Genomic DNA, 56,905 nt, shown 5'->3' with positions numbered 1-56,905 from the left:
CCAACGTCGTCCTCTACGACCCGTCCGTTCGCCGGGTGATCGAGGCTTCCGAGTCGGCGTCGCTGTCGCGCAACACGCCGTACGCCGGCCGCGAGCTGCCGGGGCGGGTCGTGGCGACCTTCCTGCGCGGGCGCCCGACGGTGCTCGACGGCAAGCTGCAGTGATCGACGCCATGACTCGACGCCATGACTCGACGCCATGACTCGACTTCCTGAGGTCGACGCGGTGGTCGCCGACACCGGCTTCTCCGGACACGTCCGTGTCGAGCAGGACGGGGTCGTCGTCCACGACGAGGCCTACGGGCTCGCCGATCGTGCCCACGCGGTCCCGATGACCCCGGAGACCAGCATCGGGGTGGCCAGCGGAGCCAAGACGTTCACTGCCCTGGCGGTGCTGCGGCTCGTCGAGGAGGGTCGGCTGACCCTCGAGACGCGCGCCCGCGAGCTGCTGGGCGCCGACCTGCCGCTGATCGACGACGCCGTCACTGTGGAGCAGCTGCTCTCGCACCGGTCCGGCATCGGCGACTACCTCGACGAGGACGTCGTCGAGGACTTCTCGACGTTCTCCCTGCCGGTGCCCCTGAGGAGCCTCGACTCCGCGGAGTCCTACCTCACCGTCCTCGACGGCTTCCCCCAGAAGTTCCCACCAGGCACCGGGTTCTCCTACTGCAACGGCGGGTTCTGCGTGCTCGCCCTCCTCGCCGAGCGCGCGGGAGGGGAACCCTTCCACGACCTGGTGCGGAGCCTGGTGATCGAGCCGGCCGGGCTCGCCCACACGGCGTACCTTCGCTCGGACGCGCTCCCCGACAACGCTGCCTGGGGCTACCTCCACGGCCCGGACCACGCGGAGGCGCTGCGCACGAACGTGCTGCACCTGCCGGTCGTCGGGGGCGGCGACGGGGGGATCTTCACGACTGCCGGCGACGTCTGCGCCCTGTGGGCCGCCCTCGACGCGGGGAGGGTGGTGTCGCCGGCGACGTGGGCGGACGCGCAGCGCTCGCGCAGCGACGTGGACGACAACGAGGGCTACGGGCTCGGCGTGTGGCGGTGGGGCGCCGCCACGGAGCTGCGGGGCTCCGACGTCGGCGCATCGTTCGGTTCCGTCCACCAGGCCCGCCGGCTCACCTGGGCGGTGCTGTCGAACACCAGCGACGGCGCCTGGCCGATGGTCATCCGCCTGGCGCAGGTGCTGCTGGGTGAGGGCCAGGCACCCTGACGCGCTGCCGGCACCGGGTCACGGATCGGCAAACCTCCGGCATGGAGGGGTCACAACCTCGAATCCCCGTGGCATAGTCCGCGCCAGCGGAAAAATCTTGGTCCACAAGTCTCGGACCCACCAATTCGGAGGACGTCCATGCGTCAGCGTTCCCTTCTCGCCCTTGCCTCGGTGACCCTGATCGCCCTGCTTGCCGCCTGCGGCGGCGGCGACGACGAGGCTGATGACCCGGGCACCGGGAGCGGAAGTGGCGACGAGACCACCTCGGCCGCCGACGACGGCCCGTGCACCGACGCCACCGACCTGCTCGCCGAGGTCTGCGAGAAGGGCGTGCTCACCGTCTCCACCGACCCGGCGTACCCGCCGCAGTCGTCGCTCAACGAGCAGACCGGCGAGTACGAAGGCTTCGACATCGACGTGGCCACCGAGATCGCCGACCGTCTCGGCGTCGACGTCGCCTGGGAGGCGCCTTCGTGGGACGTCATCACCGCCGGCAGCTGGAACGGCCGCTGGGACACCACCGTCGGTTCGATGACCCCGACCAACGACCGCCAGGAAGTCCTCTACTTCACCCAGCCCTACAACTACACGCCCGCCGTGGTGGTCGTGACCGCTGACAACGAAGAGGTCTCCGACCTCAGCACCGATCTCGACGGGGCCAAGATCGGCGTCTGCAGCGGCTGCACCTACGACCAGTTCCTGACCAAGACGCTGGCCATCGAGGGCTACGACTTCGACTTCATCATCGACGACGCCGAGGTCGCGGGGTACGACACCGACACAACGGCGCTCCAGGACCTCGCCAACGGCCGCCTCGACGCGGTGATCACCTCGGTGACGACCGCGCAGGGCTACATCGACGCCGGCAACCCGGTGAAGATCGTCGGCGACCCGGTCTTCTACGAGCCGCTCTCGGTGGGCTTCGACAAGAGCGCCGACCCGTCGTCGGAGAGCCTCTACGAAGCGGTCGACGCGATCGTCGGCGAGATGCACGAGGACGGCACCCTCACGGCCTTCTCCGAGGAGTGGTACGGCCTCGACCTGACCACCCAGGAGTGAGTCGGCCAGGAGTGAGTCGGCCAGGAGAGAGCCGGCCCGACATGACTCAGCCCGAGGCCCCGGGCCGGGAGAGCACCTGGGAACGGATCCAGCTCGCGTCCGCGCGAGTTCCGTTCCGCGCCAAGACCGCCGCCGTCTGGGTCGTCCTCTTCGTCCTGATCGGGTTCTTCGGCAACGCTGCGGGTTTCGACCTGCAGTGGATCAGGGACAACTTCCGCTACATCCTCGGCGGGTTGCCCTACACGGCGGCCATCGCGCTCGGCGGCATCGCGCTGGCGATCGTGATGGCCCTCCTCGGGGCGCTGGCGCGGATCTCGCGCAACCCCGTGGCGTACGCCGTGGCCGGCTTCTACGTCTCGTTCTTCCGGGGGACGCCGCTCATCGTGCAGATGTTCCTGATCTACCTCGCCCTGCCTCCGGTCGGCCGCAACCTCGAGCTGTCCTACACCTGGCTCCCCGAGGACTTCAACGAGTGGCTGATCCTCGAGGCGGCGACGGCAGGCACCATCGCGCTCGGCCTCAACTACGGCGCCTACATGACCGAGATCTTCCGCGCCGGCATCCAGTCGGTGGCCGGGGGGCAGGGCGAGGCGGCCGACGCCCTCGGCATGACCCACGGGCAGAAGATGCGCAAGGTCGTGCTCCCGCAGGCGTTCCGGGTGATCATCCCGCCGACCGGCAACGAGTTCATCGCGATGATGAAGGACACCGCCCTGGTGTCGTTCCTCGGCGTGACGGTCGCCAGCGCCGAGATCTTCCGGCGCTCGCAGCTGGTCGGCAAGGCCGACTTCAAGAACCTCGAGGCCTACGTCGCCGTGGCGCTCATGTACTGGGGGCTCACCGTCATCTTCACGTTCTTCCAGGCCAAGCTCGAGCGTCGTATCGGCCGCGGCTACGACCGCGCCCACATCGCCGCGGTCAACGCGGTCGCGGCCCGGCAGAAGCAGCCGCACGGGGGAGGGGTGCCGAGATGAGCTCCGACGACGTCAGTGACGTGGTCGTCCGCATCGAGGACCTCCACAAGAGCTTCGGCCAGCTCGAGGTGGTCAAGGGCGTCGACATGGACGTGCATCGGGGCGAGGTGGTCGTCATCTTCGGCCGCTCCGGGTCGGGCAAGTCCACGGTGCTGCGCTGCGTGAACTTCATCGAGGACCCCACGTCCGGCTCCATCGAGGTGGCCGGCATCCGGTTGGAGGGTGGGCACCGCACCAAGCGCAAGCGCGAGCAGATCCGGCAGCTGCGCGTGCACGTCGGGATGGTGTTCCAGCAGTTCAACCTGTTCCCCAACATGACCGTCCTGGACAACGTCACGTGCGCCCCCCGCTGCGCGGGCAAGGGCAGCGACGCCGAGATCACCAAGCGTGGCCAGGAGCTGCTCGAGCGGGTGGGCCTGGCCGACAAGGCGGGGGAGCACCCCATCCGGCTCTCAGGCGGGCAGCAGCAGCGCGTGGCGATCGCCCGGGCGCTGGCGATGGAGCCCGACGTCATGCTCTTCGACGAGCCGACCTCCGCGCTCGACCCCGAGCTCACGGGAGAGGTGCTGTCGGTCATGAAGACGCTCTCCACCGAGATGCACATGACGATGATGGTGGTCACCCACGAGATGGGGTTCGCCCGCGAGGTCGCCGACCGGATGGCGTTCTTCCACGAGGGCCGGATCCTCGAGGAGGGCCCGCCGCAGCAGCTGATCAGCAGCCCGGCGCACCCGGAGACGCGTGCGTTCCTGGACGCGGTCTTGTAGCTCACCGGGTCTCGTGACCACCGATGGACCCTTGCCGGTGGTCGAGGAAGGCGTGCTAGCGCCTGTCACGAGACCAGGCGAGCCGAAAGGCCGTTTGAACCATCACTCAGCCTGGCGGATTGAACAGCCATTCAGTAGGCTCCGCCGAGTGACCTGCGCCGCACGAAGGAGAGCCCGATGATCCGCACGACGCCGTTCCACGACGGGCTGACCGCGCTGAACGACCAGCTGCTCTACACCCACTGGTCGGGCTACCTCTCCGCGCTGCGCTACTCCAACGCGCCCAAGCACGAGTACTTCGCGGTGCGCAACGGCGTCGGGATCTTCGACACCTCACCCCTGTTCAAGTACCGCATCACCGGGCCCGACACCGAGGCGTTCCTCTCGCGCATGGTCGTGCGCGACCTGTCCGGGATCCGGCCGGGGCGTGCGGCGTACACCCTCTGGTGCGACGACCGCGGCTTCGTGATGGAGGACGGCGTGCTCTTCCGCCAGTCCGAGCGTGAGTGGCTGCTGACCTCGGCGCGCCCGTCGATGGGCTGGTTCGCGGACCATCGCCACGGTCAGCGGGTCGAGATCGAGGACGTGAGCGACGACTACGCGATGCTCCAGGTCCAAGGTCCGCGCTCGCGCGCCACGCTCGCCGGCCTCACGCCGGAGGTCGAGGACCTGCCGTACTTCGGCGTGGCCGAGAGCAAGATCGGCACCGTCCCGGTCAGCGTGTCGCGCACCGGCTACACCGGCGACCTCGGGTTCGAGGTGATGGTCCCCGCCGACGACGCGCCAGCGGTCCTCGAGGCGATCCTGGAGGCCGGGACTCCCCACGGCCTCCGGCCGTTCGGCGAGGAGGCGCTCAACATGCTGCGCATCGAGGCCGGGCTCCCGCTGGTCGACATCGAGTTCCACGACAGCCGCACCGCCTGGACCGACAGCGACCGGGTCACCCCGAAGGAGCTCGGCCAGGGCTGGATGCTCAAGGGCGTGCGCGACGGGTCGCGCCGCTTCATCGGAAGCGAGGCGATCCGGCGCGAGCTGGAGGACGGCACCTCCCGCTGGGCGACCACCGGCATCGTGGTCGACTGGGCCGACTGGGACCGCCTCTACCGCGACGCCGGCGAGCTGCCCACGAAGGACGAGCAGCCCGTCGGCTGGGAGCAGTGGCTCAGGCTCGAGGACGACGAGCAGATCGGCTACGTCACCAGCTTCTTCTACTCGCCGGTGCTGCAGCGCCACATCGGCATCGCCCGCGTCCGGCCCGACCTCGCCGCCCCCGGCAACCAGGGGGGCACCGCACTTCGGATGGAGACGACGTTGCACCACACCACCCACATGCTCGCGGTCAGCACCTCGCCGCTGCCGTTCTACAACCCCGCCCGCAAGACGGCCAGGGCAGGACTCGGGTCATGAGCACCTACGAGCACACCGCGCACGCCGCCGTCCCATCGCCGGTCAACGGCCGCAGCGGGACGTCGTACGACGCCATCGTGGTCGGCGGCGGCCACAACGGGCTCACCAACGCGGCGTACCTCGCCAAGGCCGGGCTGAGCGTGCTGGTGCTCGAGCAGCGGCACCTGGTCGGGGGTGCGGCGATCACCGAGGAGCTCAAGCCGGGCTACTGGTTCACGACGTTCTCCTACGCGCTGAGCCTGCTGCGGCCCGAGATCATCCACGAGCTCAACCTCGTCGAGCACGGCTTCATGCCGCTGATGATGCCGGGCGACTTCCACCCGACCGGCGACGGCGACTACCTGCTCTTCGGCGACGACCACGAGCAGAACCTCCAGGAGATCCGCCGGCACTCCAAGCACGACGCCGACGCCTACAACCGCTACAGCTACGACCTCGACCGCGTGATCCAGACCGTGCGGCCGCTCTTCGACAACCCGCCGCCCGACATCTTCGGCACCGACCCCGAGGACCAGGCCGACGTGGCCTGGATGCTCAAGCAGCTCGGCAACGCCGACCGCAAGACCCTGCACGACACCGTGCGGATGCTCACCGGAAGTGCCGCCGACCTGCTCGACGACTACTTCGAGCACGACGCGATCAAGGGCTACTTGGCGTCGTCCTCGATCATCGGCACCCAGATCGGGCCGATGTCGGGCGGGTCGGGGCTGGTGCTGCTCTTCCACAAGATGGGCGAGCACGACGGACACCTCGGCTCGTGGGCCTTCCACAAGGGTGGCAACGGCGGTTTCACGCAGGTGCTGTCGCGGGCCGCGCAGGCCTACGGCGCCGAGATCGAGCTGGACGCGAAGGTCGCCTCCGTCATCACCCGCGACGGGCGCGCCGTGGGCGTGGCCCTGGCCGACGGCACCGAGCTCACCGCGCCGATCGTCGTGTCGGCGCTCGACGCCCGGCACACCTTCCTCGACCTCGTCGACCCGCGCGAGCTGCCCGACGACCTCGTCGACAACGTCAAGCGCACCCGCTACCGCGGTGTCTCGTCGAAGGTGAACTTCGCCCTCGACGGCCTGCCGGAGTTCCCGGGCCTGCCGGGCTCGTCCGCGCCGTTCAACGGCTTCCTCAACATCGGCCCGACACTGGAGTACATGGAGCGGGCCTACGACGCGGCCAAGTACGGCTGGTACTCCGACCGTCCCTTCATCGACGGCGCCATGCAGTCGATGCTCGACCCGGACATGGCCCCGCCGGGCAAGCACGTGCTCTCGTGCTTCGTGCAGTACTCGCCCTACGACCTGCGCAAGGACGGGAAGTCGGTCGACTGGGAGACCGAGAAGGAGAACTTCGGCGACAAGACGCAGGCGGTGCTCGAGGAGCACTTCCCGGGCTTCGGCAAGCTCGTGCTCCAGCGCGAGATCGTGACGCCCGCGGACATCGAGCGGGTCACCGGCCTGTCGGAGGGCAACATCTTCGCCGGTGAGTTCCTCGCGCCGCAGATGTACTTCTTCCGGCCCTCGCCGGGCTGGTCGCAGTACGCCACCCCGATCGACGGCTACTACCAGTGCGGCTCCGGCACGCACCCCGGCGGCTGCGTCATCGGCGCCCCAGGCAAGCTCGCGTCCGAGCGGATCCTGCGCGACAAGGCCCGCCGCAGCTGACGCACCCACCGGTGGTCGAGGTCGCGGTCGCCTGCCGGTGGACGCGTCTCGTGACGTCCGTGACCGGCCTCCTCGACCACCGGGTGGTGGGTGCGGCCAGGACCCTCTGACGCTGGTAGGGTCGGGCTCGCTCGCACATCCTTTAACGATCCGTCCTGTGAGGCGGAGAAGGAGGTCGGCGTGCCTCTGCATGCCACTGCACCAACCAAGTCCCACGGGGCCAGCACTGGAGCGATGCTCGTGCTGGAGGACGGGACGGTCTTCGAGGGAGAGTCCTACGGCGCCCCCGGCGAGACCTTCGGGGAAGCCGTCTTCTCGACCGGGATGACGGGCTACCAGGAGACGTTGACCGACCCGTCGTACCATCGCCAGGTCGTCGTCATGACCGCGCCGCACATCGGCAACACCGGCATGAACGACGAGGACCCCGAGTCAGGGCGGATCTGGGTCGCGGGGTACGTCGTCCGCGACCCCGCCCGGCGCGTCTCCAGCTGGCGCTCGCGCCGCTCGCTCGACGAGGAGCTGCGTGATCAGGGCGTGGTCGGCATCTCGGGCATCGACACCCGCGCCCTGACCCGCCGTCTGCGGGAGGAGGGGGCCATGCGCGTCGGCATCTCCTCGACCGAGACCGATCCCGAGGCCCTGCTGGCGCGGGTGCGCGAGTCCGCGGAGATGAGCGGGGCGAACCTCTCGGCCGAGGTCTCGACCAGAGAGCCCTACGTGGTGCCTGCGCTGGTCTCGACGGGCTCGACCGACCGACGGACGCTCCGGGTCGCCGTGCTCGACCTCGGGCTCAAGGCGAACACCCCGCGGATGATGGCCGAGCGCGGCATCGAGTCCCACGTGCTGCCGGCCACGGCGTCGCTCGACGACGTGCTGGCCGTGTCGCCGGACGGGCTGTTCTTCTCCAACGGCCCGGGGGACCCGGCGGCCACCACCGCCCAGGTCGACCTGCTCCGCGGCGCCCTCGAGCGCGGCATCCCCTACTTCGGCATCTGCTTCGGCAACCAGCTCTTCGGCCGGGCGCTCGGGTTCGGCACCTACAAGCTCAAGTACGGGCACCGCGGCATCAACCAGCCGGTGCTGGACCGCACGACCGGCAAGGTCGAGGTCACCGCGCACAACCACGGCTTCGCGGTCGACGCGCCCCTGGACGCGGCGACGCAGACGCTCTTCGGCACCGCCACCGTCTCCCACGTCTGCCTCAACGACGACGTGGTCGAGGGGCTCGAGCTGCGCGGCGACGACGGCGCGCTCAAGGCCTTCTCGGTGCAGTACCACCCCGAGGCGGCGGCCGGGCCGCACGACGCGGCGTACCTCTTCGACAGGTTCGTCGACCTGATGGTCTCTTCGTCGATGGTCGAGGAGGTCGCGCAGCGACCGTCACGAGACCGGGTGACCGGAGGGGAGGCCTGATGCCGAAGCGCGACGACATCAAGAGCGTCCTGGTCATCGGCTCGGGGCCGATCGTCATCGGGCAGGCGTGCGAGTTCGACTACTCCGGGACGCAGGCGTGCCGGGTGCTCATGGCCGAGGGGATCCGCGTGATCCTGGTCAACTCCAACCCGGCGACGATCATGACCGACCCGGAGTTCGCCGACGCGACCTACATCGAGCCGATCACCCCGGAGTTCGTCACCAAGGTCATCGAGAAGGAGCGCCCGGACGCGCTGCTGGCGACCCTCGGTGGGCAGACCGCGCTGAACGCAGCGATGGCGCTCGACGCGGCCGGCGTCCTCGAGCAGTACGGCGTCGAGCTGATCGGCGCCTCCATCGAGGCGATCGAGCGCGGTGAGAACCGCGAGTCCTTCAAGCGGATCGTGGAAGAGCTCGGCGGCGAGGTCGCGACGTCGCGGATCGCGCACACCATGGAGGAGTGCGTGGCGGCGGCGGAGGAGCTCGGCTACCCCTGCGTCGTACGCCCGTCCTTCACCATGGGCGGATCGGGCTCCGGCATGGCCTACGACGAGGCCGACCTGCGCCAGATCGCGGGCTCCGGGCTCGCGGCCTCGCCGACCACCGAGGTCCTCATGGAGGAGTCGATCATCGGGTGGAAGGAGTACGAGCTGGAGGTGATGCGCGACAAGGCAGACAACGTCGTCATCGTCTGCAGCATCGAGAACCTCGACCCGATGGGGGTGCACACCGGCGACTCGATCACGGTGGCGCCGGCGATGACGCTGACCGATCGCGAGTACCAGCACCTGCGCGACCTCTCCATCGGCATCATCCGCTCGGTCGGCGTCGACACCGGCGGCTGCAACATCCAGTTCGCGGTCAACCCCGACGACGGCCGGGTGGTCGTCATCGAGATGAACCCACGGGTGTCCAGGTCGAGCGCCCTGGCGTCGAAGGCCACCGGCTTCCCGATCGCGAAGATCGCGGCCAAGGTGGCGATCGGCTACACCCTCGACGAGATCGCCAACGACATCACCGCCCGACCCGACGGGCAGAGCACGCCGGCGGCCTTCGAGCCGACGCTCGACTACGTCGTGGTGAAGGTGCCGCGGTTCGCGTTCGAGAAGTTCCCCGGCGCCGACCCGACCCTGACCACGCACATGAAGTCGGTCGGCGAGGCGATGGCGATCGGGCGCAACTTCACCGAGGCGCTGCAGAAGGCGCTGCGGTCGCTGGAGAGCAAGCACGCGCCGTTCGACTGGAGCCACCGCCACATCGACCTCGACAAGGCCGGGCTGCTGACCGAGGCGAGCACGCCGCACGACGGGCGACTCCGCGTGGTCATGGACGCCATCCGGGCGGGCGCGACGCCCGACGAGGTGCACGAGGCGACCGGCATCGACCCGTGGTTCGTCGACCAGCTCTGCCTCGTCAACGAGATCGCGCAGGACGTGATCAACGCCCCCGAGCTCACTCCGGGGCTGCTGCGTCACGCCAAGCGCCACGGCTTCTCCGACCACCAGATCGGGCGGATGCGCGACCTGCCCGAGCAGGTCGTCCGCGGGGTGCGCCACGCGCTGGGCATCCGGCCGGTCTACAAGACCGTCGACACCTGCGCCGCCGAGTTCGCGGCCCGGACGCCCTATCACTACTCGTCCTACGACCAGGAGACCGAGGTCGCGCCGCGCCAGCGGGAGGCTGTCATCATCCTCGGCTCGGGTCCCAACCGGATCGGTCAGGGCATCGAGTTCGACTACTCCTGCGTGCACGCCAGCATGGCGCTGAGCGAGGTCGGCTACGAGACCGTGATGGTCAACTGCAACCCCGAGACCGTCTCGACCGACTACGACACCTCCGACCGGCTCTACTTCGAACCGCTCACCCTCGAGGACGTGCTCGAGATCGTGCACGCCGAGCGCCAGGCAGGCCCCATCGCGGGCGTCATCTGTCAGCTCGGCGGTCAGACGCCGCTCGGCCTCGCCCAGGGTCTGGAGGACGCCGGCGTCCCGATCGTCGGCACCCCTCCGGCGGCGATCCACCTCGCTGAGGAGCGCGGCGCGTTCGGGCGGGTGCTCGCCGAGGCCGGGCTGCCGGCGCCCAAGCACGGCCTCGCGTCGTCGTACGACGAGGCCCTCGAGATCGCCGCCGAGATCGGCTATCCCGTGCTGGTCCGGCCCTCCTACGTGCTCGGCGGCCGCGGCATGGAGATCGTGTACGACGACGACGCGCTCGAGGGCTACATCCACCGCGCCACGGAGGTCAGTCCCGAGCACCCGGTCCTGGTCGACCGGTTCATCGACGACGCGGTCGAGATCGACGTGGACGCGCTCTTCGACGGCGAGGAGCTCTACCTCGGCGGGGTCATGGAGCACATCGAGGAGGCCGGCATCCACTCCGGCGACTCCTCCTGCGCGCTGCCCCCGATCACCCTCGGCGCGGCGGAGATCAAGCGGATCCGGGTCGCCACCGAGGCCATCGCCCGCGGCGTCGGCGTGCGGGGGCTGCTCAACATCCAGTTCGCGCTCGGCTCCGACGTGCTCTACGTGCTGGAGGCCAACCCGCGCGCGTCGCGCACGGTGCCGTTCGTGTCCAAGGCGACCGCGGTGCCGCTGGCCAAGGCCGCTGCCCGGGTGATGCTCGGCGAGCCCATCAAGTCGCTGCGGGCGGCCGGGCTGCTCGACGCCGAGGGCGATGGGGGAGACCTGCCGCCGGACGCGCCGATCGCGGTGAAGGAGGCCGTGATGCCGTTCAACCGGTTCAAGACCCCCGACGGCCGGACCGTCGACACCGTGCTCGGCCCGGAGATGCGCTCGACCGGCGAGGTGATGGGCTTCGACGCGGTCTTCGGCACGGCCTTCGCCAAGTCCCAGACGGCGTCGTACGGCTCGCTGCCGACCTCGGGCAAGGTCTTCGTCTCGATGGCCAACCGCGACAAGCGCACCATGATCTTCCCGATCAAGCGGCTGGCCGACCTCGGGTTCGAGGTGCTGGCCACGCAGGGGACCGCCGAGGTGCTGCGCCGCAACGGCATCCCGGCCACGGTGGTGCGCAAGCACTTCGAGGGTCCCGGGCCCGGAGGCGAGCCGACGACGATCCAGCTGATCGCCGCCGGAGAGGTGCAGCTCGTGGTGAACACCCCGCACGGCAGCGCCTCTGGGGGCTCGCCGCGCATCGACGGCTACGAGATCCGCACGGCGGCGGTGCAGGCCAACATCCCCTGCATCACCACGGTCCAGGGCCTCGGTGCCGCGGTGCAGGGCATCGAGGCGCTGATCGCCGGCGACATCGGGGTGCGGTCGCTGCAGGACTGGGCCCTTCGAGGCGGTCGTGGCGCCGCTTCCTCCACCGGAGCCGCCCGTTGAAGCTCTACGACGCGCTGTTCGACCGGGTCCTGACGCGCACCGACGCCGAGCAGGCGCACCACGCCGCGTTCCGCGCGATCCGGGCCGCGCGACCGGTCACCGGCCGTGCCCTGCGCACCGGCAGGCGGCCCGTGCACGCGATGGGGCTGACCTTCCCGCACCCGCTCGGCCTGGCCGCCGGCTTCGACAAGAACGCCGTCGGCATCGACGCCCTGGCCGCGCTCGGCTTCGGGCACGTCGAGATCGGCACCGTCACCGGGCTGCCGCAGCCGGGCAACCCGACGCCGAGGCTGTTCCGGCTGCCGGCCGACCACGCGATCGTCAACCGCATGGGCTTCAACAACGACGGCGCGGTCGCCGTGGCGGCGCGTCTGGCCGCGCGACAGGCCGCGCGACTGGCCCGGGGCCTCCACGAGCCTTCCCGGCGCGGGCCGATCGTCGGTGTCAACATCGGCAAGTCCAAGGTCGTGCCGGACGGCGACCAGGCGGCCGTGCAAGCCGACTACGAGAAGAGCGCGGGTCTCCTGGCGCCGTACGCCGACTACCTCGTCGTCAACGTCTCCTCGCCCAACACTCCAGGTCTGCGCAGCCTCCAGGCCGTCGACCGCCTGGGCCCGCTCCTGGAGGCAGTGCGCCGTCGTGCCGACGCCGTCACGCAGGCGCGGGTCCCGCTGCTCGTCAAGATCGCCCCCGACCTCGACGACGCCGACGTGCTGGCCGTCGCTGAGCTGGCGACCGGGCTCGGCCTCGACGGACTGATCGCCACCAACACCACGATCAGCCGTGCCGGGCTGGTCTCCGAGCCCGCTGTCGTGGAGGGGATCGGCGCCGGGGGGCTGTCGGGCCGGCCCCTCGCGGACCGGTCGATGGAGGTGCTCCGACTACTCCGCAAGGCAGTGGGCGACGACCTCACCCTCGTCTCGGTGGGTGGCATCAGCACGGTCGACGAGGCCCGAGCCCGCCTGGAGGCCGGCGCGGCACTTGTGCAGGCCTACACCGGGTTCGTCTACGGCGGCCCGCTGTGGCCACGACGCATCGCCCGAGGGCTCGCTGGAGGGTTCGCAGGGTGACCGCCGCGCCGGCCGAGAGCCCCCGCCCGCTCGGGCCGCTGCACGTCCGCGCGCTGCTCCTGACGACCCGCAAGGTCGGCGCCTACCACCACCTGACCCTCTCGGCCCCCGGGATCGCCGAGCGGTTCCGGCCCGGCACCTTCGTCGCCCTGTCCGTCGGCGCCGGAGACGCGGCGTACCGCACCCGCCTGGCGAGGCGGTCCTTCTGGGTGCACCGGGTCAAGCCCACGGGAGGTCACGGGCTGACGATCGAGATCGTCGTCGAGGCGGTCGGTCCCGGGACGAGGTGGCTCGCCGGCCTCGGTCAGGGTGCGGAGATCGACGTGACGGGCCCGCTCGGCAGGCCCTTCTCGTTGCCCAAGGAGTCACCCGACCAGAAGCAGGTGTCGTGCGTGCTGGTCGGCCACGGGCACTCCGCGGCGCCGCTGTTCCCGCTGGCCGAGCGCCTGCGCGAGCGCGGCTGTGCGGTGACCCTGGTCCTCTCCGCGCCCGACGAGACCCACCTTCTCGCCGCCCTGGAGGCCCGGCGGTCCGCGCGCGCGGTGACGGTCGTGACCGGAGACGGCTCGGTGGGCCTGCGCGGGTCTCTCGAGGCCCACCTGCACGGCATCCTCGAGCGCGCCGCCGCCGACGTCGTCTACGCCTGCGGACCGGCGCCGCTCCTGCACGCCGTCGCGCTGACCGCGGAGGCGCAGGGTGCCTGGAGCCAGGTCGCCCTCGAGGAGACACTGGTCTGTGCGACCGGTCTCTGCCACGGCTGCGCCGTCCCGGTCGTGGGCGAGGACGGGGCTCCGCGCACCGTCCGCGCGTGTGTCGACGGGCCCGTCTTCCGCGGCGATCGGGTCCGTTGGGCCGACCTGACGGGAGTCGACGCGTGAGCACGACCCTGGGCGGACTCGTCCTGCGCTCCCCGGTGATGGTCGCCTCCGGGTGCGGGGGCACCGGCCGCGAGCTGGCGGCGTACGCCGACCTGGCCCGCCTCGGCGCCTTCGTGACCCGCTCGATCACCCTCGACCCCCGCCCTGGCGGTCCGATGCCCCGCATGGTCGAGACGCCCGGCGGCCTGGTCAACGCCGTCGGCTTCGACAACCCCGGGTTGGAGCACTTCCTCGCCACGGAGCTGCCGTGGCTGGTGTCCCAGGACGTGCCCGTCGTCGTCTCGATGGCGGGCGCGAGCATGGGGGAGTACGCCGACCTCGCCCGGCGCCTCGGCCGCGCCCCGGGCCTGGCGGCCGTCGAGGTGAACCTGTCCGCACCCGACGCCCTCGGCGGCGGGGTCTTCGACGTGCGCGAGCCGTTCCAGGCGGCCGGGGTCGTCTCGGCCGTGCGTCGCGACCTCCCAAGAGGCCTGCCGGTCATCGCCAAGCTGCGTGCCGACGTCTTCCGCGCGGTCGAGACCGCGCGCGCCGTCGCCGAGGCGGGCGCCGACGCGGTCGTCGTCGGCAACGCGCTGCCGGCGAGCCTGCCCGACGGCCGCCCGGGTGGCCTCAGCGGTCCCGCCATCCGTCCGCTGGCACTGCGGTGCGTCGCCGACGTGCACGCCGAGCTGCCCGACCTCCCCATCGTCGGTTGCGGGGGGATCTCGACGGCCGAGGACGCGCGCTCCTTCCTCGACGCCGGCGCCACGGCCGTCCAGGTGGGCACCGCCCTCCTCCACGACCCGACCACCGCCGCCCGGCTCGTCGCCGAGCTCGCACCCGAAGGAGCACCCACCGCGTGACCCACCACTTCGGCTCCCGCGTCCACGCCGCACTCGAGGCCCGCGGCCAGCTCTGCGCCGGCATCGACCCCCACGTCGGGCTCCTGCACGAGTGGGGGCTCGACGACGACGTGGCCGGGCTGGAGCGCTTCGCGCTCACCGCGACCGAGGCGCTGGCGCCCGTCTGCTCGGTGGTCAAGCCGCAGAGCGCGTTCTACGAGCGCTTCGGCAGCCGGGGCGTGGCCGTGCTCGAGCGGGTGATCGCCACCGCGCGCGAGGCCGGGGCGCTCGTCCTCCTCGACGTGAAGCGCGGAGACATCGGCAGCACGACGGAGGCGTACGCCGACGCCTACCTCGACCCCGCCTCCCCGCTCGCGGCCGACGCCGTCACCGCGAGCCCCTACCTCGGCTTCGGCTCGCTCGACCCGATGGTCGACGCGGCACGCAAGCACGGCGCGGGCGTCTTCGTCCTGGCGCTGACGTCCAACAAGGAGGGTCCCGAGGTGCAGCACGCGACGACGCCCGGCGGCCAGTCGGTCGCCGCGCTCATGCTGGACCACCTCAGGTCCCTCAACACAGGGGCCACTCCGCTGGGCTCGTTCGGGGCCGTCGTGGGCGCCACGGTCGGTGCGCCCGACCGTTCCCACGACTGGGACCTCGCCATCAACGGGCCGCTGCTGGCGCCGGGGTACGGCGCCCAGGGCGGCACGGTCGACGACCTGCGCCGCATCTTCGGGTCCACCGCGGCCCACGTGCTGGCCAGCACCAGCCGCGGCCTGCTCCGCCACGGCCCCGACGCGGGTGGGCTCGCTGCTGCGGCCAGACAGGCCAACGACGAGCTCACCGTGCTGCGCGCCGGCTGATGCGTCCCGCCCTCGCGCTGCTGCTCCTCGGCCTGCTCGTGACCGGGTGCGCGGACGACCGCGAGCGCTACTGCGGCGCAGTCGAAGAGCACCAGGCGGAGCTGTCCGAGCAAGTGGCCGGTGGAGGGCCGACCGACCTCATCGGCGCGCTGGACGTCCTGCAGTCGCTCGCCGACGAGGCACCCGAGGACATCCAGGACGAGTGGTCGATCCTCCTCGAGCGGGTGACCGCGCTGCGCGACGCGCTCGACGAGGCCGGGGTCGACGCGGCGACGTACGACGCCGACCAGCCCCCGGCAGACCTGGGCACCGACGACCTGGACCGGATCGAGGGAGCCGCGCGCGACCTCGGCTCGGAGCAGACCCGGCGGGCCCTGGCGGACCTCGAGCAGCAGGCTCGCGACGTGTGCGGGACTCCGCTGGTGGTCTGACTCACACGGATCGTCCAGGTCCCTTCGCCCGATTGCTCCTGCCGAAGGGTTCTGACTAGATTGGCCGGAACCCGAACAGACTGCCGGACCTGGTCCAAGCAGGGCCCAGAACGGAAGGACCCACGTGGCACTGCCTCCGCTGACGCCCGAACAACGCCAGGCCGCCCTCGACAAGGCAGCCGCGTCTCGTCGGGAGCGGGCCGAGGTGAAGAACCGGCTCAAGAACGCCGGAGCCTCGATCGTCGACGTGCTGCACGAGGGCCACACCAACGAGGTCATCGGCAAGATGCGCGTGGTCGACCTGCTGCAGTCCATGCCGGGCCTCGGGAAGGTGCGCGCCCGCCAGCTGATGGAGCGGCTCGGGATCGCCGAGAGCCGCCGGGTCCGCGGGCTCGGCACCAAGCAGGTGGCCGCGCTCGAGCGCGAGTTCGCGCCGCGCGAACGCGGGTGACCGACCCGGTCGCCCGCCCCGCCGACGGAGGGTCGCGGTTGACCGTCCTCGCCGGACCGACCGCGGTCGGCAAGGGCACCGTCGCCGCCGCCGTGCGCGAGCGGCACCCCGAGGTCTGGATCTCGGTGTCGGCGACCACCCGTCGCCCCCGGCCCGGTGAGGTGGACGGTCAGCACTACCACTTCGTCTCCGAGGCGGAGTTCGACGAGATGGTGGCCACGGGCGCGCTGCTCGAGTGGGCGGTCGTGCACGGTGCCGCGCGTTACGGCACGCCTCGTCGGCCCGTCGAGGAGGCGCTCGCCGCCGGGCGCCCCTCGTTGCTGGAGATCGACCTGCAGGGCGCGCGGCAGGTCCGCGAGTCGATGCCGGGAGCGCTCTTCGTCTTCTTGGCACCCCCGTCGTGGGACGAGCTGGTCCGGCGGCTGGTCGGGCGGGGCACCGAGTCCGCGGACGAGCGGCAGCGCCGCCTGGACACCGCAGTGGCCGAGCTGGCCGCCGAGGCGGAGTTCGACGTGACCATCGTCAATCGTGAAGTTCACGAGGCTGCGGAGGAGTTGGTAGGCTTGATGACTGGACACCCGGCCTGACCTGCGCCGATTTCGCTGCGCACGACCCGGCGCGCCGCCGTCCTGATCGTCCGACCACTCTCCAGACCCTGTGAGGCCTCCTCTTGTCTGCTCCGAACATCGCCGCCGAGGGCGTCACCAACCCCTCGATCGACGACCTGCTCACCAAGACCGACAGCAAGTACAAGCTGGTCCTCTACAGCGCCAAGCGCGCTCGCCAGATCAACGCCTACTACTCGCAGCTGGGCGAGGGCCTGCTGGAGTACGTCGGCCCGTTGGTCGACACCCACGTCCAGGAGAAGCCGCTCTCGATCGCGCTGCGCGAGATCAACGAGGACCTCCTCACCTGCGAGGACGTCGACCCGGCCGAGCTGGCCGCCGAGGAGGAGGCCCGCAAGGCCGCCGCCGAAGCGTCCTTCAAGTCCGGCGAGTGATCTGACGCCGCCGCGCCCATGAGCGAGGACCAGGCGACGGCCGTGCCCTCCGGGGCGCGGCCGCGCGTCGTCCTGGGTGTCGGTGGCGGCATCGCGGCCTACAAGGCCTGCGAGCTGCTGCGACGCCTGACCGAGTCCGGCCACGACGTGCGTGTCGTGCCGACCGCGGCGGCGCTGCGCTTCGTGGGGGCGCCGACCTGGGCTGCCCTGTCCGGCCAGCCGGTCCACGACGACGTCTGGAGCGACGTCCACGAGGTGCCGCACGTGCGGATCGGTCAGAGCGCCGACGTCGTCGTGGTCGTGCCGGCCACCGCCGACCTGCTGGCCAAGGCCGCGCACGGTCTCGCCGACGACCTGCTCACCAACACCTTGCTGACCGCGCGCTGCCCGGTGGTGCTGGCGCCGGCCATGCACACCGAGATGTGGGAGCACGCCGCCACCCGGGCCAACGTGCGCACCCTGCGCGAGCGCGGCGTGCTCGTCGTCGAGCCCGCCGAGGGCCGGCTCACCGGCGCCGACACCGGCAAGGGGCGGCTGCCCGAGCCGGAGCAGATCTTCGAGGTGGTGCGCGAGGTGCTGACATCGGCCGGCCGCGCTCACGACCTCGCCGGCCGGCACGTCGTCGTCTCGGCCGGTGGGACCCGCGAGCCGCTCGACCCGGTGCGCTTCCTCGGCAACCGGTCGTCGGGGCGCCAGGGCTACGCCCTGGCCCAGGCGGCGGCCGCGCGCGGCGCCCAGGTCACCCTCGTCGCCGCCAACGTCACGCTGGCCGACCCCGCCGGGGTGAAGGTCGTCCACGTCGAGACCACCGCCCAGCTGCGCGACGAGGTCGTCGCCGCTGCCGGGTCCGCCGACGCGGTCGTGATGGCCGCGGCCCCCGCGGACTTCCGGCCGGTCTCGGTGAGCAGTGCCAAGATCAAGAAGGCAGGCGACGGGTCCGCGGCGCCGATCGAGCTGGTGCAGAACCCCGACATCCTGGCCGAGATCTCCCACGACCGGCTTCGGTCGGGGCAGGTCGTGGTCGGCTTCGCCGCGGAGACCGGCGACGCGACGGGGTCGGTGCTCGACCTGGGGCGGGCCAAGCTGGCCCGCAAGGGCTGCGACCTCCTGGTGGTCAACGACGTGGCCGGCGGCGCGGTCTTCGGGGCGGAGGACAACGAGGCCGTCATCCTGGCTGCGTCCGGGATGGCCGTCGAGGTGCCCCGCGGCTCCAAGACCGCGCTGGCGCACGCGATCTGGGACCAGGTCGTCGCACGGCTCGGCTGAGCGGCGCCGCTCTCCGCTCAGGGGGAGTCCTGATTCGTCCGATGAGACCCGAGTCCCGCATGCTGGTCCGCGAGTAACCTGAGCGGTCGCCACCCGCCCGCCACGTGCGGGCCAGGCGACGTACGACCGAACCAGACCGAACGGGAGCAGCAACTGTGGGCGGACGCCTCTTCACCTCCGAGTCCGTGACCGAGGGTCACCCCGACAAGATCGCCGACCAGATCAGCGACTCGGTCCTGGACGCGATGCTCGAGCAGGACCCGCACAGCCGGGTGGCCGTCGAGACGCTGCTGACCACGGGCCTGGTCGTCGTGGCCGGCGAGGTCACCACCACGGGTTACGTCGACATCAAGCAGACGGTGCGCGACCGGATCCTCGCCATCGGCTACGACTCGTCGGAGAAGGGCTTCGACGGCGCGTCGTGCGGCGTCATGGTCGCGATCGGCGGCCAGTCCGGCGACATCGCGCAGGGCGTCGACACCGGCCACGAGAGCCGCACCGGCTCGGTGGACGCCTTGGACAAGCAGGGTGCCGGAGACCAGGGCCTGATGTTCGGCTACGCGTGCGACGACACCGACGTGCTGATGCCGCTGCCGATCGTGATCGCGCAGCGGCTGGCCGAGCGCCTCTCGGAGGTGCGCAAGGACGGCACGCTCGACTACCTCCGTCCCGACGGCAAGACCCAGGTCACCATCGAGTACGACGCCGACAATCGTCCGGTGCGCGTCGACACCGTCGTGCTGTCGACCCAGCACGCCGAGGAGATCGACCTGGTCACCACGCTCGAGCCCGACATCAAGAAGCACGTGATCGACCCCGTGCTCGCGTCCTTCTCGCTGCCGTCGGAGGGCTACCGCCTCCTCGTCAACCCGACCGGTCGGTTCGTCGTCGGCGGCCCCATGGGCGACGCCGGGCTCACCGGCCGCAAGATCATCGTCGACACCTACGGCGGGATGGCCCGCCACGGCGGCGGCGCCTTCTCGGGCAAGGACCCGTCCAAGGTGGACCGCTCGGCGGCGTACGCCATGCGTTGGGTGGCCAAGAACGTCGTCGCCGCCGGCCTGGCCCGGCGCTGCGAGGCGCAGGTCGCCTACGCGATCGGCAAGGCCCAGCCGGTCGGTGTCTTCATCGAGACCTTCGGCACCGGCACCGTCCCGGACGAGAAGATCCAGGAGGCCGTGCTCGAGGTCTTCGACCTCCGGCCGGCCGCGATCATCCAGGACCTCGACCTGCTGCGGCCCATCTACGCCAAGTCCGCGGCGTACGGCCACTTCGGTCGCGAGCTGCCCGAGTTCACCTGGGAGCGCACCGACCGCGTCGACGCCCTGAGGGCGGCAGCCGGGGTCTGACCCCGCAGGTCGTCGGTGGCCGCTGGTAGAACAGCCGCGATGACCGACGAGCCCCAGGAGCAGCTGCCCGGCCTGAGGGCGACCGTCAAGGACGCGCAGGCCAAGGCGGCGGCGACCCGTCGCCGCAAGGTCTCCGAGGCAGACCCGGCCGCGGTCGACCCGGTGGCCCGGGTGCTGGTCGACGTGCCGCTCGCCCACCTCGACAGACCCTTCGACTACCTCGTGCCGGCCAAGCTCGCCGACGCGGTGGTGCCCGGCAGCCGGGTGAAGGTGCGCTTCGCCGGACAGGACGTCGACGCCTACGTCGTCGAGCGCGCGGCCACCAGCGACCACCCCGGTCAGCTCACGCTGCTGCGCCGCTCGGTGAGCTCCGAGCCGGTCCTCGCGCCGGAGATCGTGGAGCTGAGCGGCGCGCTCGCGCAGCGGTACGCCGGCAGTCGAGCCGACGTGCTGCGGCTGGCCGTCCCGCCGCGCCACGCGAAGACCGAGGCCGAGGAGCAGCCGCAAGCGCCGGCAGCCGTGCCGCGGACGGATGTCGATGTCGCCAGGGCCGCCAGGGCCGCCCGGGCCGCCTGGGCAGACCACGACCACGCCATGGCCTTCCTGGGCCACCTGTCGACCGGCGGCGCGCCCCGTGCCGTCTGGTCGGCGGCGCCGGGGTCGGACTGGCCGCTGATGGTCGCGCACGCGGTCGCCGCCGTGGTCGCGAGCGGCCGGGGAGCAGTGGTCTGCGTGCCCGACCGCCGTGACGTCGACCAGGTGTCGCGGGCCCTGGGTGAGGTCCTCGGCGACGGCCAGCACCTCACGCTCACCGCCGACGAGGGACCTGCCGAGCGCTACCGGCGCTTCCTCGCGGTCAGCCGGGGCGCCGTCAGGGTCGTGGTCGGCACCCGTTCGGCGTCGTTCGCGCCCGTTCACGACCTCGGCCTGGTGGTCTGCTGGGACGACGGCGACGACCTGCACGCCGAGCCCCGTGCGCCCTACCCCCACACCCGCGAGACCCTGCTCCTCCGGGCCGCCCAGCAGGGCACGGCGGTGCTGCTCGGCGGCTTCGCGCGCTCGGCAGAGGCCCACTACCTCGTCCGCACGGGCTGGGCGCACGAGATCGCCGCCGCGCGCGCCACGCTGCGCGAGCGGGTCGCCGTGGCCGTCGCGGGGGCCGACAACCGCCGCGACCCGCACGCCGGCGCGGCGCGCATCCCCGCCGAGGTGCACCGTCTCGTGAAGGACGCCGTCGGGACCGGGCCGGTGCTGGTCCAGGTCCCTCGGGTCGGGTACGCCGCGTCGCTGGCCTGCGAGCGGTGCCGCGAGCCGGCCAGGTGTCGGGTCTGCTCGGGCCCCTTGGCCCTGCCCGCGCCCACGCGACCACTGGTCTGCCGCTGGTGCGGCACCGAGCAGCCCGACTGGGCGTGCTCGCAGTGCGGTCACCGCGGCCTCCGCGCTCCTGTGGTGGGCGACGCACGCACCGCCGAGGAGCTCGGCCGGGCGTTCCCCGCCGTGCGGGTGCGGTCCTCCAGCGGCGACAAGGTGGTCGCCACCGTGCCCGGCACCCCTGCCATCGTCGTCGCCACGCCTGGCGCGGAGCCGGTCGCCGAAGGCGGCTACGCCGCCGTCGTGGTCCTCGACACCTGGCTCACCCTGGCCCGCGCCGACCTGCGTACCGCCGAGGAGGCCGTACGCCGCTGGGCCGCCGCCATCGGCCTGGTCCGACCCGGTGGGCGAGCCGTCCTGGTGGGCGACCCGGCCCATCCCGCGCTCCAGGCCCTGGTGCGCTGGGACCCGGTGGGTTTCGCCGAGCGGGAGATCGCCGAGCGGCACGACGCCCACCTGCCGCCGGCGTCGCGCCTGGCCACGATCACCGGCGAACCCGGACCCGTCGACGACGCACTCACCCTGCTGGTCCCGCCGGACGGCGCCGAGGTGCTCGGCCCGGTGCCGGTCGACCGGGACGAGTCGCGGGTCATCGTGAGGGTCCCGCGCGCCCAGGGGGCCGCTCTGTCCGCTGCCCTGCTGGAGGTGCAGCGCGTGCGGTCGGCCCGCAAGCTCGACCCCGTCCGGATCCAGGTCGACCCGGTCGCGCTGGGTTAGCCCTCGCGACGCGTGAGCTCGGCCGCGCACGGGCGATGCTCGACTTGCCCGCGCTCGATGCCGGTCGCGGTGCAGCGATGAGACCCCTCCTAGACTCGGCGCCGTGCCCGTCGCTCCCATCCGCCTCTTCGGCGATCCGATCCTGCGCCGTCGCGCGGACGAGGTCATCGACTTCGACCGCGAGCTGCGCCGCCTCGTCGGGGACCTCACCGACACCATGCTCGACGCCCCTGGCGCGGGTCTGGCCGCACCGCAGATCGGCGTCGGGCTGCGGGTCTTCACCTGGAACGTCGACGGCGAGGTCGGGCACCTGGTGAACCCCACGCTCGAGCTGTCCGAGGAGGAGCAGGACGGCTTCGAGGGCTGCCTCTCGATCCCCGAGCTCGCCTTCGACTGCATCCGCGCGCTCTCGGTGGTCGCCCACGGGTTCGACCAGCATGGCGAGCCGTTGCGCATCGAGGGGTCGCAGAAGCTCGCGCGCGCGATCCAGCACGAGACCGACCACCTCGACGGTGTGCTCTTCGTGGACCGCCTCGACCCGGCCGGCCGCAAGGCCGCGATGAAGGCCATCCGCGAGTCCGAGTGGTTCGGGGTCGAGCGGCCGACGGTGAAGCTGTCGCCGCACGCGACCCGCGGCCTCGGCTTCTGATGAGGGTCGTCTTCGCCGGCACGCCCGAGGTGGCCCTGCCCTCCCTCGACGCGATCGCCGCGTCGGGGCACGAGCTCGTAGGCGTCGTCACGCGCCCCGACGCCCCCGCGGGCCGGGGCCGCTCGATGCAGCGCAGCCCGGTCGGGCGTCGCGCCGACGAGCTGGGACTCCCGGTGCTGACACCCGTCCACCCGCGTGACCCGGACTTCCAGGACGCCCTGCGTGCCCTGGCACCGGACTGCTGCCCCGTGGTGGCCTACGGCGCGCTGCTGCCCGCCGACGTGCTTGCCATCCCGCCGCACGGCTGGGTCAACCTGCACTTCTCCGCCCTGCCGGCTTGGCGCGGTGCCGCCCCTGTGCAGCACAGCATCTGGGCCGGTGACGAGGTCACCGGCGCGACCACGTTCCGGTTGGTCGAGGCGCTCGACGCCGGGCCGACGTACGGCGTGATGACCGAGCGGATCCGCGACGACGACACCGCCGGCGACCTGCTCGAACGGCTCGCGGAGGGCGGCGCCGGGCTCCTCGTCGCCACCCTCGACGGGATCGAGGACGGTTCGCTGGAGGCGCGGCCGCAGCAGCTCGAGGGGGTGTCGTTCGCCCCCAAGATCACCACCGACGATGCCCGGGTCGACTGGACACGACCTGCCGCGGTCGTCGACCGCCAGGTGCGGGCGTGCACGCCGTTCCCGGGGGCATGGACGACCTGGGGAGGCGAGCGTGTGAAGGTCGGCCCGTTGCGCGTGGACCTCGACGTCCCGGCGCTGCCGCCCGGCGAGCTCTCGGTCGGCAAGAACACCGTGCACGTCGGTACCGCGACCGATGCGGTGCGCCTCGGTGAGGTCAAGGCGTTCGGCAAGAAGCAGATGGCTGCGGCCGACTGGGCACGCGGTGTCCGGGTGGACGCCGGCGCGCGCTTCGGGGACGGTTGAGGGGTGCCCGCCCCGATGGCCAGCCCCGACGGTTCCCGCCCCGCCACGGCAGCAGACGTCGACGCGATCTGTGCGTCGCTGCCCGAGACCGAGCGCACGACCAGCTGGGGTGACGCCCCGACCTGGAAGGTGCCGGCAGGACCGAAGGCGAAAGGCTTCCTGCTCCACCGACCGCCGCACAAGAACGCCACCGATCCCACGACCGGTGAGCCCTACGACGACCTGCTGGTGATCACCACCCCGACCGAGGTCGAGAAGCGCGCGCTCGTCGACGACCCCGCGACGCCGTTCTTCACCATCGACCACTTCAACGGCTACAGCGCCGTCCTGGTCCAACGGTCGCGGCTCGGTGAGCTCACCGTCGACGAGCTGCGGGAGATCATCACCGAGGCCTGGGCCACCAAGGCCCCGAAACGTCTGGTCGCGGACTACTTCGGGGCCGGCGAGCGCTGATCGTGCCCCTCGACGTTGCACGGCAGGCGGCGTACGCCGTCCTCACGGCGGTGCGGGCCGACGGCGCCTACGCGAACCTCGCGCTGGCTGCCGAGCTCCGGGAGCGACGGCTGCCCCCTCGGGACGCGGCGTTCGTCACCGAGCTCGTCTCGGGCACGCTGCGCGGCCGGGGCACGTACGACGCCGTGCTGGCCGCCTGCGTGAAGCGTCCGCTCGACGACCTCGAGGCGGCGGTGCTCGACGTGCTGAGGCTGGGCGCGCATCAGCTGCTCTCCATGCGGGTGCCGGCGCACGCCGCGATCTCGACCTCGGTCGACCTGGTGCGTCGCGAGGTCGGCCACCGGCCCGCAGGCTTCGTGAACGGCGTGCTCCGGACCGTCTCGAAGCGCGACCGGGACGCGTGGATCGTCGAGGTGGCTCCCGACCCGGGGGCCGACCCCGACGGCTACCTGGCGGTCGCCCACAGCCATCCCCGTTGGGTGGTCGCGCTGCTGCGCGAGGCGGTCGGTGACGCCGAGGTCGAGGCACTGTTGCGGGCCGACAACGAGCCGCCTCGCGTCGTGCTCGCCTCCCGTCCCGGCCGCAGCGAGCCCGCCGAGCTGCCCGGGCAGCCGACCCGTTGGTCGCCGTACGGCGTCGTGCTGGGCGCGGGCGACCCCGGCGCCGTGCCCGCGGTCGCCGAGGGCCGGGCCGGGGTCCAGGACGAGGGCTCCCAGCTGGTGGGGCTCGCAGCCGCGTGGGCCGAGGTCGACGGACGCGACGAGCGGTGGCTCGACCTGTGCGCCGGTCCCGGCGGCAAGGCCGCTCTCCTGGCGGCCCTCGCGGCGGGACAAGGTGCCCGACTGCTCGCCAACGAACGGCTGCCGCACCGCGCAGCTCTCGTGGTGCGTCAGCTGATCGGCGCCGACGGGGTGCTGGGGGTGGTGGCCGGTGACGGCACCTGCCCGCCGTGGGCCGCGGGGTCCTTCGACCGGGCGCTGGTCGACGCGCCCTGCACCGGCCTGGGGGCGCTGCGCCGACGCCCGGAGGCCCGCTGGCGGCGTACCCCGTCCGACCTCGACGACCTCGTACCCCTCCAGCAGGCCCTGCTGTCCTCGGCGCTGGACTCCGTGCGGCCTGGGGGAGCCGTGGTCTACGCGACCTGCTCACCGGTCCTCGCAGAGACGGCCGGCGTCGTGCGCGCCGTCCTGGAGGTGCGAGCCGACGCCGAGCTCGACGACGCGCGGGCCCTGCTCGCCGAGGTGCCCGACTGCGACGGACCGATGCCCGGCACGGTCCAGCTGTGGCCGCACCGGCACGGCACCGACGCGATGTTCATCGCGCTGCTGCGGCGTACCGCCTTGCGGGGCCCTAGCTCGCGGGCCAGCGGGCCGCCCGGATCTCTTCGAGGTGGGCGAGCTGAGCCGGGGTGAGCGGCTCGAGCACGCAGAACACGTTGCCCTCCGGGTCCGCCATCACCACCCAGCCCTCCTCGCCGGTCTGGCCCACGTCGGCCCGGGTGGCTCCCAGCGTCTCAAGGCGAGTGACCTCGGCGGCCTGGCCCGGCTCGGCGTCCGGCCGAAGGTCGAGGTGGAGCCGGTTCTTGCCCGCCCGCTCGTCGGGGACGCGGAGGAACAGCAGGTCCGGGACGACGCCGTCCTCGAGCGAGTGCTCGGGCGGCTCGAGGGCCACCTCGTCGGGGGTGTCGTGGGTACGCCGCCAGCCGAGCGCCTCCTGCCAGAAGGTCGCCAGGCGGTCAGGGTCGGCCGCGTCGATGTCGAGGCACTGGATGCTCAGGGTCATGCCGCCACCCTCTCCCGACACTTGCGGTTTGGTCACCAACCGCAGATTTCCGGGGGCGATTCCTGCGGTTGGTGACCAAACCGCAAGTGTCGGGACGACTGAACGGAGACCATCGGTCCGGTCAGTCGTCGCGCAGGTGCCTGCTGCCGGTCGAGCCGCGCTTCGGCGACAGTCCGTACGCCGCGGCCGCGCGCCTGCCGGAGAGGTCCGCCTGCGCGCCCAGCTCGACGCGCAGCACACCGGCGGCTGGTCGAAGTCGATGGTGTCTGATCCGGGGCCGGGGGTCACGGCGGCTACGTTAGAGCGCGTGCCCGGTGCATCAGGCGGCAAGTCTCCCGCGGTGGAGATCGAGGTCGACAACAGAGTCGTCCGGATCTCCAACCCCGACCGGGTCTACTTCCCTGTCGAGCTCGGCGGCTCGGGCGCGACCAAGCTCGACCTGGTGCACTACTACCTCAGCGTCGGCGACGGCATCGTCAACGCGCTCTTCGAGCGGCCGTGCATGCTGCACCGCTTCCCGACCGGGTTGTCGGGGGAGAAGGTGCACCAGAAGCGCCTGCCGCGCGGCGCACCCGACTGGGTGGAGACCGTCCGACTGCACTTCCCGCGGTGGAACCGCACCGCCGACGAGCTCTGCGTCACCGAGCTGGGTGCGGTGATCTGGGCGGTCCAGATGTCGACCGTCGAGTTCCACCCGTGGAACAGCCGCCGTGAGGACCCCGAGAAGCCCGACGAGTGGCGCATCGACCTCGACCCGGGTCCGCTGTCGGACTGGGCGCAGGTACGTCGGGTCACCAAGGTGGCCCACGAGGTGCTCGACGAGCTCGGCGCGGTCGGCTTCCCCAAGACCAGCGGCGGCAGCGGCCTGCACGTCTACGTCCGGATCGAGCCCGACCACGGCCACAAGGTCGTGCGCCGAGCCGCGCTCGCCTTCGCGCGCGAGGTCGAGCGGCGCGCGCCCGACGACGTGACCACCGCGTGGTGGCGCAAGGACCGAGACCCGCACCACCTCTTCGTGGACTACAACCAGAACGCCCGCGACCACACCATCGCGGCGGCGTACTCCGTGCGCGGCTTCCCCGACGCCCGCGTCTCCGCGCCGGTGCGCTGGGACGAGGTCGACGACTGCGAGCCGCTCGACTTCACGATGCGCACGATGCCGGCGCGGTACGCCGAGATCGGCGATCTGCACCAGGACATCGACGGCCACGTCTTCGACATCGCGCCACTGCTCGAGTGGGCCGACCGCGACGAGGCCGACGGTGCCGAGACGCCCGAGGAGCCGGAAACGGCCCCGGACGGCTGAGCCGACGCCTACTGTGCGGCCGTGCGAGTCGACGACCCAGGACTGACCTACCGTCCCGCCACCGCGGAGGAGCTGACCGGCAATGCCGAGCTGTTCCCTGAGGTGGGGGCTGCGTTCGAGGCGCTGGGCTTCCGCCGGTCGGGTGGGGTGGTCGAGGACGTGACGCCCGCGACGATGGACGACCTGGTCTCGGGCTTCGAACCTCAGGCGCAAGCCGGGTTCCGACGCTGGACGCACGTGCCCTCGACCGCCCTGACCAGCCCTGACGGCGCGACGCTGGCCCTGGTCGGTTGGTTCTGGGACACCCCCGTGGTCGAGCTCGCCAGCATCCTCACCGACGGGCGTCCGGTGCTGACGCGGACACCGTGGCAGGTCGACCCGCCCTGGCCGATCGCGATCCAGCGGTACTGGAAGCACACCGACCGACCCACCGAGCAGCTGTTCGACGACGTGCCCGGCCGTTCGATCGAGATCGCTGACACCCAGGACCCGGCCGTCCTCTGGGAGGCGCATCAAGCGCACCTGGCCCGCGCCGGCGAGCCCGCGCCGGTCACCGTGGCCGTCTACTGCGCCATGCGCAACGTCGCGCACCGTGTCAACCTGCGCACCGCCGTGCGGATGAACCGACTGGCTTCCCTGCTGGTCATCGCCGCCGGCGTCCTCGCGTTCCTGGTGGCCGCGGTGGCCGGCGTGCTCCTCGACAACGGCTGGGCCGGGATCGGGATCGGGCTGGCGTGCCTGGTCGTGCTGCTCCCTGTCGCCAGCCGGCTCAGCTGGGTGGTGCGACACGTGCGGCGGTGGCGCGTGGCGTACCCAAGCCGTCAGGTCTCCTAGGCTTCGGCCCGTGGGCATCCAGATCACGCCGAGCATCCTCAACAGCGACTTCGCCGCCCTGGGCGCGGAGGTGCGGCGGATCCCCGGCGCCGACTGGCTCCACGTCGACGTGATGGACAACCACTTCGTGCCCAACCTGACCTTCGGGCTCGGCATGGTCGAGGCCCTGGCCGCCGCCAGCGAGCTGCCGGTCGACGCGCACCTCATGATCGAGGAGGCCGACCGGCACGCGCCGGCGTACGTCGAGGCCGGGGCGCGCAGTGTCACCTTCCACGTCGAGGCGGCCCGGGCGCCCGTGCGCCTGGCCCGCGAGATCCGCTCGGCCGGGGCCAGGGTGAGCATGGGCCTCAAGCCGGCGACCCCCATCGAGCCCTACGAGGACATGCTCCCCGAGCTCGACATGGTGCTCCTGATGACCGTTGAGCCGGGTTTCGGCGGGCAGTCCTTCCTCGACATCTGCCTGCCCAAGATCCGCCGCACTCGCGAGCTGGTGGCTCGTCACGGCCTCGAGACGTGGGTCCAGGTCGACGGCGGCATCTCGCTCGAGACGATCGGCCGCTGCGCCGAGGCCGGGGCCGACGTCTTCGTCGCCGGCTCGGCCGTCTACTCCGCCGACGACCCCGACGCGATGGTCGCCTCCCTGCGTGCGGCCGCGGAAGCTGCTGCCGGCTGAGTGTTGCGGTTTGGTCACCAACCGCAGGTTTTCGGCTCTCAGATCTGCGGTTGGCGACCAAACCGCAGGTCCTCGCCACGTCGCGAGAGGCAGGTCACGTTCCTCCGTGGGGCCTGCTGTGGCAGGCTTGTGCCTGTACGAGCAGACAATGCTCGCGTGCTCTGGGGGCGGTGAAAGTCCGCACCGGCGGTTAAAGTCCGCGACCCGGCCACCGCCAGTGGCCGGTTGACCAGGTGAAATTCCTGGACCGACGGTCAAAGTCCGGATGGGAAGTGCACGCAGGCGATGCCCGTCCGCCGACCGTTCGATCGAGTCCGGTCCGGCGACGCGGCCACCGTCGACGCCCCCGGGGTCCGTGAGCAGGACCAGGACGGGAGGCGAGATGGCGTTCTCCGACGCCGAGCGGGCGGCGATGCACCGCGCGCTCGAGCTCGCCGCGACGCCGGGCGTCCCCCTCGGGCCCAACCCCCGCGTCGGCTGCGTGCTCCTCGGTCCCGACGGCCTCGAGGTCGCCGAGGGGTTCCACAAGGGCGCCGGGAGCCCGCACGCCGAGGTCGCCGCGCTCGCCGAGGCCGGCGACGAGGCCCGCGGGACGACCGCCGTGGTCACCCTCGAGCCGTGCAACCACACCGGGCGCACGGGCCCCTGTGCCGAGGCGCTGGTCGCCGCCGGCGTACGCCGCGTCGTCTTCGCCCAGGCCGACACCAACCCGGTCGCCACGGGTGGAGGCGAGACGCTGCGGGTCGCTGGTGTCGAGGTCGAAGGGGGGCTGCTGGCGGACGAGGCGCGGGCGCTCAACCGCGCCTGGACCTTCGCGGTGGAGAACCGGCGGCCCTTCGTCACCTGGAAGTTCGCGACCACCCTCGACGGCCGCAGCGCAGCCGCCGACGGCACGTCGCGGTGGGTCTCCTCCCCGGCTGCCCGCCGCGACACCCACCGGCTGCGCGCGCTGTGCGACGCGATCCTCGTCGGCACCGCGACCATCGAGATCGACGACCCGCAGCTGACCGTCCGCGACGAGACCGACCAGCCGCTGCCCCGCCAGCTGCTCCGGGTGGTGATGGGGGAGCGGGACATCGCCGCAGACCGGCGGGTCCTCGACGGGGCGGCCGAGACCGTCCACCTCCGCACCCGCGACCCGCTCGCGGCTCTGACCACCCTCTTCGCGCGCGACGTCCAGCACGTCTTCCTCGAGGGCGGCCCCACCATCGCGGCCGCCTTCCTGAAGGCGGGGCTGGTCGACGAGGTGGTCGCGTACGTCGCCCCGATGCTGCTCGGCTCCGGCCGGTCGGCCGTCGGCGACCTCGGCATCGACACGATCGCCGATGCGTTCCACCTCGACGTCACCGACGTCACCGTGCTCGACGGCCATGACGGCAACGACACAGACGTCCGCATCACCCTCTCGCCCGCCCCAGCCCAGAGGAGGACCTGATGTTCACCGGCATCGTCGAGGAGCTCGGCGTCGTCAGCTCGATCGACGACCTCGGAGACTCGATCAGGCTGACGGTCGACGCGAGCACCGTGCTCGACGACGTCCACCTCGGCGACTCGATCGCGGTCAACGGCTGCTGCCTGACCGTCGTGTCGACCGAAGGCACGCCGGCGACCCGGTGGACCGCCGACGTGATGCAGGAGACGCTCGACAAGACGTCGTTGTTTGGGATCGGCCCGGGCGACCGCGTCAACCTCGAGCGCGCGGTGACCGCCGACAAGCGGATGGGCGGCCACCTCGTGCAGGGCCACGTGGACGCCGTCGGGCAGATCCGCGTTCGGACCCCCAGCGAGCACTGGGAGGTCGTCGAGATCGAGCTGCCCGCCGACCTGGCCAAGTACGTCGTCGACAAGGGGTCGATCACCGTCGACGGGGTGAGCCTGACAGTCGTCACCGTGGGCGACGACACCTTCACGGTCTCGCTGATCCCCGAGACCCTGGCCCGCACCACCCTCGGGTTCAAGCAGCCCGGTGACCTGGTCAACCTCGAGGTCGACGTCGTCGCCAAGCACGTCGAGAAGCTCGTCTCCCACTACCTCGGCGCCTTCGTGCCGCCATCCCACCTATCGCCAGCCCAGCACCACCCGGAGGAACCCCATGAGTGACAACCTGCGCCGCGACGACGTGCGCCCCGACAACGTGCGCCCCGACAACGTGCCCCTGGACACCGTCGAGCGCGCCATCGCCGAGATCGCGGCCGGCCGTCCCGTCGTGGTCGTCGACGACGAGGACCGCGAGAACGAAGGCGACCTGATCTTCGCGGCGTCCAAGGCGACCCCCGAGCTGATGGCGTTCACCATCCGCTACTCCAGCGGAGTGATCTGCGCACCGATGCCCCCGGCGATGCTCGACCGGCTCGAGATCCCGTTGATGACCCCGCACAACAAGGACAAGATGCGCACCGCCTTCACGATCTCGGTCGACGCGCGCGACGGCGTCACCACCGGCATCTCGGCCGCGGACCGCGCGCACACCGTCAAGGTGCTCGCCGACTCGGCGACCGAGTCGTGGGAGATCACCCGGCCCGGCCACGTCTTCCCGCTGCGCTACCACGAGGGCGGCGTCCTGGTCCGGCGTGGCCACACCGAGGCCGCCGTCGACCTGGCGACCCTCGCCGGGCTGACCCCGGTCGGCGTCCTCGTCGAGATCGTCAACGACGACGGCACGATGAAGCGCGGCCCCGAGCTGCGCGCGTTTGCCGACGAGCACGGCCTGGCGATGATCTCGATCGAGGACCTGGTCCGCTACCGCCGCCGCCACGAGCGGCACGCCGAGCGGGTCGCCGAGACCCGCCTGCCGACCAAGCACGGCGACTTCACGGCGTACGGCTATCGCATCAGCATCGATGACAGCGAGCACGTCGCCCTCGTGCACGGCGACGTCAGCGGTCCTGAGCCCGTCCTCACCCGCGTGCACAGCGAGTGCCTCACCGGAGACGTCTTCCACAGCTTCCGCTGCGACTGCGGCGCCCAGCTCGACGAGGCGCTCGAGCGCATCGTCGCGGAGGGCAGGGGTGTCGTGGTCTACCTCCGCGGGCACGAGGGCCGCGGGATCGGGCTGGTCGCCAAGCTGCAGGCCTACCAGCTCCAGGACGGTGGCCGCGACACCGTCGACGCCAACCTCGACCTCGGACTGCCCGCCGACGCCCGCCACTACGGCACCGCCACGCAGATCCTGCGCGACCTCGGCATCGGGTCGGTGCGCCTGATGACCAACAACCCCGACAAGACCCACGAGCTGGAGGTCTTCGGCGTGCCTGTCGCCGAGAGGGTGCCGCTCACTCCGCGGCCCAACGACCACAACATCGCCTACCTGCGCACCAAGCGCGACCGGATGGGGCACGTGATCGCGGGTCTCCCGGAAGCGGTCGTCGAGCCCCTGGTGGAGCCGGTGATCGAGACCCTGACGGGGAGCGAGCGGTGAGCGGCACGGGGGCGCCCGTCGCCCAGCCGGTCGACTCCCGTGACCTCAGGGTCGCTGTGGTCGCGGCCAGCTGGCACGTCGAGGTGATGGACGGGTTGCTGGCCGGCGCGGCCCGCGCGCTGAAGGACTTCCAGGTGTCCGAGCCCCTCGTCGTCCGGGTGCCGGGGAGCTTCGAGCTGCCGGTGGTCTGCTCGGCGCTGGCTCAGAGCGGGTACGACGCCGTGGTGGCTCTCGGCGTCGTCATCCGGGGCGGGACCCCTCATTTCGAGTACGTGTGCCAGGCGGCCACCGAGGGACTGACCCGGGTGGCGCTCGACCACACCGTCGCCGTGGGCAACGGCGTCCTCACCTGTGACACCGAGGAGCAGGCCCTCGACCGCGCCGGTCTCGATGGCTCCCACGAGGACAAGGGCTACGAGGCCACCGCCGCGGCGCTCGTCACCGCCCGGACACTGCGCTCGCTGCGCGGCAGCAGCGCCTAGGCTTGTCCAACGTGAAGACGTTCGAGGGGCTCTGGGCCGAGCTGAGCGAGAAGGCCGCCGCGCGGCCTGAGGGCTCCGGCACCGTACTGCTGCTCGAGGCGGGCACCCATGCCATCGGCAAGAAGCTGGTCGAGGAGGCCGCTGAGTCCTGGATGGCTGCCGAGCACGAGGGCCCCGAGCGGGCCGCTGAGGAGATCAGCCAGCTGCTCTACCACGCGCAGGTGCTGATGCTGGCCAACGGCATCGCCCTCCACGACGTCTATGCCCACCTCTGATCGAGGGACTCCTCCATGACCGAGCTTCCCCAGACCCCTCGCCTGCGGGTCGCCGTGCCCAACAAGGGCGCCCTGTCCCAAGCCGCCACCGAGATGCTGCGCGAGTCCGGCTACCGCCAGCGGCACTCCAACGTCGAGCTCCGGCTCGTCGACGCCGACAACGGCGTCGAGTTCTTCTACCTCCGTCCCCGCGACATCGCGCTGTACGTCGGCGAAGGCCAGCTCGACGTCGGCATCACCGGCCGCGACCTGCTCCGCGACAGCGGCGCGAAGGCCGAGGAGGTGCTGACGCTGGAGTTCGGCCGGGCGAGGTTCCGCTTCGCCGGGCCCACGGGACGGTTCTCCAGCCTCGATCAGCTGGCGGGCCAGCGGATCGCGACGTCGTACGACGGCATCGTGCGCGGCTTCCTCGAGGAGCGGGGCATCGACGCCACGGTGACCCGCCTCGACGGCGCGGTCGAGACCAGCATCCAGCTCGGTGTGGCCGACGTGATCGCCGACGTCGTCGAGACCGGCAGCACCTTGCGTGCGGCCGGCCTGGAGACCTTCGGTGAGGTGATCCTCGACTCCGAGGCGGTGCTCATCACGCGTGGCGGGATCGCGCCGGACGGGCTCGAGATCTTCCGTCGCCGACTGGAGGGCGTCCTCGTGGCGCGCAACTACGTGATGATGGACTACGACATCCCGACCGCCCAGGTGCCGGTGGCGGCGGCGCTCGCACCGGGCATCGAGAGCCCGACGGTCGCTCCGCTGCAGCGTGACGGCTGGAGCGCGGTGCGGGTGATGGTGCCGAGGGCCGGCGCGCACAAGATCATGGACGACCTCTACGAGCTCGGTGCCCGGGGCATCCTGCTCACCGACATCCATGCCTGCAGGCTCTGACCCGGTGTCTCTCCCACACACCTGGCGTCCGCTCGGCGTGCGGATGGCCTCGCTCATCTTTGGTGCCGGACTGCTGGCCATCTGCGCCATGGCGTGGGTGGGTCTCGACCAGGAGATCCGTGACGTCTTCACCGTCCCGCAGCGCCTCACCCTGTTGGGCTTGGGCCTGATGATCGTCGCGGCGCTGCACGCGCTCAGCAGGTCCCGAGTCACCGCGGAGGTCGACCGCGTCGTGGTGGTCAACGGCTACCGGCGCCGCGTCTTCGACCGGCACGCGGTCGTCGCGGTGTCGATGGGCCGGGGCGCGCCCTGGGCGACCCTGGACCTCGACGACGGATCGACGGTCCCGGTGATGGGCATCCAGGGTTCCGACGGCGACCGGGCCCGTGTGGCCGTGCGCGAGCTGCGCGCGGTCCTCGACGCGCCCTGACCTGCCTGGTCGGCTAGAGGGCCCAGATGCCCCACGAGGCGGAGAGCTCGTCGCCGTCCTGACCGGCAGGAGCGAGGGTGACGACGCCCTGACCGGAGTTGAACGCGTCGGCGGGCGCGGTGAGGGGCTCGACCGCCAGCCCGCGTCGGTAGGTGTCACCGTCGGGTTCGTCACCGGTGAACACCTGGACCCACGGGTGGCGCTCGTCGAGCCAGAGCGCCGTCCCGGATCCATCGCCGGGGTCACGGAGCTCGACGACCGCCCGCCCGCGCTCGTCACGGAGCAGATCGGTGAAGGCGTGGTCGAGGACGGCCCCGCGCAGCGGGCGCGACACCCGGAAGTCGTACGCCGTGCCGTCGACCGGCTCTGTGCCTGTCGGCAGCTTGCGCTCGTCGTCGACCAGGCACCTCGTCGCTCCTGGCAGCAGCAGCTCGAGCTCGTCGACACGGCCTCGGCGTGGCTCGCCGACGGTCAGGTAGGGGTGCATCCCGGCGGCGTACGGCGCCGGCTCGGACGACAGGTTCGTGGCGGTGTGGGTGACGGTGAGCCCGTCGGCCGAGAGGTCGTAGAGCAGGTGCAGGTCCAGCGCCCACGGGTACCCGGTCTGCGCCATCAGCCGGTACGTCAACGACACCGACGCCGGCGTGTGCTCCTCCACGGTCCACGCGACCCAGCGGACCAGCCCGTGCGAGGCGTTGTGCCGGCCGGGCTCGGACAGGGGGAGCTGGAGGTCGCGCCCCTCGAAGGTGTAGCGACCGTCGCGCACCCGGTTCGGCCACGGCATCAGCACCTGCCCCCGGCCACCGGTCGGCATCGCGTCCTCGGCGAACCCGTCGACGAGCGGCCTGCCCTCGTGCTCGAGGATGCGCAGCGCACCACCGCTCTCGACCACGACGGCCCGATAGCCGCCTCCCGAGATCTCGAACTGCTCCCCGGTCGGCGACACCATGGTGTGCACCCTAGGACCCGTTCACGTCCGAAGCACCAGATCGGATCGCGCGCGTGTGTCGTGCTCGGCGAAGAGCGCCGCCTCCTGCTCGGCCCAGCGGTGCCAGTGGGGTTCGTACGCGGCGCCGTCGCGAGCGATCCCGCGCGCCATCCGGTCGTCGTACGCCGCCTCGACCCACACCAGCACGGTGATCAGGTCGGCCGTGCCCGGCGAACCCGAGCCGACCCCCTCGAGCACCAGCAGGGGACCGGGCTCGACCAGGTGCGTCTCGGCCCAGTCTCCGGCGACCCAGTCCCAGCGGCGATAGCGCCCGGCGACACCGCCGGCGAGGGGTCGGAGCAAGCCGTCGAGCTGGTCGGCGACGCCCGCGAGCCCGTCCCACCCCTGATAGAGGTCGTCCATGTGCACCACCGGCGTGCCGGGGCGCAGGGCGGCGATGCCCTCGGCGAGGGTGGTCTTGCCGGAGCCCGAAGGACCGTCCACGCACACGAGCCGACCCCGGCCGAGCGTCGGCGGCCGGGCCTGCGCCAGGGAGAGCACGCTCGCCGGGGTGACAGTCCCTGAGGCGTGGTGGGGGGTCACTCGATGCCGCGGCGCTTGAGCAGCGCCTCGATCTCGGCCAGCTCGGGGTCGATGACCGGCTCGCTCCTCGCGGCCCGGCCGCGGGGGAGCTGCTTGGGCGTGGCGCCCTGCCCATCAGGCCGAGCGGCCGGCGCCGTGCCCACGCCGCGCGAACGGGCTACCCCGCCCGCGACATAGAGCACCACGGCGATGCCGGCGAGGCCGATCCCGGCCCAGCTCAGGGGCGAGAACACGAAGTCGGTGAGCCAGTCGACGACCGCGCCGACCATCGCGCTGAACATCTTGAGGGTGCCGGTGGCCCACGCGGCCGGCACCAGGAGCGTCACCGCGAGGGCGCGCAGGGCGGTGGCGGTCCCGCGGTTCTTGAACGCCCACCAGGTCGCGACACCGCCGAGCAGCGTCAGCACCAGAGCGAGTGCTCCCCAGGTGGTCTCGTCCACCCCTCAACTCTGGCACACGGGCGGTGGGTGGGTGAGGTGGAGCAGACGGCCCGCTGCACGACTGCGAGGATCACGGTGTGGAGCCACGCTTCGAGGGCACGACCGTGCCGGACCCCGGTTTCGCGGGCGATGAGGGTGTCGCGGACCCCGCGCTCGTCGAGGCACTGGCGGCGTACGCCGGCGCGCCCGACGACCCCGCGACGTACGCCGCTGCGCTGACCGCCCTGGCGAGCAGCAGGCTGCTGGTTCCGGTCGTGGCGATCCTCGGGGACTCCGAGGTCGACGAGGCCGGCCTCACCCACGACAAGAGCAGCGAGATGGCCGCCGTCCTGCTGACCGGCCGCGACGGCCGTCAGGCCCTCCTGGCCTTCACGGGACTGAACGCCCTGTCCCGCTGGCGCGGCGACGCTCGCCCCGTCCCCGTCACCGCCCGCGACGCCGGGCGGTCGGCCCTGGCTGAAGGCGCAGACGCGCTGATGGTCGACCTCGCCGGGCCGGTCCCGCTGGCGGTCGAGGGCCGGCTGCTGCGGGCCTTGGCGGGAACACCGCCGGAACTGGGTGATCAGGGGGCTGACCTGCGGTGATTCGGACAAGGGTTGGCGCGGGGATCGGCACAGGGATTGGCACGGGGCAGGAATGATCCGCTAACCTCTGTCGTTGACCGATGAGTCAGGACCCACAGGTCTTGGCGCATCACTCCAAGCGGGGACTCGTGCTCCATCGTCTCCCACCCGCATCGACCGCCCAGCACCACAGGTCGTCGGGTCCGGTCCAGACGCAGCTGCTCCGGCAGTTGTGCGGCGTACTGGCCTCCGCTTGCACCCACGCGGAGGCCAATTTTCATTTTGGTCGCTCTCCGCACCGACCTGCCGCCTAGCAATGGGAGTACACATCAGCACCGAGCTGCGCATCAACGACCGGATCCGGGTTCCCGAGGTCCGGCTCGTCGGACCCAACGGTGAGACCGTCGGCATCGTCCCCACGGGCGAGGCCCTCAAGCTCGCGCAAGAAGCCGACCTGGACCTGGTCGAGGTCGCGCCGATGGCGCGTCCGCCGGTCTGCAAGCTCATGGACTACGGGAAGTTCAAGTACGAGAACGCCCAGAAGGCCCGTGAGGCTCGCCGCAACCAGACGAACGTGATCATCAAGGAGATGAAGCTTCGTCCCAAGATCGACGCCCACGACTACGAGACCAAGAAGGGCCACGTGGTCCGGTTCCTGCGAGCCGGCGACAAGGTGAAGATCACGATCATGTTCCGCGGTCGTGAGCAGCACCGGCCCGAGCTGGGGTTCCGGCTCCTGCAGCGCCTCGCCGAGGACGTCACCGATCTGGGCTTCGTCGAGTCCTCGCCGAAGCAGGACGGCCGCAACATGATCATGGTCCTCGGCCCGCACAAGAAGAAGGCCGACGCCAAGGTCGAGATGGCCGCGGAGAAGGAGACCAGGATGGCCGCCCGCGCCGCAGCCGAGGCCGAGGAGCACGCCGAGCGCGTCGCCCACAACGCCGGTCACGCGGTCGCCCAGAAGAAGGAGCGCGGGCGCTCAGAAAACCTGGACCCCGAGATCGAGGCGTAGAGCCAGCGCCGCCCGTCGAGAGGGTCGCGCCGCGACCGTCTCGACACCCTGGCGCCCACAGAACGACACCAGCAACAACGAAGGCAACAACGAAGGACAGTGAGATGCCGAAGAACAAGACCCACTCGGGCGCGAGCAAGCGGTTCAAGGTGACCGGAACGGGCAAGATCCGCCGCCTGCAGGCGGGCCGCAAGTCCGGCGCCGCGTTCGCGTCGGCGCCCACCACGGGCAGCCGCAAGAAGCACCGGCGCAACGCCGGCGAGGTGACCGTCGAGGCGGCGGACACCAGGCGCGTGAAGAAGCTGCTCGGTCTCTGACCGTCCCCGTCCACCTTTCGCAGGTCGGCACGACGGCCTGAGCACAAGCACCAAGGAGTACCACCATGGCACGCGTCAAGCGGGCAGTGAACGCCCACAAGAAGCGCCGGACCACTCTCGAGCGCGCCAGCGGCTACCGCGGCCAGCGCTCGCGCCTCTACCGCAAGGCGAAGGAGCAGGTCACCCACTCGCTGGTCTACGCCTACAACGACCGCAAGAAGAACAAGGGCAACTTCCGCAAGCTGTGGATCCAGCGGATCAACGCCGCTGCCCGCGCGGAGGGCATGACCTACAACCGCTTCATCCAGGGCCTCAACCTCGCCGGCATCGAGGTCGACCGCAAGATCCTCGCGGACCTCGCCGTCAACGACCCGGCCGCGTTCTCGGTGCTGGTCGCCGCCGCCAAGGACGCGCTGCCCGACGACGTCAACGCGCCCAAGGTCTCCGCCTGACCACACCGCTGGCCCGCGCCAACCAGCGGGTCAAGGACGCAGCGAAGCTCAGCCGCCGCTCGGAGCGCTCCGAGCGGCGGCTCTTCCTTGCCGACGGTCCGAACGCCGTGGAGGGCGCCCTCGAGGTGCCCGACCGGGTGGTGGAGGTGTTCGCCACGCTCGAGGCGACCGAGCGGTACGCCGGCCTCGCCGAGCGGGCGCCGCGGTGGACCCTGGCCGAGCCGCGCGCGGTCGAGGCGCTCAGCGACAGCGTCTCCCCGGCCGGCCTCGTCGCGGTGTGCCGCTTCCTCGACGTCCCCGTCACTGACGCCCTGATGGCCGACCCTGTGGGCGGTTCGCCCCGACTCGTCACGATCTGTGCCGACGTACGCGACCCGGGCAACGCCGGCACCGTGATCCGCACCTCCGACGCCATGGGCGCCGACGCGGTGATCCTGGCCGGCTCCTCGGTGGACCCCTACAACCCCAAGACCGTCCGAGCCTCGGCCGGCAGCCTCTTCCACCTTCCGGTGGCGGTCGCGCCGGACGCCGAGGCGGCCGTGACGGCCGCCCGAGAGGCAGGGCTCACCGTGCTGGCCGCCGACGGGGACGGCGAGGTCGACCTCGCCGCGGCCGACGACCTGTTCTCCGGGCCGGTCGCGTGGCTCTTCGGCAACGAGGCCCGTGGGCTGGCCCCCGAGCTGGCGGCGGCGGCCGACCACCGCGTCCGCATCCAGCTCCACGGCCGCGCCGAGAGCCTCAACCTGGCCACCGCCGCCGCCGTCTGCCTCTACGCCACCGCCCGGGCGCAGCGGGCGTCGCGTGGCTAACGCGCCCTCAAGGGCGCTTCCGCCCCGTCATGACGGGCCAGAAGCAGTCCTGTAGGCGCGTTACCGATCACCACCCGCGCCCCCGTCCTAGGGTGAGCAGGTGACCCCCGACGCCGTCGACTCGCTGCCTGATGGCGTGGTGGTCGCCGACGCCCACGGCCACGTCGTGGTGGTCAACACGACGGCGGAGCGGATGCTCGGCATCGACCGGGACGAGTCGGTCGGGCGGCCGCTCGAGGACGTGCTGACCCTGCTCGACCGCACCGGCCACGCCTGGGTCGAGATCAACACGCCGTACGGCGGCCTCCCGACCCGCACGGGCATCCCCGAGCAGTCCTGGCTGACCCCGGACGGCCAGGAGGTGCTGGTGGCCGCCGCGATGAACCGTCTGGTCCCCGGCGGCGCCGTCCACAGCGTCGCGATCAGCCTGCGCTCGGGCCGCGGGCGCGCCCGCCTGGACCGGGAGCGCTCCGACCTGGTCGCGACGGTGGCGCACGAGCTGCGCTCGCCGCTGACCGGTGTGAAGGGCTTCGTGCAGGCGCTCATCAACCGCTGGGACAAGCTCAACGACGAGCAGAAGAGGCTGATGCTCGCCACGGTCAGCGCCGACGCGGACCGGTTGAGCCGGCTGATCGCCGAGCTGCTCGACGTGGCCCGCATCGACACCGGGCGGCTGTCGATGTACCCACGCGGCTGTGACGCCTCGCTGCTGGTCGGCCGCGTCGTCGACTCCGTGCGCGCCGGGACCGCGCGACCGATCGAGTTCACCCCCGAGCCGCTGCTGCCGGAGATCCACGCCGACCCCGACAAGTTCACCCAGGTGGTCACCAACCTGATCGAGAACGCGGTCCGACACGGCGAGGGCACCGTCACCGTGACCCTGCGCAGCACCGAGCAGGGGACCGACATCAAGGGCGTCGCCCTGGTCGTCGACGACCAGGGTCGCGGCATCCCGCCGGAGATCCGGCGCCGGGTGTTCACGAAGTTCTGGACCCACGGGTCGCGGGGCGGCTCAGGCCTGGGCATGTACATCGTCAACGGCCTGACCCGTGCCCACCACGGCCGCGTGGTCATCGAGGACTCGCCCGACGGCGGCGCGCGCATCATCGTGCGCTGGCCCAGCGAGCCAGCAGAACCTGTGGAGCTCGAGACCTAGTCGCGACCCAGGTCGGGTGCGCAGCGGGATCTGCACACTTCCTTCACGCGTCCTGGCCGTCACCGGCGACGCGCCCGCCTAGCCTCGTGCCGTGACCTCAGCCCGCCGCATCCTCGTCGTCGAGGACGACGCGGCGATCAACGAGGCAGTGACCCTGCGGCTCCGCGCGGAGGGGTACGTCGTCGACCAGGTCTGGGACGGTCCGGCGGCCGTCACCTCCTGCAGCGAGTCCACTCCGGACGCGGTCGTGCTCGACGTGATGCTGCCCGGGTACGACGGCCACGAGGTGTGCCGGCGCATCCAGGCCGAGCACCCGGTGCCGGTGCTGATGCTGACGGCCCGCGACGACGAGTCCGACGTGCTGGCCGGCCTGGCGGCGGGAGCCGACGACTACCTCACCAAGCCGTTCGGCATGCGCGAGCTGGTGGCCCGCGTGGCGGCGCTGCTCCGGCGGGTCGACCGGGCGCCGGTGCTGGCCGCCGAGCGTGGGAGCCGCGTCTACAAGGTGGGTGACGTCGTCTGCGACACGGGCGCGCGGCGGGTGACGGTCTCCGGGGCCGAGACGTCGTTGACGCAGACGGAGTTCGACCTGCTCGCCTGCCTGGCGAGCACGCCCGGACAGGTGTGGTCGCGCGAGCGGCTGCTGTCCGACGTCTGGGACTGGCCCGGCGCCTCGGGCACCCGCACCGTCGACAGCCACGTGAAGGCGCTGCGCGCCAAGATCGGGGCCCACCGGGTGCGCACCGTCCACGGAGTGGGCTACGCGCTGGAGCCGCTGTGACGGGCCCGCCGACGGCACCGCTCGACCCGCTCACCTCGATCAAGGTCAAGCTGGCCGTGCTCGTCGGGGTCAGCGTGCTGCTGGCAGCGGTGCTCGGCGCGGTCGGTCGCGCCGGGGGAGTCCCGATCCTGCTCACCATCCCCGTCGCCGTCGCGGTCGCGCTCGGGGTCACCCAGCTGCTCGCCGCGGGCATGACGTCGCCGCTGCGGCAGATGACCGAGGCGGCCCAGCAGATGGCGCGGGGGGTCTACGACGTGCGCGTGGAGGCGACCTCGCAGGACGAGGTCGGCCGGCTGGCCGCCACGTTCAACCGGATGGCGGAGGACCTGGCCGCCGTGGACCGGGAGCGCCGCGCGCTGATCGCCACCGTCTCCCACGAGCTGCGCACGCCGCTGGCGGCGCTGGCCGCCCGACTGGAGAACCTCGCCGACGGGGTCGAGGAGCCGACGCCATCGACGCTCGCCGAGGTGCTGGCCCAGGCGCAGCGGATGGGTTCGCTGGTCGCCGACCTGCTGGATCTCTCCAGGCTGGACGCAGGACTGGTGTCGCTCGACGCGGACAGGGTGCCGCTCGCCGCCGTGGTCGAGGAGGCTCGTGCGGACGTCGCACTGCCGGGCCGCGCGGCGACGTACGACGTCGACGTGGATCCCGAGCTGATCGTGACAGCGGACCGGGCACGGCTGCGGCAGCTGGTGGTCAACCTGCTCGACAACGCGGTCCGGCACGGCCCGCCCGGCGGCACGGTGACGGTCTCCGCGGGCGCGGCCTCGGCCGGCTGGTGGATCGAGGTGCGCGACGAGGGGCCGGGCGTTCCCCCGTCGGAGCGGGAGCGGGTGTTCGAGCGCTTCGGCACCCTCGAAGGCGTCACCGGTGGTGGCACCGGCCTGGGGTTGGCGGTCGCGCGGTGGGTCGCCCAGCTCCACGGTGGCCGGATCGCCTTCCTCGAGCCTGGCCTCGACCAGGGCGGGGCGCGCGTCCGCGCCGAGTTCCCGACCGGTACGCCGCAGACACCACCTGCCCCACTGGTGGTCGAGGAGGTCGTGCCACGACCGTCACGAGACCGCCGCCCCCAGCCCGCCACCCCGCCACCGGTGCTCGACGGGTTCTTCGGGACTTTCTGGCCGGACGCGAGCCCCGCCCGTCGCTCGGTCGTCGTCGGCGCGGCGGTCGCCGGTGTGCTGGCGGGCGCGATCATCCCGTACCGCGACGGTGGCATCGGCTACGCCCTGGTCCTGTGGGCCTGCGGCCTGACGGTGCTCCTGAGCTCGCCGCACCGCCGGGAGCCCTTCACCCTGGCCTGCGGTGTGCTGGGGGTGCTGTCCGTGCTGCCCGTGTTCCTCCTCGATGCGGCCTGGATCGCGACCCTGTGCGTGCTCGCCGGCATCGTCGTGCTGGTCGTCGGCGTGACGCGCGGCCGCAGCGCGCTCGGCTTCGTCCTGGCCGGGATCTGCTGGCCGCTGTCGTCGCTGCGGGGGCTGCCGTGGTTCGGCCGCACGCTGCGAGCCTTCGGCGTGCAGGGGAGCACCACGGCACTGGCCCGGACAGTGGCCTGGTCGATCCTGGCCGTCCTCGTCTTCGGGCTGCTCTTCGTCTCCGCCGACGCCCTGGTCGCCTCGTGGGTCAACGCCGTGCTGCCCGATTGGAACCCCGGCACCTTCGTGCCCCGTGCCTTCATCGGCGGGTTCGTCTTCGCGGTGGTGCTCGCGGCGGCGTACCTCTCCCTCAACCCGCCCCACACCGAGCCGTTCGCCGGCCGGCAGCGGGTGCCCGTGCGTCAGCGCTACGAGTGGTTGGTCCCCGTGACGCTCGTCAACGGGGTGTTCCTCCTCTTCCTGGTGGCCCAGGCCACGGTCGTGTTCGGCGGCCACACCTACCTCGAGTCGCAGACGGGGCTGACGTACGCCGACTACGTCCACCAGGGCTTCGGGCAGCTCACTGTCGCGACCGCGCTCACCCTTCTGGTGGTGTGGGCGGCCTCACGCAAGGCGCCCAGGGCGACCCCCGCCGACGTGCTCTGGCTCCGCGGTGCCCTGGGACTGTTGTGCGCACTCACGCTCGTGGTGGTCGCGTCCGCGCTCTACCGGATGCACGTCTACCAGGAGGCCTACGGCTTCACCCGCACCCGGCTGCTCGTCGACGTCTTCGAGGGCTGGCTCGGGCTCCTCGTCATCGGCGTGTTCGTCGCGGGAGTCCGGCTGAACGGCTGGTGGCTGCCACGGGCGGCCGTGCTGACGGGAGCGGCTGCGCTGCTCGGGCTGGCGGCGATCAACCCCGACGCCTGGATCGCCCGGCACAACCTGGAGCGCGAGGACCTGTCGACGACACCAGTCGACGCCCAGTACCTGCTGCAGTCCCTGTCCGCGGACGCGGTCCCGGTCCTCCTCGACGGCCTGGCCTTCGCCCCGGAGTGCCTGAACACCGCCGAGCTGGCCGACGACGACGACTGGCTCGAGTGGAACGTCGGGCGCGCTCGGGCCCGTGGCGCCCTCGAGACGACGGGGGTGGAGGTGCGGATGGACGGCGTGTTCTGTCCCTACACGGACGAGGGTGAGATCGTCCCGACACCTGACCTGCTCGGTGGGTCCGGCTAACCGGTTCGTGTCGCGGTCGGTCCGCTTCCTAGACTGCGCAGCATGTCCGGACCCAACACCGACTACGACCCCGTCGAGGTGACGCCGCTGAGCGCGCCCGAGGTCGAGGCCCGGCGCGACGAGGCGCTGGCCGCCATCGCGGCGGCCGCCGACCTGGCCGCCCTCAAGCAGGTCCGGATCGACCACGCCGGCGATCGCTCGCCGTTGGCGTCGGCCAACCGCGAGATCGGCGCGCTGCCGCCGCAGGCGCGCAAGGACGCGGGCCAGCGCGTCGGCCAGGCACGCGCAGCCGTCGGCCAGGCGCTCGCCGCGAGGCAGGAGGTGCTCGAGGCCGAGCACGAGGAGCGGATGCTGGTGGAGGAGACGGTCGACGTGACCGTGCCCGTCGACCGAGCGGCGCGAGGCGCCCGGCACCCGATCACGACGGGGTCGGAGTTCATCGCCGACGTGTTCGTCGCCATGGGCTGGGAGGTCGCGGAGGGCCCGATCGTCGAGGCCGAGTGGCTCAACTTCGACGCCCTCAACCTCGGTCCGGACCACCCGGCCCGCACGATGCAGGACACGTTCTGGACCGAGCCCGCCGACAAGCACCTGGTGCTGCGCACGCACACCTCGCCCGTGCAGGCGCGCACCATGCTCACGCGCACGCCGCCGATCTACGTCGTGTGTCCCGGGCGCGTCTTCCGCACCGACGAGTACGACGCCACCCACTCGCCGATGTTCCACCAGGTGGAGGGCCTCGTCGTCGACGAGGGCATCACGATGGCCCATCTCAAGGGCACGCTCGACCACTTCGCCACCGCCATGTTCGGTGAGGGCATCACGACGCGCTTCCGGCCGTCGTACTTCCCGTTCACCGAGCCGTCCGCCGAGGTCGACCTGGTCTGCTTCGTGTGCCGCAACGTCGCCGGCGTGGTCGAGTCCTGCCGCACCTGCCGCGGTGAGGGCTGGATCGAGTGGGGCGGCTGCGGCGTGGTCAACCCGCGCGTCTTCTCCGCCTGCGGCGTCGACCCGGAGCGCTACACCGGCTTCGCCTTCGGCATGGGCATCGACCGGACGCTGATGTTCCGTCACGGCATCGAGGACCTGCGCAGCGTCTTCGAGGGCGACGTCCGCTTCTCCACGGCCTTCGGATCGGAGATCTGACCACCCATGAAGGCTCCTGTCTCCTGGATCCGCGAATTCGTCGACCTGCCCGACGGCGTGTCCGTCGAGGAGCTGGCGGCCGCGCTGACCGCGTTGGGCCTCAAGCTCGAGGCGATCGAGAAGCCCGGCGACGACATCACCGGCCCCCTCGTGGTGGGCCGGGTCCTGTCGTGCGTCGACGAGCCGCAGAAGAACGGCAAGACCATCCGCTGGTGCCAGGTCGACGTCGGCTCGGCCAACGGCACCGGCGAGCCCCAAGGCATCGTCTGCGGCGCCCACAACTTCGCCGAGGGCGACCTCGTCGTGGTGATCCTGCCCGGCGGCGTGCTGCCTGGCGACTTCGAGATCAGTGCGCGCAAGACCTACGGCCACGTCTCGGCCGGGATGATCTGCTCCGCCCGCGAGCTCGGCCTCGGCGACGACCACGACGGGATCATCGTGCTGCCCGCCGACGCCGGGGAGCCCGGCGACGACGCCTTCGGCGTGCTCCCGCTGCGCGACGAGGTCATCGAGTTCGAGATCAACCCCGACCGCGCCTACGCCCTCTCGCTGCGCGGCGTGGCCCGCGAGGCGGCGCTGCACTACGGCACGACCTTCCGGGACCCGGCGCTGCGCCAGACCCCCGCAGCCAACGACGACGGCTACCCGATCGCGATCGACGACCTCGAGGGCTGCCGGGTCTTCGTGGCTCGCACCGTCTCGGGGCTCGATCCCACCGCGCCGACCCCCGACTGGATGGCGCGACGCATCCAGCTGGCCGGCATGCGCCCGATCTCGCTTGCCGTCGACGTCACCAACTACGTCATGCTCGAGATGGGTCACCCGATCCACGGCTACGACCTCGACAAGCTCTCCGGCACCGTGCGGGTCCGCCGGGCGACCGAGGGTGAGCACCTCACGACCCTCGACGGCGTCGACAGGGTGCTGACGGCCGAGGACCTCGTGGTCACCGACGACTCCGGGCCGATCGGCCTCGGTGGCGTGATGGGTGGCGAGACCACCGAGATGGGACCTGGGACGACCCGCGTGCTCGTCGAGGTCGCCTCGTGGGACCCGGTCTCGATGTTCCGGACCGGGCGGCGCCACAAGATCACCTCCGAGGCGGGCAAGCGCAACGAGCGTGGCGTCGATCCGACCATCCCCGAGGCCGCGGCCGATCGGGTGGTCGAGCTGCTGACGACGTACGGCGGCGGGTCGGCCGACCCCGGTGTCACCGTCGTCGGCACGCCACCCGAGCCGGAGCCGATCACGATCTCCTACGACCTCCCCGCCCGCGTGACCGGCATGCAGATCGACGCCGCGACCGTGGTCACCAACCTCGAGGCCGTCGGCTGCCACGTGCACCGCTCCGACGTCACCCTGACCGCCACGCCGCCGCCGTGGCGTCCCGATCTCACCGACCCCTTCGACCTGGTGGAGGAGGTGGCGAGGATCGTCGGCTACGTCAACGTGCCGTCGGTGCTGCCGCCGGCCCCGGCGGGTCGTGGGCTGACCCGAGGGCAGCGCCTCCGGCGCCGGATCGGCCGGGCGCTGGCCGGAGCCGGCTACGTCGAGGTGATCTCCTTCCCCTTCATCGGCACGTCCCAGCTCGACGCCCTCGGGCTCGACGCCGCCGACGAACGGCGTCAGACGCTGCGGCTCGCCAACCCGATGTCGTCGGAGGAGCCGTCGATGACCACGACGCTGCTTCCCGGGCTGCTCACCACTGCCGCGCGCAACGCCGGCAGGGGCAACGTCGACGTGGCGCTCTTCGAGACCGCGACCGTCACGCTGCCCCATGACGGACCGGGCGCGCCGATCCTGCCGGTCGACCGTCGACCCACCGACGGCGAGTGGGACGACCTCAACAAGGCCCTGCCCGACCAGCCGCTGCACCTCGGCCTGCTGATCGCCGGATCGCGCGAGTCCTCGGGCTGGTGGGGCGAGGGCCGCGCCGCTTCCTGGGCCGACGCCGTCGCCGGCGTGCGCGAGGTCGCGCGCGCGGTGGGGGTCGAGATCGAGGTGCGCTCTGCCGTACGCGCCCCGTGGCACCCCGGTCGCTGCGCCGAGATCCTCGCCGCAGGGGTCGTGCTCGGCCACGCGGGCGAGCTGCACCCCAAGGTCTGCCAGGCCTACGGCGTCCCGGCGCGCACCGCGGTGGCGGAGATCGACCTCGACCGGTTGCTCGAGCAGGCCGTCGACGTCGTTCCCGGCCCGGAGTTCTCGACGTACCCGGTCGCCAAGGAGGACGTCGCGCTCGTCGTCGACGTCGCCGTGCCCGCCGCGGCTGTCGAAGCAGCCCTGCGCGAAGGGGCGGGCGAACTGCTGGAGACGGTGCGGCTCTTCGACGTCTACACCGGGGCGCAGGTCGGCGAGGGCAAGAAGTCACTGGCGTTCGCGCTGCGCTTCCGGGCGCCCGACCGGACGCTGACGGAGGCCGAGACGTCTGCTGCCCGCGATGCCGCCGTCGCCCGCGCCGCCGAGCTCACCGGAGCCGTCCAGCGCTGAGCGACCTCGGACTAGTCGATCGGGTGGTGGATGGCCGTCCGGAAGTGGTCGACGATGCCCATGTCGCCAGCGAGGTGGATGTCGGCGCCGTCACCTCGGCGCCAGAGCCGGGCGAGCAGGACCGAGGCGGATCCCTCGATGACGGCGTCGGGCTCGACGCCGGGATCCGCGACCACGTGGATGTCGTCCTCCTCGTAGCGGACCTCGTCCTTGGGGTCGGTGCCCGAGAACCGCCCGAGCTGCACCCAGACCGACGTGTCGGTGTCGCGCACGTCGACGCGGATGTAGTGGGGGAGCGGGGAGAAGTCGCCCCAGGGTGGGCAACCGCCGTACATCACGTCGAGCACCTCGTCGACGCCGTCGGTCGCCAGCCGCGCATCGATCTCGGTCACGTCGACGCCCGCGGCCTGCTCGGCGTCGATCCGGTGGATCGCCGCCTCGAGGGCCTGTCGGCGCATCACGAAGCCCACCGTCTTGTCGTCCGACCACGTCCAGCAGGGGTCCGTCGGCTCGGCGGAGGCGAGAGCCGCCTGCAGCGCGGCGCTCGCGGTGTCGAAGAAGGCGAGCACGTCCTCCGGGGTGTCGGGGCGCTTGGGCTCGTCGTAGCCCTCGGCGTCGTCCGGTCGAGTGGACACGACCCACGACCAGAAGTGCTGGACGCCTGCGAGGTGCCAGAGGAGGTCGCCGGCCATCCAGGCCGGGCAGCTGGGCACGGGCAGTCCGCTATCGGCGGCGGCGAGCACGTCTCGGAACCTGAGTGACTCCCGCTCCAGGTGCTCGAGGTAGGCGGACTTCTCGAGACGGGTCGAGGGGCGGGAGTCGAGATGAGACATGCGAGTCAGGCTAGCCAGACCCTCGGACACTCGCCACGGGTCCGACGAGGATGCATAGCATTACAGTCTTCTGTATAGTCATGCACATGGCCAAGATCTCCGTCGCCGTCGCCGGCGCCACCGGGTACGCCGGTGGCGAGGTGCTGCGCCTGCTGCTCGGGCATCCTGCTCTGCACATCGGGGCTGTCACGGCCGGCTCGTCGGCCGGCGAGCAGCTGGGGGCGCTCCAGCCGCACCTCCTCCCGCTCGCCGACCGCGTCGTGGAGCAGACGACGACGGAGGTCTTGGCCGGTCACGACGCGGTCGTGCTCGCGCTCCCGCACGGCCAGTCGGCCGAGATCGCCGAGGCACTCGGTGACGACTGCGTCGTCGTGGACTGCGGCGCGGACTTCCGTCTGACCGACCCGGCGACGTGGGAGCGCTTCTACGGCGGCCACCACGCCGGAGCGTGGCCCTACGGCCTGCCCGAGCTGCCGGGGCAGCGCGACCTCCTCCGTGGGGCCCGCCGCATCGCCGTCCCCGGCTGCTACCCGACGGTCTCGACCCTCGCCCTGGCACCCGCCGTCGCCGCGGGCCTGGTCGAGCCCGACCTGGTCGTGGTCGCCGCGAGCGGCACCTCCGGCGCCGGAAAGGCCGCCAAGCCGCACCTGCTCGGCAGCGAGGTGATGGGCAACCTGTCGGCGTACGGCGTCGGCGGCGGGCACCGGCACACCCCCGAGATCGTCCAGAACCTCTCCGGTCTCACGGCTGCTCAGGTCCGGGTCAGCTTCACGCCCATCCTGGTCCCGACCCCTCGGGGGATCCTCGCCACCTGCTCTGCTCCGCTGCGCCCGGGCGTCACCGTCGACGACGCGCAGGCGGCGTACCGCAAGGCGTACGCCGACGAGCCGTTCGTCCACGTGCTGCCCCCCGGCCAGTGGCCGCAGACCCAGGCGGTCGCGGGCTCCAACGCGGTCCACCTCCAGGTGACGATCGACGAGGCGGCCGGACGGCTGGTCGCTGTCGGCGCCATCGACAACCTCACCAAGGGCACCGCAGGCGGCGCCCTCCAGTGCCTCAACCTCGCGTTGGGACTCGACGAGGCCCTCGGCCTCACGACCGTGGGACTCGCGCCATGAGCGTCACCTCTCCCCAGGGTTTCCGGGCCAGCGGCGTCGTCGCCGGCCTCAAGTCGACAGGGGCCAAGGACCTCGCGCTCGTCGTCAACGACGGTCCGTCCTTCGACTCCGCGTCGGTGTTCACCGCCAACCGCTGCAAGGCCAACCCGGTGCTGTGGAGCCAGGAGGTGGTCAAGGACGGTGTCGTCCGGGCCGTCGTGCTGAACTCCGGCGGAGCCAACTGCTACACCGGACCTGAGGGCTTCCAGACCACGCACGCCGTGGCGGAACGGGTCGCCTCCTCGCTGGGCATCGGTGCGATCGACGTCGTCGTCTGCTCCACCGGCCTGATCGGTCTGGCCAACGACCGCGAGGATCTGCTCGCCGGCGTCGACGCTGCCCACTCCGCGCTCGCTGCCGAGGGCGGACCCGACGCCGCCGCTGCGATCATGACGACCGACTCGGTCGCCAAGCAGGTGCACGTCGAGGGCGCCGGGTGGTCGATCGGCGGGATGGCCAAGGGAGCCGGGATGCTCGCGCCCCAGCTGGCCACGATGCTCGTCGTGCTCACCACCGATGCGGTCGTCGGCGCTGCCGACCTCGACCAGGCGCTGCGGGCGGCGACCCGGGTGAGCTTCGACCGCCTCGACTCCGACGGCTGCATGTCGACCAACGACACCGTGACCTTGCTGGCCAGTGGAGCGTCCGGGATCACGCCTTCCCTGCCGGACTTCACGCAGGCGCTGACCCGCGCCTGCAGCGACCTGGCCCTTCAGCTGCTTGCCGACGCCGAGGGCGCCGACCACGAGATCACCATTACCGTGCTGAACGCCGCGACCGAGGACGAGGCGTTGGAGGTCGGCCGCAGCGTCGCGCGCAGCAACCTCTTCAAGGCCGCCGTCTTCGGCAAGGACGCCAACTGGGGACGCGTGCTCGCGTCGATCGGCACCACGCAGGCGGCCTTCGACCCGGCCGACCTCGACGTCGCGATGAACGGCGTCTGGGTCTGCCGGTCCTCGACCCCGGCCGCCGACCCGTCGACCGTCGACCTGTCCGGACGCGAGGTCACCGTCACGATCGACCTCAAGGCCGGCGCGGAGCGGGCGACCATCTGGACCAACGACCTGACCCACGCCTACGTCCACGAGAACAGCGCGTACTCCTCATGAGCGAGCTGCACGCGTCCCACTCCGCAGCGCCCGCGGGCAAGGCCGCCACCCTCGCGGCGGCGCTCCCGTGGCTCAAGCGCTACCACGGCAAGATCGTGGTGGTGAAGTACGGCGGCAACGCCATGACCGACGACACGCTCAAGACCGCCTTCGCGGAGGACATCGCGTTCCTGCGCTTCGCGGGGTTCAAGCCCGTGGTGGTGCACGGCGGCGGACCCCAGATCTCGAAGATGCTCGAGCGACTCGGCATCGAGTCGGAGTTCCGCGGGGGCCTCCGGGTGACCACGCCCGCTGCGATGGACGTCGTCCGCATGGTCCTGGTCGGGCAGGTGCAGCGGGAGCTCGTCGGCCTCGTCAACCAGCACGGTCCGCTGGCCGTGGGGCTCTCCGGCGAGGACGCCGGGCTCTTCACCGCCACCCGCACCAACACCGTCGTCGACGGCGAGGAGGTGGACCTCGGTCTCGTCGGAGAGGTCACCCACGTGCGTCCTGAGTCGGTTCTCGACCTCATCGAAGCCGGACGGATCCCCGTCGTCAGCAGTGTCGCCCCGGACGACCAAGGACAGATCCACAACGTCAACGCCGACACCGCCGCGGCCGCGCTCGCGGTCGCGCTGGGGGCCGAGAAGCTCCTCGTGCTCACCGACGTCGAGGGTCTCTACCGCGACTGGCCCGACAGCGACGACGTGATCGGGGAGATCAACCCCGACGCGCTGGCCGAGCTGATGCCGACGCTCGCCAGCGGCATGGTGCCCAAGATGGGCGCGTGCCTGAAGGCGGTGCGCGAAGGGGTCCCGCGGGCCACGGTCGTCGACGGGCGCGAGCCGCACGCGGTGCTGCTCGAGCTGTTCACCGACGAGGGCGTCGGCACCCAGGTGCTGCCCGGCGTCGCCACCAAGATCCGCAAGGCCAAGGGAGGGCGCTCGTGACCGGGCAGCAGTGGCAGGACCGGTACGCCGGGGCGCTGATGAACGCGTTCGGCCCACCCAAGCTGGTGCTCACCCGTGGCGAGGGGGCCCGCTTGTGGGACGCGGACGGTCGCGAGTACCTCGACCTCCTCGGTGGCATCGCGGTGAACGCCCTGGGCCACGCACATCCCGCGCTGCTCGAGGCGGTCAACCGCCAGCTCTCGACGCTGGGCCACATCTCCAACTTCTTCACCAGCGAGCCGCAGGTCGAGCTGGCCGAGCGACTGCTGGGTCTGCTGCCGGCCAGCAACCCCGCTGGTGCGGGGGGCCGCGTGTTCTTCACCAATTCCGGGACCGAGGCCAACGAGGCGGCCCTCAAGCTCACCCGGCGTACCGGCCGGACCCACCTGGTCGCCGCCGAGGGCGCGTTCCACGGGCGCACGATGGGCTCCCTCGCGCTGACCGCCAAGGCGGCGTACCGCACGCCCTTCGAGCCGCTCCCGGGCCACGTCACCTTCGTGCCCTACGGCGACGCGGCCGCGCTGCGGGCCGCGACCACCGACCAGACCGCGGCCATCGTGCTCGAGCCGATCCAGGGCGAGGCGGGTGTCGTCGTGCCGCCGGAGGGCTACCTCGCCGAGGCCCGCGCGATCGCGACGCAAGCAGGGGCGCTGCTCTGGCTCGACGAGGTCCAGACCGGTATCGGTCGCACGGGTGAGTGGTTCGCCCACTCTGCCGACGTCGCGCCAGACCTCGTCACCGTGGCCAAGGGTCTCGGCGGCGGCATCCCGATCGGTGCGGTCATCGGCCTCGGCGACGCCGGACGCCTCTTCGAGCCGGGCAACCACGGCACCACCTTCGGCGGCAATCCTGTGGCCTGCGCCGCCGGTCTCGCGGTCGTCGAGACCATCGAGAAGGAAGGACTGCTGGAGCAGGTGGTCCGCCGCGGCCGCCAGCTGGGCGTGGCCGTGTCCGCCGTGCCCGAGGTCGAACGGGTCGAGGGTCGCGGGCTCCTGCTCGGCGCCCAGCTGAGCGACGAGATCGCGCCGCGCGTGGTCGCAGCAGCCCAGGAGCGTGGGTTCCTTCTGAACGCGACCGGCCCGTCGCGGCTCCGCTTCGCACCACCGCTGGTGCTGACGGAGCAGGATGTGGCTCAGTTCGCCGACGCTTGGCCGGGGATCGTCTCGGCCGCTCAGGAGGTCCACGCGTGACACGACACTTCGTCGCCGACGACGACCTCAGCCCGCAGGAGCAGGCGGAGGTCCTCGACCTCGCCGCGACGATGAAGGCAGCGCCCTTCGACCACAAGGTGCTGGCCGGGCCGCGGACGGTGGCGACGATCTACGACAAGCAGACGCTGCGCACCCAAGCCTCGTTCGCGGCCGGCATCGCAGAGCTGGGCGGCCACCCCATGCTGGTCGACGGTGCTCTCGCCGGGATCGGCAAGCGCGAGTCGGTGGCCGACGTCGCCCGGGTCCTCGGTCGGCAGGCGGCCATGGTCGTCTGGCGCACCTACGCCCAGTCCGACCTCGCCCTCATGGCGGAGCACTCCGGCGTGCCGGTCGTCAACGCGCTCACCGACGACTTCCACCCGTGCCAGCTCCTCGCCGACCTGCTCACCGTGCGCGAGCGCAAGGGCACCCTGGCCGGCCTCACCGCGACCTTCCTCGGCGACGCCGCCTGCAACATGGGCAACTCCTGGCTGCTCGCGGGCGCGACCGCCGGGATGCACGTGCGGGTGAGCGGACCAGCGGGCTTCCTGCCCTCACCCGAGATGGGCGAGCGGGCGGCGGCGATCGCCGCCACCACAGGCGGGTCGGTCGCAGCCGAGTCGGACCCGGTCGCCGCCGTCGCGGGGGCCGACGTCGTCATCACCGACACCTGGGTGTCGATGGGCAAGGAGGAGGAGTCTGCAACGCGGCTCGCAGCCCTGGCGCCGTACCAGCTCGACGCCCGCCTGCTCGCGCACGCGGCGCCGGACGCGATCGTCATGCACTGCCTGCCGGCGTACCGCGGCAAGGAGATCACCGCCGACGTGCTCGACGGCCCGCACAGCGTCGTCTGGGACGAGGCGGAGAACCGCCGGCACGCCCAGAAGGCGATCCTCGCCTGGCTCTTGGAGCGCGCGTGACGACCCAGACGACCGGTCCCGGCTCGCCGCCGACCAAGGGAGCCCGGCACCAGCGGATCGTCGACCTGATGGCCCACCACGAGATCCGCTCCCAGACCGAGCTCGCAGACCTCCTCGGCGCGCAGGGCGTCCACGTCACCCAGGCCACGCTGTCCCGCGACCTCGTCGAGCTCGACGCGGTCAAGGTCCGTTCCCGCTCCGGCGCCCTGGTGTACGCCGTGCCGGCGGAGGGCGGCGACCGGGCGCCCGTCATGCCCTACGAGACGGCGGCCGCGTCGCAGCGACTCGGTCGACTCTGCGCGGAGCTGCTCGTCAGCGCCGAGGGCAGCGCCAACCTCGTCGTGCTGCGCACGCCCCCTGGGGCCGCCCAGTTCCTCGCCTCGGCCTTCGACAAGGCCGAGCTCCCCGAAGTCCTGGGCACGATCGCCGGTGACGACACCGTCCTGGTGATCGCCCGGGACGCCAAGGGCGGTCCGGCGCTGGCCTCGAAGTTCCTGACGCTGGCCTCGCCTGATAGCAAGGCACCATGACCGATCGGAGCGCCGTCCCCCTCCTGCGCCGTGCGGCCCGGGTCCTGCCCTTCGACGCCGAGGACCGCGTGCTGCTGCTCTACAGCCGCGACCCCGCGCGACCTACGGAGCCCTACTGGTGCACGATCGGCGGAGCCGTCGAGCCGGGGGAGACCCCAGCGGAGGCGGCCGCGCGCGAGATGGTCGAGGAGACCGGACTCGTCGTCGCCCCGGGTGACCTCACCGGCCCCTTCCACCGCGCACCGGTCTCGTTCTCCTACGACGGAATCGCCTACACCAATGACAACGACTGGTTCGTGACCCGGCTCGCGGATCCGGTGACCGTCGACTTCTCGGGTCTGGAGCAGGCCGAGATCGGCAACATCATGGCCGCCGACTGGTGGTCGATCGACGACCTCGCCGGAGGGGTGGCGCTCTCCAACGCGTTGCTGCCGGAGATCGCCCGGCTCGGCGTCGCCGCGCTGCGAGAGGCGGCGGCATGAGCGAGGGCTCGCCGCCCGCGCGGCAGACGCACGAGGGCGCGCTCTGGGGCGGCCGCTTCGACACCGGACCGTCTCCCGAGCTCGTGGCGCTGTCGCGGTCGACGCACTTCGACTGGCGGCTCGCCCTCTACGACATCGCCGGCTCTCACGCGCACGCCAAGGCGCTGGCCGCGGCAGGGCTGCTCAGCTTCGAGGAGGAGGCCGAGCTCCACCGCGGCCTCGACGTGCTCACGCAGAGATTCACCTCCGGCGCGCTCAAGCCCGACGCGCAGGACGAGGACGTGCACGGCGCGCTCGAGCGGCTCCTGGTCGCCGAGGTCGGACCCGAGGTCGGAGGACGGCTCCGGGCCGGCAGGTCACGCAACGACCAGATCGCCACGCTCTTCCGGTCCTACCTGCTCGACCACTGTCGCGTCGTGTCGGGCGCCGTCCTCGACCTGGTCGGGGCGCTGCGCACCCAGGCGCACGACCACCTCGACGTGATCATGCCCGGTCGCACCCACCTGCAGCACGCGCAGCCGGTGCTCCTGTCCCACCACCTCCTCGCCCACGCCTGGGCCCTCGTGCGCGACGTCGACCGGCTGGCCGACTGGATCCGGCGTACCGCCGCCGAGTCGCCGTACGGCGGCGGCGCGCTGGCCGGTTCGAGCCTCGGCCTGGACCCCGGGCTGGTCGCCGCCGAGCTCGGCTACGGCGGGCCAGCCGCCAACTCGATCGATGCGACCGCGTCGCGCGACTTCGTCGCGGAGTTCGCCTACGTCACCGCCCAGATCGGGATCGACGTGAGCAGGCTGGCGGAGGAGCTCATCCTGTGGTCGACACGGGAGTTCGGCTTCATCACGCTGCACGACTCCTGGTCGACCGGGTCGAGCATCATGCCGCAGAAGAAGAACCCCGACATCGCCGAGCTGGCCCGCGGCAAGGCGGGTCGTCTGGTCGGCAACCTGACCGGCCTGCTCACCACTCTCAAGGCTCTGCCGCTCGCCTACAACCGGGACCTGCAGGAGGACAAGGAGCCGGTCTTCGACTCGATCGACACCCTCGAGGTGCTGCTGCCGGCGATGACGGGCATGGTGGCGACGTTGACCTTCGACGCTGCTCGGATGGCAGAGCTGGCCCCGCAAGGTTTCTCGCTCGCCACCGACGTGGCGGAGTGGCTGGTGCGGCAGGGGGTCGCGTTCCGCGACGCGCACGAGATCGCCGGTGCCTGCGTCCGCCGCTGCGAGCAGCTCGGCTGTGACCTTCCGGACCTCTCGGACGCCGACTTCGCGGCGATGTCCCCGCACCTCACCCCCGAGGTCCGCTCGGTGCTGACGGTGGAGGGGTCCGTGGCGTCCCGCACCGGGGCGGGCGGGACGGCCCCGGTCAGGGTGCGCGAGCAGCTGGCCCAGCTCGATGTGGCCGTGGCGCGTGCGCGCTCCTGATCTGGCCTCGATGCTCGCCGGCCCGGTGCTCCGGGTCGCTCCGAGACTGCTCGGCGCCGAGCTCCGGCACGACGACGTGGCCGTGCGCATCACAGAGGTGGAGGCGTACGCGGGCCCCGACGACCCCGGGTCGCACGCCTACCGAGGCCAGACGGCGCGCAACGAGGTGATGTTCGGCCCGCCCGGTCACCTCTACGTCTACTTCACCTACGGCATGCACTACTGCTGCAACGTGGTGGTCGGGCCGGTGGGCACGCCTTCAGCGGTGCTGTTGCGGGCCGGTGAGGTCGTGGACGGGCTGGAGGTCGCCCGTGAGCGCCGGCCAGGGGCATCCGACCGCGACCTGGCGCGCGGGCCGGCGAGGTTGTGCCGGACCCTGGGCATCGGCCGGGAGCACGGCGGGACGGACCTGGCCTCCGGGCCGATCACCCTGACCCTGGCCGGGCGACCGGTCGCCCGGTCCGCGATCAGCACGGGTCCGCGCGTCGGTCTGCGGCACGCGGCCGACCGGAGCTGGCGGTTCTGGACGACGGGGGAGAGGTCGGTGTCGGCGTACCGCCCCGCCGTCACCCGGACCCGTCGCCCGGCCCCGTCGCCAGGCGTGAGCGGGCCGCCCGACGGGCCACGAGGGGCGCGATTTGGCCCGGCTGATCGACGTGGGTAGTCTTGTCCTCTGTCGCCCCGTAGAGGGGCGGCAGTCGAAGGCTTCGGGACCCGCCTCGGTCAGCTTCTGCGAAGTTGACCGGGCCTACGCGGTCCGGTAAGTTTTCTCAGGTTGCCCCCAAGACGATCCCCACCGGGGTCGCTCTGGTGTGCGTCTGATGTTTGAGAACTCAACAGTGTGTTTGATAGTCGTTGAAGTTTGTGCGCGCCTGC

At 71.9% G+C, this 56,905-nt stretch carries 58 protein-coding genes and 1 riboswitch (1 of these 59 cut by a window edge); of the genes, 53 read left to right on the top strand and 5 right to left on the bottom strand.

Going from position 1 to position 56,905, the window contains the following annotated elements:
• The 24 genes from ABD295_RS08595 to ABD295_RS08480 all read left to right on the top strand — a co-directional run.
• Window positions 1-164, top strand: the final stretch of a protein-coding gene (locus ABD295_RS08595) for a dihydroorotase (RefSeq protein ID WP_344303278.1). It extends 1,123 nt beyond the left edge of the window; the window shows 164 of its 1,287 coding nt (coding positions 1,124-1,287); its start codon lies off the left edge, out of view; the stop codon is at window positions 162-164.
• A gap of 34 nt (window positions 165-198) precedes the next feature.
• A complete protein-coding gene (locus ABD295_RS08590; RefSeq protein ID WP_344303277.1) occupies window positions 199-1,215 on the top strand; it encodes a serine hydrolase domain-containing protein in 1,017 nt (338 codons plus the stop codon).
• Window positions 1,216-1,353: 138 nt separating this feature from the next.
• Window positions 1,354-2,274, top strand: coding sequence for a transporter substrate-binding domain-containing protein (locus tag ABD295_RS08585; RefSeq protein WP_344303276.1), 921 nt, complete (start codon window positions 1,354-1,356; stop codon window positions 2,272-2,274).
• A gap of 41 nt (window positions 2,275-2,315) precedes the next feature.
• Entirely contained in the window at window positions 2,316-3,248 is a 933-nt protein-coding gene (locus ABD295_RS08580; protein WP_344303275.1) for an amino acid ABC transporter permease, read from the top strand.
• A complete protein-coding gene (locus ABD295_RS08575; RefSeq protein ID WP_344303274.1) occupies window positions 3,245-4,015 on the top strand; it encodes an amino acid ABC transporter ATP-binding protein in 771 nt (256 codons plus the stop codon). The genes ABD295_RS08580 and ABD295_RS08575 overlap by 4 nt, the downstream gene beginning before the upstream one ends.
• A 177-nt stretch (window positions 4,016-4,192) precedes the next feature.
• Window positions 4,193-5,422, top strand: coding sequence for an aminomethyl transferase family protein (locus ABD295_RS08570; RefSeq protein ID WP_344303273.1), 1,230 nt, complete (start codon window positions 4,193-4,195; stop codon window positions 5,420-5,422).
• A complete protein-coding gene (locus tag ABD295_RS08565; protein WP_344303272.1) occupies window positions 5,419-7,077 on the top strand; it encodes a phytoene desaturase family protein in 1,659 nt (552 codons plus the stop codon). Before ABD295_RS08570 ends, ABD295_RS08565 begins: the two co-directional genes overlap by 4 nt.
• A 234-nt stretch (window positions 7,078-7,311) precedes the next feature.
• Window positions 7,312-8,493 (top strand): glutamine-hydrolyzing carbamoyl-phosphate synthase small subunit, encoded by a 1,182-nt coding sequence (carA, locus tag ABD295_RS08560; RefSeq protein ID WP_344303336.1) that lies wholly within the window; start codon window positions 7,312-7,314, stop codon window positions 8,491-8,493.
• Complete coding sequence (carB, locus tag ABD295_RS08555) at window positions 8,493-11,837, top strand: carbamoyl-phosphate synthase large subunit (protein WP_344303271.1); 3,345 nt, start codon at window positions 8,493-8,495, stop codon at window positions 11,835-11,837. Before carA ends, carB begins: the two co-directional genes overlap by 1 nt.
• Complete coding sequence (locus tag ABD295_RS08550; RefSeq protein ID WP_344303270.1) at window positions 11,834-12,907, top strand: quinone-dependent dihydroorotate dehydrogenase; 1,074 nt, start codon at window positions 11,834-11,836, stop codon at window positions 12,905-12,907. The genes carB and ABD295_RS08550 overlap by 4 nt, the downstream gene beginning before the upstream one ends.
• Window positions 12,904-13,785, top strand: a complete 882-nt coding sequence (locus ABD295_RS08545) for an iron-sulfur cluster-binding protein (protein WP_344303269.1) — start codon at window positions 12,904-12,906, stop codon at window positions 13,783-13,785. The genes ABD295_RS08550 and ABD295_RS08545 overlap by 4 nt, the downstream gene beginning before the upstream one ends.
• Window positions 13,782-14,627, top strand: coding sequence for a nitronate monooxygenase (locus ABD295_RS08540; protein ID WP_344303268.1), 846 nt, complete (start codon window positions 13,782-13,784; stop codon window positions 14,625-14,627). The genes ABD295_RS08545 and ABD295_RS08540 overlap by 4 nt, the downstream gene beginning before the upstream one ends.
• A complete protein-coding gene (gene pyrF, locus ABD295_RS08535; RefSeq protein WP_344303267.1) occupies window positions 14,624-15,469 on the top strand; it encodes an orotidine-5'-phosphate decarboxylase in 846 nt (281 codons plus the stop codon). The genes ABD295_RS08540 and pyrF overlap by 4 nt, the downstream gene beginning before the upstream one ends.
• The gene (locus tag ABD295_RS08530; RefSeq protein WP_344303266.1) at window positions 15,469-15,900 is read left to right on the top strand and encodes a hypothetical protein; all 432 of its coding nucleotides are present in this window, start codon (window positions 15,469-15,471) and stop codon (window positions 15,898-15,900) included. Before pyrF ends, ABD295_RS08530 begins: the two co-directional genes overlap by 1 nt.
• Window positions 15,901-16,024: 124 nt before the next feature.
• Window positions 16,025-16,351: an integration host factor, actinobacterial type gene (gene mihF, locus ABD295_RS08525; protein WP_344303265.1), complete on the top strand. Its 327-nt coding sequence runs from the start codon at window positions 16,025-16,027 to the stop codon at window positions 16,349-16,351.
• A gap of 38 nt (window positions 16,352-16,389) precedes the next feature.
• Window positions 16,390-16,938 (top strand): guanylate kinase, encoded by a 549-nt coding sequence (gene gmk / locus ABD295_RS08520; protein ID WP_344303264.1) that lies wholly within the window; start codon window positions 16,390-16,392, stop codon window positions 16,936-16,938.
• An 83-nt stretch (window positions 16,939-17,021) separates the two neighbouring features.
• The gene (rpoZ, locus tag ABD295_RS08515; RefSeq protein ID WP_344303263.1) at window positions 17,022-17,351 is read left to right on the top strand and encodes a DNA-directed RNA polymerase subunit omega; all 330 of its coding nucleotides are present in this window, start codon (window positions 17,022-17,024) and stop codon (window positions 17,349-17,351) included.
• A gap of 18 nt (window positions 17,352-17,369) precedes the next feature.
• A complete protein-coding gene (coaBC, locus tag ABD295_RS08510) occupies window positions 17,370-18,617 on the top strand; it encodes a bifunctional phosphopantothenoylcysteine decarboxylase/phosphopantothenate--cysteine ligase CoaBC (RefSeq protein WP_344303262.1) in 1,248 nt (415 codons plus the stop codon).
• 155 nt (window positions 18,618-18,772) lie between these two features.
• On the top strand, window positions 18,773-19,966 hold the full coding sequence (gene metK / locus ABD295_RS08505; protein WP_344303261.1) for a methionine adenosyltransferase: 1,194 nt from the start codon (window positions 18,773-18,775) through the stop codon (window positions 19,964-19,966).
• A 39-nt stretch (window positions 19,967-20,005) separates the two neighbouring features.
• Entirely contained in the window at window positions 20,006-22,054 is a 2,049-nt protein-coding gene (locus ABD295_RS08500) for a primosomal protein N' (protein WP_344303260.1), read from the top strand.
• A 103-nt stretch (window positions 22,055-22,157) separates the two neighbouring features.
• Window positions 22,158-22,703 carry a peptide deformylase gene (gene def, locus ABD295_RS08495; protein WP_344303259.1) on the top strand — a complete coding sequence of 182 codons (546 nt, stop codon included), beginning with the start codon at window positions 22,158-22,160 and terminating at the stop codon, window positions 22,701-22,703.
• Window positions 22,703-23,635, top strand: a complete 933-nt coding sequence (gene fmt, locus ABD295_RS08490; protein ID WP_344303258.1) for a methionyl-tRNA formyltransferase — start codon at window positions 22,703-22,705, stop codon at window positions 23,633-23,635. Before def ends, fmt begins: the two co-directional genes overlap by 1 nt.
• A gap of 3 nt (window positions 23,636-23,638) precedes the next feature.
• On the top strand, window positions 23,639-24,088 hold the full coding sequence (locus ABD295_RS08485; protein WP_344303257.1) for an MmcQ/YjbR family DNA-binding protein: 450 nt from the start codon (window positions 23,639-23,641) through the stop codon (window positions 24,086-24,088).
• A gap of 2 nt (window positions 24,089-24,090) precedes the next feature.
• Entirely contained in the window at window positions 24,091-25,500 is a 1,410-nt protein-coding gene (locus tag ABD295_RS08480) for an RsmB/NOP family class I SAM-dependent RNA methyltransferase (protein ID WP_344303256.1), read from the top strand.
• On the opposite strand, the gene ABD295_RS08475 is transcribed toward ABD295_RS08480, so the two are convergent.
• Window positions 25,439-25,870 (bottom strand): VOC family protein, encoded by a 432-nt coding sequence (locus ABD295_RS08475; protein WP_344303255.1) that lies wholly within the window; start codon window positions 25,868-25,870, stop codon window positions 25,439-25,441. The two genes, ABD295_RS08480 and ABD295_RS08475, sit on opposite strands and share 62 nt — an antisense overlap.
• 307 nt (window positions 25,871-26,177) lie before the next feature.
• On the opposite strand from ABD295_RS08475, the gene ligD reads away from it, so the two are divergent.
• The 10 genes from ligD (at window position 26,178) to ABD295_RS08425 (ending at window position 34,170) form a co-directional block, all read left to right on the top strand.
• Window positions 26,178-27,176, top strand: a complete 999-nt coding sequence (gene ligD, locus ABD295_RS08470; RefSeq protein ID WP_344303253.1) for a non-homologous end-joining DNA ligase — start codon at window positions 26,178-26,180, stop codon at window positions 27,174-27,176.
• 21 nt (window positions 27,177-27,197) lie between these two features.
• Complete coding sequence (locus tag ABD295_RS08465) at window positions 27,198-28,010, top strand: hypothetical protein (protein ID WP_344303252.1); 813 nt, start codon at window positions 27,198-27,200, stop codon at window positions 28,008-28,010.
• 10 nt (window positions 28,011-28,020) lie between these two features.
• The gene (gene rpe / locus ABD295_RS08460; protein ID WP_344303251.1) at window positions 28,021-28,683 is read left to right on the top strand and encodes a ribulose-phosphate 3-epimerase; all 663 of its coding nucleotides are present in this window, start codon (window positions 28,021-28,023) and stop codon (window positions 28,681-28,683) included.
• A gap of 152 nt (window positions 28,684-28,835) precedes the next feature.
• A riboswitch (FMN riboswitch) is annotated at window positions 28,836-28,965 on the top strand.
• Window positions 28,966-29,065: 100 nt separating this feature from the next.
• The gene (ribD, locus tag ABD295_RS08455; protein ID WP_344303250.1) at window positions 29,066-30,118 is read left to right on the top strand and encodes a bifunctional diaminohydroxyphosphoribosylaminopyrimidine deaminase/5-amino-6-(5-phosphoribosylamino)uracil reductase RibD; all 1,053 of its coding nucleotides are present in this window, start codon (window positions 29,066-29,068) and stop codon (window positions 30,116-30,118) included.
• A complete protein-coding gene (locus tag ABD295_RS08450; RefSeq protein WP_344303249.1) occupies window positions 30,118-30,783 on the top strand; it encodes a riboflavin synthase in 666 nt (221 codons plus the stop codon). The genes ribD and ABD295_RS08450 overlap by 1 nt, the downstream gene beginning before the upstream one ends.
• The gene (locus ABD295_RS08445; RefSeq protein ID WP_344303248.1) at window positions 30,776-32,101 is read left to right on the top strand and encodes a bifunctional 3,4-dihydroxy-2-butanone-4-phosphate synthase/GTP cyclohydrolase II; all 1,326 of its coding nucleotides are present in this window, start codon (window positions 30,776-30,778) and stop codon (window positions 32,099-32,101) included. Before ABD295_RS08450 ends, ABD295_RS08445 begins: the two co-directional genes overlap by 8 nt.
• Window positions 32,098-32,583, top strand: a complete 486-nt coding sequence (gene ribH / locus ABD295_RS08440; RefSeq protein ID WP_344303247.1) for a 6,7-dimethyl-8-ribityllumazine synthase — start codon at window positions 32,098-32,100, stop codon at window positions 32,581-32,583. The genes ABD295_RS08445 and ribH overlap by 4 nt, the downstream gene beginning before the upstream one ends.
• A gap of 11 nt (window positions 32,584-32,594) precedes the next feature.
• A complete protein-coding gene (locus ABD295_RS08435; RefSeq protein WP_344303246.1) occupies window positions 32,595-32,858 on the top strand; it encodes a phosphoribosyl-ATP diphosphatase in 264 nt (87 codons plus the stop codon).
• A 15-nt stretch (window positions 32,859-32,873) separates the two neighbouring features.
• Window positions 32,874-33,740, top strand: a complete 867-nt coding sequence (gene hisG / locus ABD295_RS08430) for an ATP phosphoribosyltransferase (RefSeq protein WP_344303245.1) — start codon at window positions 32,874-32,876, stop codon at window positions 33,738-33,740.
• Between the two features lie 4 nt (window positions 33,741-33,744).
• The gene (locus ABD295_RS08425) at window positions 33,745-34,170 is read left to right on the top strand and encodes a PH domain-containing protein (RefSeq protein WP_344303244.1); all 426 of its coding nucleotides are present in this window, start codon (window positions 33,745-33,747) and stop codon (window positions 34,168-34,170) included.
• 13 nt (window positions 34,171-34,183) lie between these two features.
• On the opposite strand, the gene ABD295_RS08420 is transcribed toward ABD295_RS08425, so the two are convergent.
• The 3 genes from ABD295_RS08420 to ABD295_RS08410 all read right to left on the bottom strand — a co-directional run bounded on the left by ABD295_RS08420 (window position 34,184) and on the right by ABD295_RS08410 (window position 36,141).
• The gene (locus tag ABD295_RS08420; RefSeq protein ID WP_344303243.1) at window positions 34,184-35,119 is read right to left on the bottom strand and encodes an aldose 1-epimerase family protein; all 936 of its coding nucleotides are present in this window, start codon (window positions 35,117-35,119) and stop codon (window positions 34,184-34,186) included.
• A 21-nt stretch (window positions 35,120-35,140) separates the two neighbouring features.
• A complete protein-coding gene (locus ABD295_RS08415) occupies window positions 35,141-35,602 on the bottom strand; it encodes a nucleoside/nucleotide kinase family protein (RefSeq protein WP_344303242.1) in 462 nt (153 codons plus the stop codon).
• A gap of 95 nt (window positions 35,603-35,697) precedes the next feature.
• On the bottom strand, window positions 35,698-36,141 hold the full coding sequence (locus ABD295_RS08410; protein ID WP_344303241.1) for a hypothetical protein: 444 nt from the start codon (window positions 36,139-36,141) through the stop codon (window positions 35,698-35,700).
• A 77-nt stretch (window positions 36,142-36,218) separates the two neighbouring features.
• Here ABD295_RS08410 and ABD295_RS08405 point away from each other — a divergent pair, with 77 nt between their 5' ends.
• From ABD295_RS08405 to pheT, 10 genes are all read left to right on the top strand, one after another.
• Window positions 36,219-36,725 (top strand): SseB family protein, encoded by a 507-nt coding sequence (locus tag ABD295_RS08405; protein WP_344303240.1) that lies wholly within the window; start codon window positions 36,219-36,221, stop codon window positions 36,723-36,725.
• Window positions 36,726-37,020: 295 nt separating this feature from the next.
• Window positions 37,021-37,716 (top strand): translation initiation factor IF-3, encoded by a 696-nt coding sequence (gene infC, locus ABD295_RS08400; protein ID WP_344303239.1) that lies wholly within the window; start codon window positions 37,021-37,023, stop codon window positions 37,714-37,716.
• 104 nt (window positions 37,717-37,820) lie between these two features.
• Window positions 37,821-38,033, top strand: coding sequence for a large ribosomal subunit protein bL35 (locus tag ABD295_RS08395; RefSeq protein WP_344303238.1), 213 nt, complete (start codon window positions 37,821-37,823; stop codon window positions 38,031-38,033).
• Window positions 38,034-38,098: 65 nt separating this feature from the next.
• Window positions 38,099-38,485, top strand: coding sequence for a 50S ribosomal protein L20 (gene rplT, locus ABD295_RS08390; protein WP_344303237.1), 387 nt, complete (start codon window positions 38,099-38,101; stop codon window positions 38,483-38,485).
• Complete coding sequence (locus tag ABD295_RS08385) at window positions 38,482-39,294, top strand: TrmH family RNA methyltransferase (RefSeq protein ID WP_425574019.1); 813 nt, start codon at window positions 38,482-38,484, stop codon at window positions 39,292-39,294. The genes rplT and ABD295_RS08385 overlap by 4 nt, the downstream gene beginning before the upstream one ends.
• 100 nt (window positions 39,295-39,394) lie before the next feature.
• Complete coding sequence (locus ABD295_RS08380) at window positions 39,395-40,450, top strand: ATP-binding protein (protein ID WP_344303235.1); 1,056 nt, start codon at window positions 39,395-39,397, stop codon at window positions 40,448-40,450.
• Window positions 40,451-40,541: 91 nt separating this feature from the next.
• Entirely contained in the window at window positions 40,542-41,231 is a 690-nt protein-coding gene (locus ABD295_RS08375) for a response regulator (RefSeq protein ID WP_344303234.1), read from the top strand.
• Window positions 41,228-43,822 (top strand): DUF4153 domain-containing protein, encoded by a 2,595-nt coding sequence (locus ABD295_RS08370; protein ID WP_344303233.1) that lies wholly within the window; start codon window positions 41,228-41,230, stop codon window positions 43,820-43,822. The genes ABD295_RS08375 and ABD295_RS08370 overlap by 4 nt, the downstream gene beginning before the upstream one ends.
• 42 nt (window positions 43,823-43,864) lie before the next feature.
• Entirely contained in the window at window positions 43,865-44,968 is a 1,104-nt protein-coding gene (pheS, locus tag ABD295_RS08365) for a phenylalanine--tRNA ligase subunit alpha (protein WP_344303232.1), read from the top strand.
• A 6-nt stretch (window positions 44,969-44,974) separates the two neighbouring features.
• On the top strand, window positions 44,975-47,455 hold the full coding sequence (gene pheT, locus ABD295_RS08360) for a phenylalanine--tRNA ligase subunit beta (RefSeq protein WP_344303231.1): 2,481 nt from the start codon (window positions 44,975-44,977) through the stop codon (window positions 47,453-47,455).
• An 11-nt stretch (window positions 47,456-47,466) separates the two neighbouring features.
• Here pheT and ABD295_RS08355 read toward each other — a convergent pair whose 3' ends face one another.
• Window positions 47,467-48,288 (bottom strand): maleylpyruvate isomerase N-terminal domain-containing protein, encoded by an 822-nt coding sequence (locus tag ABD295_RS08355; RefSeq protein ID WP_344303230.1) that lies wholly within the window; start codon window positions 48,286-48,288, stop codon window positions 47,467-47,469.
• A gap of 80 nt (window positions 48,289-48,368) precedes the next feature.
• On the opposite strand from ABD295_RS08355, the gene argC reads away from it, so the two are divergent.
• The 9 genes from argC to ABD295_RS08310 are packed head-to-tail and all read left to right on the top strand — an operon-like array spanning window position 48,369 to window position 56,693.
• Window positions 48,369-49,406, top strand: coding sequence for an N-acetyl-gamma-glutamyl-phosphate reductase (gene argC / locus ABD295_RS08350; RefSeq protein ID WP_344303229.1), 1,038 nt, complete (start codon window positions 48,369-48,371; stop codon window positions 49,404-49,406).
• Entirely contained in the window at window positions 49,403-50,554 is a 1,152-nt protein-coding gene (gene argJ, locus ABD295_RS08345) for a bifunctional glutamate N-acetyltransferase/amino-acid acetyltransferase ArgJ (RefSeq protein ID WP_344303228.1), read from the top strand. Before argC ends, argJ begins: the two co-directional genes overlap by 4 nt.
• Window positions 50,551-51,483 carry an acetylglutamate kinase gene (gene argB, locus ABD295_RS08340; protein WP_344303227.1) on the top strand — a complete coding sequence of 311 codons (933 nt, stop codon included), beginning with the start codon at window positions 50,551-50,553 and terminating at the stop codon, window positions 51,481-51,483. Before argJ ends, argB begins: the two co-directional genes overlap by 4 nt.
• Window positions 51,480-52,673 carry an acetylornithine transaminase gene (locus ABD295_RS08335; RefSeq protein WP_344303226.1) on the top strand — a complete coding sequence of 398 codons (1,194 nt, stop codon included), beginning with the start codon at window positions 51,480-51,482 and terminating at the stop codon, window positions 52,671-52,673. Before argB ends, ABD295_RS08335 begins: the two co-directional genes overlap by 4 nt.
• Window positions 52,670-53,593, top strand: coding sequence for an ornithine carbamoyltransferase (argF, locus tag ABD295_RS08330; RefSeq protein ID WP_344303225.1), 924 nt, complete (start codon window positions 52,670-52,672; stop codon window positions 53,591-53,593). The genes ABD295_RS08335 and argF overlap by 4 nt, the downstream gene beginning before the upstream one ends.
• On the top strand, window positions 53,590-54,123 hold the full coding sequence (locus tag ABD295_RS08325) for an arginine repressor (protein ID WP_344303224.1): 534 nt from the start codon (window positions 53,590-53,592) through the stop codon (window positions 54,121-54,123). Before argF ends, ABD295_RS08325 begins: the two co-directional genes overlap by 4 nt.
• The gene (locus ABD295_RS08320; RefSeq protein ID WP_344303223.1) at window positions 54,120-54,605 is read left to right on the top strand and encodes an NUDIX hydrolase; all 486 of its coding nucleotides are present in this window, start codon (window positions 54,120-54,122) and stop codon (window positions 54,603-54,605) included. The genes ABD295_RS08325 and ABD295_RS08320 overlap by 4 nt, the downstream gene beginning before the upstream one ends.
• Window positions 54,602-56,029, top strand: coding sequence for an argininosuccinate lyase (gene argH, locus ABD295_RS08315; protein ID WP_344303222.1), 1,428 nt, complete (start codon window positions 54,602-54,604; stop codon window positions 56,027-56,029). Before ABD295_RS08320 ends, argH begins: the two co-directional genes overlap by 4 nt.
• 10 nt (window positions 56,030-56,039) lie before the next feature.
• On the top strand, window positions 56,040-56,693 hold the full coding sequence (locus tag ABD295_RS08310) for a DNA-3-methyladenine glycosylase (protein ID WP_344303335.1): 654 nt from the start codon (window positions 56,040-56,042) through the stop codon (window positions 56,691-56,693).
• Window positions 56,694-56,905: the final 212 nt, after the last annotated feature.

The sequence above is a fragment of the Nocardioides bigeumensis genome (assembly GCF_039531755.1).
Taxonomy (GTDB): Bacteria; Actinomycetota; Actinomycetes; order Propionibacteriales; family Nocardioidaceae; genus Nocardioides; species Nocardioides bigeumensis.
The sequence above is the reverse complement of the archived record's forward strand: the minus strand, read 5'-3'. Positions and strand labels throughout refer to the sequence as shown.

What these genes read in the sequence shown, in the direction of transcription:
- ABD295_RS08590 (WP_344303277.1), top strand. Translation starts at nt 199, where the DNA reads ATGACTCGACTTCCTGAGGTCGACGCGGTGGTCGCCGACACCGGCTTC.
- ABD295_RS08585 (WP_344303276.1), top strand. Translation starts at nt 1,354, where the DNA reads ATGCGTCAGCGTTCCCTTCTCGCCCTTGCCTCGGTGACCCTGATCGCC.
- ABD295_RS08580 (WP_344303275.1), top strand. Translation starts at nt 2,316, where the DNA reads ATGACTCAGCCCGAGGCCCCGGGCCGGGAGAGCACCTGGGAACGGATC.
- ABD295_RS08575 (WP_344303274.1), top strand. Translation starts at nt 3,245, where the DNA reads ATGAGCTCCGACGACGTCAGTGACGTGGTCGTCCGCATCGAGGACCTC.
- ABD295_RS08570 (WP_344303273.1), top strand. Translation starts at nt 4,193, where the DNA reads ATGATCCGCACGACGCCGTTCCACGACGGGCTGACCGCGCTGAACGAC.
- ABD295_RS08565 (WP_344303272.1), top strand. Translation starts at nt 5,419, where the DNA reads ATGAGCACCTACGAGCACACCGCGCACGCCGCCGTCCCATCGCCGGTC.
- carA (WP_344303336.1), top strand. Translation starts at nt 7,312, where the DNA reads ATGCTCGTGCTGGAGGACGGGACGGTCTTCGAGGGAGAGTCCTACGGC.
- carB (WP_344303271.1), top strand. Translation starts at nt 8,493, where the DNA reads ATGCCGAAGCGCGACGACATCAAGAGCGTCCTGGTCATCGGCTCGGGG.
- ABD295_RS08530 (WP_344303266.1), top strand. Translation starts at nt 15,469, where the DNA reads ATGCGTCCCGCCCTCGCGCTGCTGCTCCTCGGCCTGCTCGTGACCGGG.
- coaBC (WP_344303262.1), top strand. Translation starts at nt 17,370, where the DNA reads ATGAGCGAGGACCAGGCGACGGCCGTGCCCTCCGGGGCGCGGCCGCGC.
- ABD295_RS08500 (WP_344303260.1), top strand. Translation starts at nt 20,006, where the DNA reads ATGACCGACGAGCCCCAGGAGCAGCTGCCCGGCCTGAGGGCGACCGTC.
- fmt (WP_344303258.1), top strand. Translation starts at nt 22,703, where the DNA reads ATGAGGGTCGTCTTCGCCGGCACGCCCGAGGTGGCCCTGCCCTCCCTC.
- ABD295_RS08475 (WP_344303255.1), bottom strand. Translation starts at nt 25,870, where the DNA reads ATGACCCTGAGCATCCAGTGCCTCGACATCGACGCGGCCGACCCTGAC.
- ribD (WP_344303250.1), top strand. Translation starts at nt 29,066, where the DNA reads ATGGCGTTCTCCGACGCCGAGCGGGCGGCGATGCACCGCGCGCTCGAG.
- ABD295_RS08450 (WP_344303249.1), top strand. Translation starts at nt 30,118, where the DNA reads ATGTTCACCGGCATCGTCGAGGAGCTCGGCGTCGTCAGCTCGATCGAC.
- ABD295_RS08445 (WP_344303248.1), top strand. Translation starts at nt 30,776, where the DNA reads ATGAGTGACAACCTGCGCCGCGACGACGTGCGCCCCGACAACGTGCGC.
- hisG (WP_344303245.1), top strand. Translation starts at nt 32,874, where the DNA reads ATGACCGAGCTTCCCCAGACCCCTCGCCTGCGGGTCGCCGTGCCCAAC.
- ABD295_RS08420 (WP_344303243.1), bottom strand. Translation starts at nt 35,119, where the DNA reads ATGGTGTCGCCGACCGGGGAGCAGTTCGAGATCTCGGGAGGCGGCTAT.
- infC (WP_344303239.1), top strand. Translation starts at nt 37,021, where the DNA reads ATGGGAGTACACATCAGCACCGAGCTGCGCATCAACGACCGGATCCGG.
- ABD295_RS08395 (WP_344303238.1), top strand. Translation starts at nt 37,821, where the DNA reads ATGCCGAAGAACAAGACCCACTCGGGCGCGAGCAAGCGGTTCAAGGTG.
- rplT (WP_344303237.1), top strand. Translation starts at nt 38,099, where the DNA reads ATGGCACGCGTCAAGCGGGCAGTGAACGCCCACAAGAAGCGCCGGACC.
- pheS (WP_344303232.1), top strand. Translation starts at nt 43,865, where the DNA reads ATGTCCGGACCCAACACCGACTACGACCCCGTCGAGGTGACGCCGCTG.
- pheT (WP_344303231.1), top strand. Translation starts at nt 44,975, where the DNA reads ATGAAGGCTCCTGTCTCCTGGATCCGCGAATTCGTCGACCTGCCCGAC.
- ABD295_RS08355 (WP_344303230.1), bottom strand. Translation starts at nt 48,288, where the DNA reads ATGTCTCATCTCGACTCCCGCCCCTCGACCCGTCTCGAGAAGTCCGCC.
- argC (WP_344303229.1), top strand. Translation starts at nt 48,369, where the DNA reads ATGCACATGGCCAAGATCTCCGTCGCCGTCGCCGGCGCCACCGGGTAC.
- argJ (WP_344303228.1), top strand. Translation starts at nt 49,403, where the DNA reads ATGAGCGTCACCTCTCCCCAGGGTTTCCGGGCCAGCGGCGTCGTCGCC.
- argB (WP_344303227.1), top strand. Translation starts at nt 50,551, where the DNA reads ATGAGCGAGCTGCACGCGTCCCACTCCGCAGCGCCCGCGGGCAAGGCC.
- ABD295_RS08320 (WP_344303223.1), top strand. Translation starts at nt 54,120, where the DNA reads ATGACCGATCGGAGCGCCGTCCCCCTCCTGCGCCGTGCGGCCCGGGTC.
- argH (WP_344303222.1), top strand. Translation starts at nt 54,602, where the DNA reads ATGAGCGAGGGCTCGCCGCCCGCGCGGCAGACGCACGAGGGCGCGCTC.
- ABD295_RS08310 (WP_344303335.1), top strand. Translation starts at nt 56,040, where the DNA reads ATGCTCGCCGGCCCGGTGCTCCGGGTCGCTCCGAGACTGCTCGGCGCC.